Raw genomic sequence first — 54,526 nt, 5'->3', positions numbered from 1 at the left:
CAAGCATCAGGAAAGGAAGCGCAGCATGAAGCACTTTATCGGCCTCGATGTCTCGGTGAAAGAGACCGCCGTTTGCATTGTCGACGAAACGGGCAAAATCTGCCGGGAGGTGAAGGTTCACAGCCACCCCGACGATTTGCTCGCGGTCGTGAAGGATCCGAGCTGGAACATCGAACGGGTCGGGCTCGAGGCTGGGCCCTTGTCGCAGTGGCTTTTCGAGGGGCTTGCAAGCGCAGGATTGCCGGTCATCTGCATCGAGACGCGCCATGTGAAGGCGTTCCTGAAGGCCCAGCCGAACAAGACTGATCGTAACGACGCGCGTGGAATCGCGCAGATGATGCGGGTCAACCTGTATCGTCCGGTGCATGTGAAAACGCTGACGAGCCAGAAGCGGCGGGCGCTCTTGACGGCCCGCAAGCTCCTGCAAGGCAAGGCGATAGCCATCGAGAATGACATCCGCGGCCTTCTGCGCAACTTCGGCCTCAAGGTTGGTGTTGTGGGAACGGTGAAGTTCGACGAGCGCATTCGAGAGCTCGTCGAAGGCATGCCCGACCTGGAAGACCTCATCGGGCCACTGCTTTCTGCCCGGAACAAGCTGCGCGCCGAATTTGCTCGTCTGCACAAGAAGGTGCTGGCGTCCGCCGAGGAGGATGCGACCTGCAAGCGCTTGATGACGATCCCCGGTGTCGGTGCCGTCACGGCGCTGGCCTATACCGCAACCATCGACATTCCGCAGCGTTTCAGAAGCTCCAAGGCAGTGGGTCCCATCCTCGGGCTGACGCCGAAGCTCAACGAGTCCGGTGAAAGCAAGCGTGTGGGCCGCATCTCCCTGTGTGGGGACGGCATGATGAGAACGCTGCTCTATGAGGCCGCACAGACGCTGCTGACGCGCGTGACGAAATGGTCATGGTTGAGAGCCTGGGCAATGAACGTCGCGAAGCGGCGCGGGATGCGCAAAGCCATTGTCGCACTTGCGCGTCGCCTTGCAGTCATCATGCATCGCATGTGGCTGGATGGCGCTGGGTTCCGCTGGACGCGGGAAGCTACGGCCCCGACCATCTGATCCGGACGGCCAGGAAGGAGAGAGACAGAAAGTTCCGCCCCGGCGGACAAGCGTCCTTCGCAGGACGATGGATGAGGTAAGTTCGTACTCAACTCCGTGCCGACCGCACTCGATGACTCGATGTCGGTCAGGACGCTAAAAAAGATAGGACTGCCTCATTCTCCTGATCCTATGCTGGGAGGGCAAAGCGCCGATCCCGTAGAGAAGCAAGGACCTGCGAAAGACGTCGATGCCGGGCACATGGAAAGGCTCGAAGCGCTTGACCTGAACACGCCGAATAGAGAAGAGTTGAGTGAAATCAGCCAGTTGTGATTCCTTCGGATTTGCTTAGGATTCGATGGAGACCGCAATGGGCTGGACTGATTTCACCCGCCGCCAATATGGCCGACGGACGGTGCGTTATGCAAGTGATCTGACGGACAGGGAATGGCTGCTGATCGCTCCCTTTATGCCGACGCCACGCAGGCTCGGTCGACCGCGCAAGACGGAATTGCGTGAAGTTTTGAACGCACTGCTTTACATCGCATCGACCGGATGCCAATGGCGGATGCTGCCGAAGGATTTTCCACCCTATTCAACCGTGCAGGGTTACTTCTACGAGTGGCGGGCGACTGGCTTGTGGCTGCGGATCAACCATCATCTCGTTATGGAGACGCGCGAGCTGGAGGGAAAGGAAGCCTCGCCAACGGCGGGCGTGATCGACAGTCAGAGCGTCAAAACGACCGAAAGTGGCGGGATTGCGGGCTATGACGCGGGCAAGAAGACCAAAGGTCGCAAGCGTCATATTGTCGTCGACACGCTCGGCTTGATGGTGGGGCTCGTCGTTCACGGCGCAGACATTCAAGACCGCGACGGTGCGGCTGCAGTCCTTAAAACCATCCTCAGACGCTGGCCGTGGCTCAGGCACATCTTTGCTGACGGCGGTTATGCCGGTCCGAAACTGCGGGCAGCATTGCAGAAGGTCGCGAAGTTCACGCTCCAGATCGTCAAGCGAACAGACAAGGCAAAGGGCTTCGAAGTGCTGCCGCGTCGCTGGGTCGTGGAGCGCACATTCGCCTGGCTTGGTAGATGCAGGCGACTGACCAAAGACTGGGAGAAATCAATCGCCTCCGCTGAAACCTGGATGCTCATCGCCCACATCCGCATTCTCACCCGGAGGCTCGCAAGGTATTATGTCTATTGAGCTCTTTTCGAGTCAGGCTCTTAGGAAAATTATTACTAAACATGTCAAAGGATCGGTTATTATCTCAATACCGCTAGACAATTACCGGCGTATCTTTGCTGCCGAGGGGCCTTGGCGGAATCCTTATTTGTTTTTATTCTTTGTGCTGATCCGAAACTACAAGAACAACTGCAAGAAAGTGGGCCTCTCCCCCGAAACTGAGTTCATTTTCGACACCCAGACTGGTGCCATGTCCCGCATCAAGGAGGCTTGGGAATATTTCGCCAATCATGTTCCTCGAATGCTGGATTTCATAGGTAAACCTCCTTCATTCCAGGATGATGAGAAAGTCTTGCCCCTTCAGGCAGCAGATATGGTCGCTTGGTGGGTCAGGAGGCAGATTGCTGACGACATTGCCGGCTTCCCACGTCTCCCATTCCCGTGGGATGGCGAAGACCAAATTCCTTGTGTACGGGCACGGTATGATGCGGCCTCGTTACAAAATGCCTTTGACGAAATGCAGGGGCGTCAAGGTTTAAATACTAAGATGTTGTTTCACCTAGGGCTTTGGCCTTGAAATCAAACGCAACTGACGGCGTTCGTCGAACGCCTTCCCGCTCTCAGCAACGGCGGCAGTCTTTCGGCTATTTCCTATTTGATGACCTTATGGACAAGTCACTAGAAGAGCATCGAATTCGGATAGAATTTCGCCCCCGCAGGACGTGTCATTTCCACTTCCGGCGGCGGTAATATGTTCGGCATGTCTCGGTCATGAGATTGCGAATGTCCCCGCAGCCGCACAGAGACGCCGCTTGCCACAGGTGAGAACCTGCGGGACAATCGACGCGGGAGGAACCGACCATGGGTGTCTACAACGATGTCATCCTGCCAAAACTCTGCGATCTTGCGATGCGGAACGAGCGGCTGCGGCCGTATCGCGAGCGGGTGATCGGCGCCGCCGAGGGGCGGGTATTGGAGATCGGCAGCGGTTCCGGGCTCAACCTGCCCTTCTACGGCGCGAGGGTCCGCGAAATTCTGGCGCTTGAGCCTTCCCCAAATCTTCTGGCGCTCGCCCGCAGCGCCCCGCAGTCGGCAATGCCCGTCCGGTTCATCGAGGCCTCAGCGGAAGCAATCCCGCTGGATGACGGCAGCGTCGATACGGTCGTGACGACCTGGACGCTCTGCACGATCCCGGGGGCGGCCGCGGCACTTTCGGAAATGCGCCGCGTGCTGAAACCCGGCGGCAAACTGCTGTTCGTCGAACACGGGCGGTCGCCCGACCGCGGCGTGCGCTGGTTTCAGGATGGCCTCACCCCCGTCTGGCGGCGCATCAGCGGCGGCTGCCATCTCAATCGCCCGATCCGGTCGATGATCGAGGACGGCGGATTTCGGATCGACCGGGTCGAGACCGGCTACATGCCGGGGCCGAAACCGATGACGTTCATGTACGAAGGCAGCGCCCGCCCGAACTGACAGCCACTCACGTGCCGCAGAACGTCTGCGTCACCCGTTCCTCCGGCTTCGGCGGCGCCATCAGGTCGGCGAATTCCGGCCGCTCATCATAGGGATTTTCCAGCGCCTCCAGCAGCCGTTCGAAGAAGCTGAAATCGCCGTAATTGGCAGCGGCAATCGCCTCCTCCACCCGATGGTTGCGGGGAATCACCGCCGGATTGACGGCGCGCATCGCAGCCGCCCGTTCCCCGCCCGACCGGTCTTCACCCGCCAGCCGCTCCCGCCATGCCGTCAGCCAATCCTGCGCCTTGGCGGTGTCGGCAAATGAGGCGAGGAACGCCTCGTCGCGGCCCTCCGCCGCATCGGCCAGACGCCGGAACACAAGGGTAAAATCCGCCTTGCCTTCGTGCATGGCGGCAAACAGCGACTGGATCAGGTCGCCGTCGCCATCCGCCCCGGAAAACAGCCCGATCTTCCTTCGAAAGACAGTGAGCCATTCGCTCTGGAACCGTTCGCCGAATTCTGTCAGCACGGCATTCGCAGCATTCACCGCCTTTTCCTCGTCACCGTCCAGAAGCGGCAGCAGGCATTCGGCCAGCCGCGCGATGTTCCACTGGCCGATGCCCGGCTGGTTGCGATAGGCGTAGCGGCCCATCTGGTCGATCGAGGAGAACACTTTCATAGGATTATATTCATCGAGAAAAGCGCAGGGGCCGAAATCGATCGTCTCGCCGGAAATCGTCATGTTGTCGGTGTTCATCACGCCATGGATGAAGCCGACGCCCAGCCAGCGGGCGATCAGGTCGGCCTGTTTCAGAGCCACGGCCCTCAAGAGCGCAAGATACCGGTTTTCTTCGTCTTTCAGCTCCGGGTAATGCCGTTCGATCACGTAGTCGGCAAGCAGCTTCACGCCGTCATTGTCGCCGCGGGCGGCGAAAAACTGAAACGTGCCAACCCTCACATGGCTTGCCGCGACCCGCACGAAGACGGCGCCCTGCTCGACCGTCTCGCGATAGACCGGCTCGCCGGTCGCAACCGCCGCCAGCGCCCTTGTCGCGGGAAGCCCAAGTGCGGCAAAGGCTTCCGAAACGATGTATTCGCGCAGGACCGGTCCCAGCGCGGCGCGGCCGTCGCCGCGGCGGGAAAACGGCGTCGGTCCGGCACCCTTCAGTTGAATGTCGCGGCGCAGCCCGTTCCGGTCCACGACCTCGCCGAGCAGGATCGCGCGGCCGTCGCCGAGCTGCGGCACGAAATTGCCGAACTGGTGGCCGGCATAGGCCATGGCGATCGGCGAAGCGCCGGGCGGCACGACATTGCCGGCGAGGATCGCCGCCAGCCGCGCCGGATCGGAAAAATCCGCCTCGACGCCGAGTTCCTCGGCAAGTTCCTGGTTGAACTTGATCAGCTTCGGCCCCTCGACCGGCTCGGGATAGACGGAGGCGAAAAACCGGTCCGGCAAGCGGGCATAGGAATTATCGAACTGGAACACGGGAAACTCCTTCGGCGCGGCAGGCTTCTTCCGCCGCGCGGGCTCTTCCCCAATATGGGGAATCTCCCCTGTCGAACAAGCGAAATGCGCTTTTGTTGCGCGCTTCAGGCACGCTTCAGCCGTATGCCGAAACCGAACAGGAAGGTGAGCGCGGCACCCGCCGCCGCCGTGCCGTAGAGCCACAGCGAGGCGCTCGCATCGCCGCTTTCCAGGCCCGCGACGAGCCCGGTCGCGGTGGCGATCATGCCGGCGATCCCCGCGCCGATCGCGTAGCCGGTCGTCGAGATGGTCGGCAGAAGCGCGCTCGCCAGATCCCGCTCGGTACTCTCGGCCGCTTCCATCGCCGCCTGGTTGATGTTTGCCCAGGCAACCCCGAAGCCGGTGCCGATCGCCATCTGCCCGACAAGCAGCAACATCACGGAACCCATCGTGAAGGCGGTGCCGAGCGCCAGAAAACCGAGAAGCTGAAACAGCGCGCCGCTCAGCATCCATCTCTCCCGCGAACCGACGGCTGCCACCCGGCTCACCAGCACCGCGACCGCGCTCCAGGTGAGCGCCATGATCACGACGATGGAGCCCACCACCGACGGCCGGAAATCGAAGACGGCGCCGATCATCATCGCCAGGTAGACGCTGCCGACCGAATGGCTGGCGGACATGATGAGCAGCACCCAGAACCCGTGCCCCAGCACCGAGCCGAGCCGGAAAGCGCCCGCCGGAAACAGTTTCGGGCCGATCTTCCCGTCGAGCTTCAGCGCCGGCAGGAAAAGTGCAGCACCTGCGGCGATCGTCATGGCCTGCATGCCGCCCCCGCTCATCACCGACGACAGCGACAGGACGAAAGCGGCCGCCAGGCAAAGGGCAATCGTCGCGATGGAAAACGGGACGGGCGCCGCCTCCGTCATCCGCGGCTTTGCGGCAAGTGCGAGGAAAGGCAGAAGCAGGACGAAAGGCGCAACCGCCAGGAACGACGCACGCCAGGAATAGGCTTCCGTCAGCAGCCCGCCGGCCAGCGGTCCGGCGATCGCCGCAACGGCCCAGACGATCGCCTCGACGGCAAAAACCCTGGCGATCAGCGCGGAGGGGAAATTGGCCGGGATGAGGCTGTAGCAGATCGCCACGATCAGCCCGTCGGCAATGCCCTGGAACAGCCGCGCGGCCATGATCCAGGAAAAGCTCGGCGCCGACAGCGCCAGAAGGCCGCCGAATGCAAAGACCAGTGTCGAGACGACAAGGCTTGCGCGCGGGCCAAACCGGTCGCGCATGGCCGCCGCACCCGTGCCGCCTGCTATCGAGCCCAGGAAATAGAGCGTATAGGCCCAACTGAAATAGGCCGTGCCGCCGATCTCCGCGGCCGCCGGCGGCAGGGCCGCCACGATCGCGAACTGGTTGAAGGCGTGCAGGCCGACGCCCGCCGAAATCAGCCCGAGCATCGCCCCGTCGCGGCCCTTCAAAAGCCTCGACCAACCCACATTCACGTCCTGCAACACGCCCTTACCCTTCCCTTTGTCACGGTCGCCGGGACGCTACAACCTCAAGCGCAGTTGAGGTCAAGGGACAGGATGAAAATAAAACTCCTTCTGTTTCAGCCTCTTATGGGGGCTCTTCGGTTTTCGCATCCTGTTGTATTTTAGCTACAGCTTTTCAAGTTATCCGCCATACATCATAATCATCTTCAATCGGAGGGAATATCCATGAAGGCTCTTTTCATTTTCGCAGCATCGGCCGCCATGACCGCTTCTTCCGTTGTTTTCGCAGCAGATGCGGTCGAACAGATCCCCGCCGCGCCGGAAGTGGTGGAGACGCCATCCTTCACGTGGTCCGGCCCTTATCTTGGTCTCCATGGCGGCTATGCCTGGGGTGAAGGTGACGCGACGGCAGCCGGCGGCGGCAGTAACGACAATTTCGACGGCGGGCGCTTCGGCGGCTTCGTCGGTTACAACTGGCAGTTCTCCAACGGTTTCGTGGCCGGTGTCGAAGGCGACCTGAACTACGACTGGAACGAGAACAGCTATGCGGGCGATTTCGACATGGACACCGGCTTCTCCGGTGGATTGCGCGGCCGCGTCGGTTATGCTTTCGACCGCGCATTGCTTTATGCGGCCGGCGGCTGGACGATGACCAATATCAGCGTCGAAGGGCCGGGCGTGGATGACGACGACACCCTGCATGGCTGGACGGTCGGCGCCGGTCTGGACTATGCCTTCACGGACAATTTCTTCGGCCGGGTGGAATATCGCTACAACGACTATGGCGACGGGGATCTCGGTGGCTTCGACACCGATTTCAACCAGCACATCATCAATGTCGGCATCGGCGTGAAGTTCTGAGGCCCTGGAGAACCAGCCCTCTGTCTGATTGTCATCACGAGAAAGCCGCCTGAAGGAAACTTCCGGCGGTTTATCCGGTCGGCTGAGTTTGCCGAAGCGGAAAGGGGCGCGGGCATCGGGACCGCGAACGCAGATCGTCCCGGAAGCGAAGGTCCGCCTCATCATGCCGCAGCCCTTCGCATGAATTGACGTTTGTCAAAATTTTGAAAGGCGACTACTCTACAAGCTCAGGTAGTTCATATCTGCCGTGGCGGGGCGACATCGTGCAGGAATTCATCGCGAAGAAAAACATCGAACGCTTTCGCTCGATGTTGGAAGCGGAAGTGGATGAAGGCCGGAGGCGCATGCTCGAGAAGCTGATCGAGGAAGAAGAACGCGTGCTCGACGCCATCAAATCGGCGACGCAATCTGACGGCGACCAGGACTGAGGGATTGCCTTCCTCTGTCCCGCAGATGTGGACGTTTGGTTAGAATGGCGGCACCCTGCGGTCTCACCCCGGCAGATCACGAAACCGCCCCGGTTGCCGATCCAGCATCAAAGCATAAATCCCCGCTCCGACGGCCGAAGATGTGATCCCGAACTTCATTTGAAGCTCAGGATCACACGGGTGTTCTGCCGGGTTATGTTTCGGAGTTCTCTTCCAAGATGCCTAGACTCCAATACCACCGGCTATGTTCACGGTCTCGCCGGTAATGTAGCCCGCATGTGGTCCGGCGAGGAAGCAGACGGTTTCGGCCACCTCTTCGAGGGTTGCAATGCGACGGATCGGATGCATATCAAGGATGGCGTCACGGTTCGGAAGCTCACCGGCCACATCAGCGGCCATGTCCGTGGGCATGATGCCCGGCTGAACAACGTTGACGGTGATATTGCGGGGGCCAAGATCGCGCGCAATGCCCTTGGCGTAGCCAGCGAGCGCCCACTTTGTTCCGGCATAGTCGGCGACACCCGAGAAAGGCACGACTGAGCCAAGGCGAGAGCCGATGAAGATGATCCGGCCGCCATCGGTCAATTTCGACGCCGCCGCGCGCGTGTTGGCGATCGTACCCATAACATTGACCTGCCACTGGTGATTGTATTTCTCGCCGTCAAGTTCCGGATCGTCGACAGTCTGGCCCTGGATCGCAATGCCGGCATTGTTCACAAGGATATCCAGCCTGCCGAACTCGGCAAGCACCCTGTCGATCAAAGGCCTGGCGGAGGCAAGGTCAGCCTGGTCGCTCTTTACCGCAATCGCGCGAACACCCTTTCCTCTGAGCTTCTCCACGACAGCTTCCGCCTTGTCTGCCGAGGCCGCGTAGCTGATCGCAACGTCTGCTCCGTGGTCGGCCAGCGCTTCCGCGGTCGCAGCGCCAAGGCCGCGGGAGCCGCCGGTTACGAGAGCGACCTTTCCCTTCAGTATGTTCGACATGAATACCCTTTCTAGATTTGGTCAGGGCGCCGCCCGGTTGTGATGAGCGATGGCGTCACTTTTAGTAACGTACGTTACTATAATGATCGGTATGAAATTTGACGGTCGCGGTCAAGGGGTTTAATAATGATCATTATTAAACAGGCCGGTTTGAACTGATGGGACGCCATCGCGAATTTGACGTGGACAAAGCGCTCGACGCCGTTTTGTGCGTCTTCTGGCGCAAGGGCTATGAGGGGGCATCCTACGCCGACCTGACCGCAGCCGCCGGTGTCGAGAGACCTGCCCTCTATTCGGCATTCGGCAACAAGGAAGCCCTCTTCCGCAAAGCCCTGGTGCGCTATTACGAGCGATACCTGCACTACATCCCGGCGGCGCTGGCGCTTCCGACGGCGCGAGAGGTCGCAGCGCACATTCTCTACAATGCAATCGACCTCAACACCCGTTATCCCGACCATACGGGATGTCTGGTCATCAACGGTGTCCTGGCAGGATCGGATGACGCGGAGCCTGTCCGGCAGGTGTTGATAGAGGCTCGCGTGGTCGCCGAGGCGCAGCTTCGCGAACGCTTCGAACAGGCAAAGGCCGAAGGCGACCTGCCGGAGACGGCCAGACCCGATGCCCTTGCCGCATTTCTCATGGCCGTGCTTCACGGCATGGCGGTGCAGGCCAAAGCCGGTTTCAGTCGTGAAGCGCTTGAGGCTGTCGCCGAGCAAGCGCTGTCCACGTGGCCTGCGGGCCGTTCTGCGCTATCCGGAAAGTCATCCTGACTGCCAGGCGAGATGCGCCGGTCGCCGCTTGCAGAGATTTGTGCGCCTGACGATCCAGCAAAGCCGGAGTTGTTCATCCCGATACTGGAGCGATCGCCAGGATCTTCGTTGTGTTTGCTTTCCAGCAAAGACCCTATGGAAAAAGTCGATACCGTTTCTTCTTCCGAGTAAAAACGGGTAACAGACCATGAATGACCAAGGATCAAAGCAGGACAGCGGCGCGCTCGACGCCTCCTCCGCGGATGAGAACCTGATCGTATGTACCGACTTCGCCATCAGGAAGACGGATGACCGGGGCTTTGAAGTGAGCGTCATGACCCAACGCGGGTATTATTGGGTTTCAGCCAATCACGCGGATCGTTACGATGGCGAGACACAAACGTTCGTCCTCAGCCTGATCGAAACCAACAATTTCCTGCAGCAGGTGCGAAAGGTCGGCCTGCGAACCCGATATCACGGGCCGACCCATATCGATCTTCTTTGACGCTCGTCGTGATGCCGGATGTGTCAACGGACGGCTTTGATATCGGACAATGTGGTCCGTCCGTTTTCAAGCAAGATGAATACCGGTTCCAAAGAAACCGAGTTGAGGAGCTGGAGCATGAAGAGCATTATCGCATTGACCGCCATTTGCATCGCTCTTGCCGGATGTACCCAGACGAGCCGCTATACCAGCGTGCCCGGATACGCCCATAGAACCGATCCCACCTGCAAAAGAACCCAACCACCCTCGAAATACGACCCGAAATGCGATTGCCCGGATGTGGGTTACGAGGGCTTTTCGCCTCCTGTCGCATGCGGATCCAGATAGGTGCCGGCTCCAGACGGAACGGCTCCGTCTCCTCCAATTTCTGTCTGACCATCGGGTCCTGCGAAAACCGCTTCACACTTTCCAGCCGATGCTTCTGAAGCCGGCACAGCTCGCCGCTAGGTTGACCCGATTGCGGCAAGCCCGGCATAAGAGGATATGGCAGCAAGGATTACCAGATCGACTAAGCATAGCGGCATACGGTTCGAGTGGCGCGGAACATTCGCCAACACGGAACTCAATGAACTTCATTCCGAGTGTTTCCAGCACCCTTTGACCGACGACGATTGGTGGAGCCGGCTCAATACCTTCAGTCTTGGCTGGATTTGCATGCGCATGTCGAAGCGGCTTGTCGGCTTCGTCAACGTCGCATGGGACGGTGGCGTCCATGCATTTTTGCTCGACACGATGATCACAACGGATCTGAGGCGCCGCGGCTATGCCACTGCACTCGTCGAAGAGGCAGTGAAGCACGCAAGAGCTTTACGCTGCGAATGGCTCCACGTGGACTTCGAGTCGCATCTGCGCGACTTCTATTACGGCGCCTGCAAGTTCAAGGCGACCGATGCGGGCCTTATTCGTCTTCGGTGGTTCATCTCCGGCGATCGATGTCGCTGCTGCCATGGCAGATCACCGCCCTCGCACAAGGACGGTGAAGACCGGCCGGTCACGCCGCCACGGGTTGAGGCGTATAGCCCGCTTCGCGGATCGCTTCCTCGGCCCTTGCCGCATCGCCCTCGACTGTGACTCTATGGACCGAGAGATCGATCGTCACCGCAGCATCCGGCAGGGCTTCGCCCAGCGCGCCGCGCACGGTCTTTTCGCAATGGCCGCAGGTCATGTCCGGTACGATGAAAGTCGCAATCATTTTCAAGATTCTCCTTGTTGAGATAAACGCCTTCTGCACCTTCCCACAACGGGAAGGTCAAGCGGGCTGTTTCGTCTTTTTCGACCCCGAGGATGCAGGCACGTCGCCGGCAAGGTCGTCGAGGATCGGGCAGTTGGGACGGTGGTCGCCGCCGCAGCAATGGGCCAGGTGCTTCAGCGTTTTCACCATGCCCTGCATTTCGGCGATGCGTCGTTCGAGATCGGCGATATGAGCCGTGGCGACTTCCTTGACCGCCGCGCTTTCGCGGCTCTTGTCCTGCCAGAGTTTCAGGAGCGTCTCGGTCTCTTCCAGCGAAAAGCCGAGCGAGCGCGCCCGCTTGATGAAGCGCAGGATGTGCACCTCGTCCTCGCCATAGACCCGATAATTGTTGCCGGTGCGGCCCATGGGGCGGATCAGCCCGATCTCCTCGTAATAGCGGATCATCTTGGCCGTCACGCCGGAGGCGTCGGAAGCCTGTCCGATATTCATCTCGTCTCTCCTATCTTTACCGCTTTCAGTCTCAGCGCATTGCCGAGCACGAAGACGCTCGACAGCGCCATGGCGCCGGCCGCAATCATCGGCGACAGCGTGAGCCCGAAGGTGGGATAAAGCACGCCGGCCGCGACCGGGATCAGCGCCACATTGTAGCCGAACGCCCAGAACAGGTTCTGCTTGATGTTCACCATGGTCGCGCGGCTCATGGCGATCGCCGAGACGGCGCCGGAAAGCTCGCCGCCGACCAGCACGACGTCGGCGCTTTCGATCGCCACATCCGTGCCGGTGCCGATCGCGATGCCGATATCGGCTTCCGCCAATGCCGGCGCGTCGTTGATGCCGTCACCGACGAAGGCGATCTTCCGGCCGCTTTGGCTTCGCTGGGCGCGCATCTCGTGGACCGCAGCGACCTTGCCTTCCGGCAGGACCTCGGCCACGACCCTGGTGATCCCGACCTGGCGGGCGATGGCTTCCGCCGTCCGGCGGTTGTCGCCGGTCACCATGGCCACTTCGACACCCATTTCCCGCAGCGCCCTGATCGCAGCCCGGCTTGCGGGCTTCAGGGGATCGGCAACGCCGATCACCGCGGCAAGCTTGCCGTCCACCGCGGCATAGAGCGGCGTCTTGCCCTCGTCTGCAAGGCGGCTGGCCGCTTCGGCAAATTCTTCCACCGAAAGCCCGAGCTTCTCCATGAAGCGGTCGGCGCCCACGGCGACCTTCCGGCCGTCGACCACCGCCTGAATGCCGTAGCCGGTGACGGATTCGAATTTTTCGGCCTTCGGCACGGCAATGCCCTTTGCTTCCGCCGCCTTGACAATGGCTTCCGCGATCGGGTGTTCGGACTGCGCCTCGACACTTGCCACCAGTTTCAGAACCTCGTCCCCGGCAAGGCCTTCGGTCGTGACGAGATCGGTCAGTTCCGGCCGGCCCTTGGTCACCGTGCCGGTCTTGTCGAGCACGACGAGGCTTACGTTGCGCAGTTCCTGCAGTGCCTCACCCTTGCGGAAGAGCACGCCGAATTCAGCCGCCCGGCCGCCGCCGACGACGATCGAGGTCGGCACCGCAAGCCCCATGGCGCAGGGGCAGGCGATGATCAGCACGGCAACCGCATTGATGAGCGCGTGGGTCAGCGCCGGGCTCGGGCCGTAGAAGGCCCAGACGGCGAAGGTGAGGATCGCGAACGCGATCACCACGGGCACGAACCAGGCGGTGATCTTGTCGACCAGGGTCTGGATCGGCAGTTTCGCCCCTTGCGCCTGCTCCACCATGCGGATGATCTGGGCCAGCATCGTGTCGCGGCCGACCTTGTCGGCGCGGAAGCGGAAGGAACCCGTCTTGTTGATGGTACCGCCGACCACGGTCGCGCCGGCCGCCTTTTCCACCGGCAGCGGCTCGCCGGAAATCATCGATTCATCGACATTGGAAGTGCCGTCGATCACCGTGCCGTCGACCGGAATGCGCTCGCCGGGGCGGATGACGACGATATCGCCCGCCACCACCTCGCCGGCCGCGATATCGACCGTCTTTCCATCGCGCTCGACGCGGGCGGTCTTGGCCTGCAGACCGGCAAGCTTCTTGATCGCCTCGCCGGTGCGACCGGCGGCGCGAGCCTCCAAGAGCCGGCCAAACAGGATGAGCGTCACGATCGCCGTTGCCGCCTCGTAATAGACGAAGCGGGCGCTTTCGGGCAGCAGGTCCGGCGCAAAGGTCGTCACCAGCGAATAGCCATAGGCCGCGAGCACGCCGACGGCGACCAGCGAGTTCATCTCCGGCGCGCCGCGCAGGAGCGCCGGAAGCCCGAGCCTGAGGAAGCGGAAGCCCGGCCAGAAGATCACCGCCGTCGCGGCCAGGAAATAGAGGTAGTAGAGATTCTGGGTGTCGATGACGCCCATCAGCCAGTGATGGAACGGATCATAGAAATGGCTGCCCATCTCCAGCACGAAAAGCGGCAGCGTCAGTACGAAGGCGATCGCAAGGTCGCGTTTGAGCTTCCCCTCCTCACCCTGGTGCATGTGCGCATGGTCGTGTCCGCCGGCATGGGCGGCATGATCCGCCTGGTCCCGACCCGAAGGGTCAGGGCCCGCATGGTCATGATGATGACCATGCCCTGCATGCCCCGCGGGTATTGCAGCCGGCAGCATTCCGGCCTCGCGGAGCGCATGATCCATGGCGCCCGGCGGGATTTCGTACCCGACCTTTTTGATCGCTTTTTCAAGCTCTTCGGGCAAAAAGCCGTCCGCCGATTCCACCGTCAGCTTCTTCGTCGCGAAGTTGACCGCGCTCTTGTCGATACCCGGCACCTTGGCGGCCGCATTTTCCACCCGGCGCACGCATGACGCGCAGGTCATGCCCTCGACCGGGATGGTGAAGGGTTCGCGAAAACGGTTCGGGTTTACGGTCTGGTTCATCACTGGATCCCTGGGAGCGGTTTCTCTCATTCCCGCCCTATGTGGAGCTTCCCATCATGGGAAGGTCAAGGGGTGATGATGCGGATTTTTTGGCCTCGTCAGAGCAGGAATTCGTCACCGTTTCCGTGGCCGGCCGCCAGACGCGGACGGATGCCCTGGGGGACCGTTGCTAGAGAGAGAGAGACGTTATTCGTCCTGGTCGCCACGCTCTCCGATGCCGAAGACCGGCGCGCTCAATCCCGCGAGCAGGAGCACCAGTTCCGCCTGCCTCGTGGTGCCGGTCTTGCTCATGATCCGCTTCAGGTGCGAGCGGACGGTTTCGAGCGAAACGCCGAGCGACGCGGCCACCGTTTCGGGCGTCTGGGCCATCGCAATGCCGCGCGCCACGCGGGCTTCGGCCGGCGTCAGGTCGAAGAGACCGCAGAGAACCCGCATATCCGGTGAGCCGACCTTTCCCACCTCGGTCACCGCCAGAACCGCCATGGAACGGGAGAAGATGTCACGCGCCGCGCGGCGGATCGGCAGGAGATGCAGGATCAGCGCCGGCGCCCCGTCGCGCGCCATCATCGGCAGCGACTGCACCGTCGGCACGGCTTGAGCCCTGTAGCGCTTTATCGCATCGTCCAGCAGCGCATTGGCGCCGGCCCCCTCCAGGATCAGCCGGTCGGCGGCGCCGGTGCGGATGCGGGGAGCGAGCGCCTCCATCTCGGGATTCATGGCGATCGCCCGGCCTTCATCGCCAATCACCGTTGCCGGCAGGCCGAGCATGGAAAGCGTCTCGGTCATCGAACGTGCCGCGTTGAAGGAAAGGCGCGACGAAAGATAGGCGGCCCGGGCGATATCCGGCTTCAGAAGATTGAGCCGGGCAAGCTCCTCATCGGCAAAATGCTCGCGTCCATGGCCGCGCATGAGGATGATGGCGATCGTATGCCCGGTCGGCTCCTGGAATACGCAGCCGGCTTCCCATTTCACGCCGTGAGGTTCGAGAAAGGTGGGACGGATGAGATCTTGCGCGTATTCCTCCTTCGTCAGGATGTCGATATCACGGCCGAAGGAGAAGGGAGAGCGCTCCAGTGCCCTGGCCGCCCTGGTATTGTTCAACCGGTGTTCGCTCCTGGCGAACTCGGCATAGATTTCCGCGACATTGGGCGTCGTGACGAAGCGATGGCTGCCCTGGCTGTCCACGGTGAAAATGGAGGAACTGTCCGCCGCAACCACCGAGGCCAGATGTTCACAGGCCTCCGTCCAAAGCTCAGGGACGAGGGCTGCCTCATAGAGGCGATCTGCCAATGTACCTTCTGCCTTCATCAAACTGCCATCGAATGGTTGAACTGACGGGGATCAGGTTTAACCTCCGCGGGCGGGAAGGTACATTCGCAAAATTACGTAAGTAAGAACTCGCCTTTTGAATATATTTCGAATTTTACCTACCCGGCCGGCAGATAATTCTCGACGACGTGGTTCTCAGCCGTTTCCACCCACCGTCAGCGGCCAGTCGACCAGATAGTCCTCGAAGTCGTCGACATCGACATCGGCCTCGCTGACCGTTCGGCCGCGGGCGGATATGCCGGCGAGATGCACGGTCTCCGGATCGCCGGAGACGAGCGGGTGCCACCAGTAGAGGTCCTCGCCGTCACGCACCAGCCGGTAGCCGCAGGTGGGCGGCAGCCAGGCGATATCATCGACCGTCTCGGGCGTCAGCCGGATGCAATCCGGCACCGTCGCCTGCCGGTTGTCGTAGTCCTTGCAGCGACAGCTCGTCCCGTCGAGCAGCCGGCATGCCACCGAGGTGAAGACCACGTCCCCCGTGTCCCAGTCCTCGAGCTTGTTGAGACAACAGAGCCCGCAGCCGTCGCAGAGGCTTTCCCATTCCTCCCCGCTCAGCTCGTCGAGCCGCTTCGTCTTCCAGAAAGGTTCTTCCGTCATATCACTTTCGCGGCAGCATGGAACAAATCGCCCCTCCTGCCCTTTACTTGTTGCGATTTGGCTATCGCGCTTAAACCATTTGTCAGCTATTGCTGAATAACGGTGAGAGCTCATGCCTTTGATCCCTTCATGGGGCGGCGTCAAGCACATCTCATTGAAAACGGGCGGGGGAATCCACGGTGCAGGACGAACTGCAGGACGAGCCAAAGTCACCCGACGACAGGCCGCGCAGAAAGCGCCACTTCCTGCTGCGCATCGATTCCTGGATCGATTCCACCGTCTGGAATCTCGGTTTCACGCTCGGTGAAATCTGGGAAGAGATCACCATCTTCTCCCGCAAATTCCGCGTCCGCGGCTTCAAACGCATCGGCTTCGAGCTTGCCGGCGAGGCGATGACGCTCGGCACCGCCGGTTTTGTCGTTCTGCTGGCGCTGGCGCAACCCGCATTCGAGGAAACCAAGGAAGATTGGCGAAATCGCGGCGATTTCGCCGTCACCTTCCTCGACCGCTACGGCAATACCATCGGCCACCGCGGCATCATCCATGAGGATTCCGTCCCGATCGACGAGCTGCCCGACCATCTCATCAAGGCCGTGCTCGCAACCGAGGACCGCCGCTTCTTCGACCATTTCGGCATCGATTTCATCGGGCTCACCCGCGCGCTCAGCGAAAACGCCAAGGCCGGCGGCGTCGTGCAGGGCGGTTCGACCATCACCCAGCAGCTCGCAAAGAACCTCTTCCTCACCAACGAGCGCTCCATCGAGCGCAAGATCAAGGAAGCCTTCCTGGCGCTCTGGCTGGAGGCGAACCTGTCCAAGAAGGAAATCCTGTCGCTCTATCTCGACCGGGCCTATATGGGCGGCGGCACGTTCGGAGCGGCAGCGGCGGCGCAATTCTATTTCGGCAAGAACATCACGGAAGTGAACCTCGCCGAATCCGCCATGCTCGCCGGCCTCTTCAAGGCACCGGCGAAATATGCGCCGCATGTCAATCTGCCGGCCGCCCGCGGTCGCGCCAACGAGGTGCTCTCCAATCTCGTTCAGAGCGGGCTGATGAGCGAGGGCCAGGTAATCGCCGCGCGGCGCAACCCGGCCACTGTGGTCGACCGGGCGGACGTCAAGGCGCCCGATTATTTCCTCGACTGGGCCTTCGACGAGGTGCAGCGGCTCGCGAAGGATGGCAAGTTCCGCGAGCATTCCGTTATCGTGCGCACGACGATCGACACCGGCCTGCAGCAGGCGGCGGAATCCGCCATGGAAACCAGCCTGCGCGAATATGGCGAGAGCTATAAGGCGAAGCAGGGCGCTCTGGTGATGATCGAGAACGGCGGGGCCGTGCGCGCCATGGTCGGCGGACGCGACTATGGCGAGAGCCAGTTCAACCGCGCCACCCGGGCACTTCGCCAGCCGGGCTCCTCCTTCAAGCTCTATACCTATTCCACCGCCATGGAGAACGGCTTCACGCCGGAATCGGTCATCTCGGATGCGCCGATCACCTGGCGCGGCTGGTCGCCCCAGAACTACGGCCGGTCCTACAAGGGCAAGGTGACGCTGCTCACCGCCATGGCCCAGTCGTACAACACCGTGCCGGTCCGGCTCGCCAAGGATTATCTCGGCACGGAAGCGATCGTTGCGACCGCCAAGAAGATGGGCATCGAGACCCCGCTCAGAACCGACAAGACCATCCCGCTCGGCACGTCGGAAGTCACCGTGCTCGACCAGGCGACGGCCTATGCCGTGATGCCGGCAGGGGGCATGCAATCACGCCGCCACGGCATCGGGCAGGTGCTCGGCTATGACGGCGACGTGCTATACGATTTCAACCGCGACGAACCGCCGGCCAGCCGCGTGCTTTCGGAACAGGCGACCTCGTCCATGAACCGCATCCTGACGCAGATCCCGGTGATCGGCACGGCCCGCCGGGCGGCCCTTGACGGCGGCATCGTGACCGGCGGCAAGACCGGCACCTCGCAGAGCTACCGCGATGCCTGGTTCATCGGCTTCACCGGCAATTACACGACCGCCGTCTGGTACGGAAACGACGATTTCACGCCGATGCACAACATGACGGGCGGCTCGCTGCCGGCCATGACCTTCAAGACGCTGATGGACTATGCCCATCAGGGCATCGAGCTCAGGGCCATTCCCGGCATCGAAAACCCGCTGCCGACCGGCGGCCACAAGGGTACGGAAGTGGCAAAGAAAGATGGCGAGCCCGGCCTTGTGCTCGTGCGGCCACGCTCGCTCTCGGCCGAATCCACCCGCATCCTCAGGCAGATCGGCGAAAACCTGAAGAAGGCCGGCCCGCTCGCACCGGCGGGCACCAAGGTGGCCGATGCCGGGGGCGCGGTCGGTGAAACGGAACCGGCAAAGGGCGCGCCGGTCATAACGCCGGTCAGCGGAGACCTGCGGCGGTAGTTTCAGGCGGCGTTTCTGGAGAGGAATATCCCCTCACTTGCGATTTCTAACACTTAGCTTTCAGCTAAGATGTTGAAATCGCTTTCTCTCCCACCAAGGGAGAGATAGAGATGCCGCGCTGCCGCGGGCTTACCTCTCCCTTGGTGGGAGAGGTTACAAAATCAGCATCTTAGCGAAGCTAAGTGCTAGATTTTGTTGGTGAGGGGGTCCGCAAACAACTCGTATTCTCCAGTATTCAACTCCGCCAGAATCGTCAGAACTGTGCCATCGAGATTCTTCACTACGTCATCGCTCCAGAAGCGCAGGACACGAAAGCCCTGAGATTGGAAGAAGGCGTCACGGACTTCATCCGATTTGCTCTCGGCATGCTGGGCTCCATCGACTTCGATGATCAGCCGTGCTTCGAAGCAGACGAAATCGAGGATATAGCTTCGAAGCGGCACTTGCCGGCGAAATTTGAAGCCCTCCAGTTTCCGATCACGGATCGCCTGCCAGAGCATGTTCTCCGCTCTCGTCGAATCCATCCGCATATCGCGAGCGCGGCGTCGATTGATCGGCGGCGGTTCATGGCGCATATCCTCCCCCAGTTGTCGGAATGATAGCACCGATCCCCTCACTTGCAATTTCTGACACTTAGCCTTTGCTAAGATGTCAAAATTACTTTCTCTCCCACAAGGGAGAGATACCGATGCCGCGAGCACGACGTTCTACCTCTCCCCTTGTGGGAGAGGTTACAAAATCAGCATCTTGAGCCAAAGCCTAAGTGCTAGATTTTGTTGGTGAGGGAGTCTCAAGAGAGGCAATCATGGCAATTGCGCTCACTAAACTGCCTCCCCCGCCCATTCCTTCCCGCCAGAATCAATGCTAACCCTCTGATGCAGCTATTCCGAGGGCCAAAGCAAACCCGTGTTCCGTGTTCCCTTCCTCATCGCGATCGCACTTGCCATCGCCTTCGGCGGCGGGATCTGGTCCACTCTCATGGCGCTTGACGCGACCGTAGGCTTCGGCGCCATCAAGCTCGGGCCCTGGGAAGCCTTTCCGGAGGTGCAGACCGCCAAGGCGGACCCCTACGCGAAATCACACCGGGCGAATGCCGGCAAGCTCATCTATGCCAGCGCCGAAGGCCTCGTCTTCACCGCCGCCACAGACGAGACGGGCGCCCGGCTTTCCGGGAACTGCTCTTACCGTCTGACCGGCCATACGCCGCCGGCGCGTTTCTGGACACTGTTTGCCAGCGCTCCCGGCGCCGCCCCGCCGTCCGCCCGTTCCGACCTGCCGAGGGCGCTCAATTCCCGCATCGTGCTGCGCGACGAGGACGGCAGCTTCGATATCGCCATTTCCTCGACCGCCAGGCCCGGAAACTGGCTCGCCGTGCCGGCCGCCGGCTCGTTCCGGCTGACGCTGACGCTCTTCGATACGCCGACGGCCGGCAGTTCCGGCCTCATCGACCTGACCATGCCGCGGCTGGAAAAGATCGGGTGTGGCAATGCTTAGACCCCGGTCGCGATTTGCGCTGCAGATCCTTTTCGCCGTCGTGACCGGCCTCATCGGCGCAGCACTCCTGCATCTCGTCATCGTGCTACTGCTGCCGGAATTCAGCGAGCGGGACGCCTATACCCGCATTCTGGCGGAAGGCGATATCCACCGCTTTCACCGCCTCGGCGAACGACCGGACCGGGCGGGGCTTTCCAAGGACGATCCATTCGTGGAAGCTGCCGTGTGCGCTTTCGATGTCGGGAGCGGCCCCGTGCGGCTGACGGCTCAAAATGGCGGCGTGCCCTTCTGGTCGCTTGCCGTCTACGACCAGTCGTCCAACGAGGTCTTCAGCATCAACGACCGAACATCGGCCGGCGGCATGCTGGACGTGGTGATCGCCACGCCGGTGCAGATCACCACGCTGCGCAAATCGCTGCCGCAGGCGGTCTCGCAGTCGATCCTGGTGGAAACCCAGCAAGCGGAAGGTTATGTCATTCTCAGAAGCCTCGCGCCGCAGGCAAGCTTTGCGGATATCGCCTCGCAATTTCTGACCCAGGCAACCTGCGCGCCCTTCGAGTGGCGTTCCAGAAGCCGGTTCTGACGGTATTGAGTGAAAGGTAAGGACTTGAGCTGCTGGCAAAGAGCGGCAACATCCCCTTCGTCATGCTCGGGCCTGTCCCGAGCATCTAACCACGGCTACGATTTTAAATCTAATTAACAGATTGGTTAGGTGAGCAGATCCTCGGCACAAGGCCGAGGATGACGCCGCGTATGCCGGAAGGTTTGTCGTCAAATAAACCGGGAACTCGATCTATTCGGCATGAACGGCGTGGTTTTCGGCCTTGCGGTCTCCCCGGTCATCGAAGCGCTCATAACGCACCCCGGTGAACAGCAAGAGCCGGCCGGCATCATCTTCCTCGCCGATCCTGATCTGTGGTCGGCGGGTATTCTCGCTCCGCCATCTGTTCAGCACTACGATCTCTGCCATGCTCGTCTCCGTTTTCAGGAATTCGAGACGGATGAAGACGGACCGATCTCACCCTGCCCTCCTTGAGGGCTGGTGCTTCCCGAGGATTAACCCGCGGGCATACCGCACCTTTCTCCTTGCAGCACCTTTTCAAACAAGGCGCAACGATATTCCCGTACTGGCAGCCGGTTCCGCCTGAGCCGGTCGCCTGACGGATGGCCTCCAGGGTCGAGCCCTGCAACGCGAGGCCATCCGGAACCTGAAATCCCGGCAATACACGCCGGTTACTTCGCAAATTCAGCCAGAGCAGCGTTAATAGTGAGTTAATGCTAAAATAGCATTTGCTATCGGTGCATGTCTGGCGTCGGCAATGGAAACGCACGATCGGCCGATTGGTTCACACATCGATCTGACTCGCTGCGCATGGCGATGACGAACCAACAGGAACTCCAAAAAATCACAGACGTATCAAAACGATCCGTTTTCACTGACCGTTAACCCTCAGAGAGTTAGCATCTGGTTAAACCGGGGCGCTCCCTTTCCGATGGATGTTTTCACAGCTGCGTGAAAGCGGCTCGGCGCCACAGGGAGAGTTCCGATTTGAGGACTTAAGCAAGGTACGATGAAAGCGTCAGGAGGGCCGTGAGGCGTGGCCTGGATGCTTCGCGGCACCTCCGGATTTGTATTGCGTTGACGTGAGTTTGCCCGTGACGAACGAGTTTCGCGACCTTGAGAGGCCCCCGGCCATGCGTAAGAAGGATGTGGTGCTGATGGCCACCGTGACGAGCTTCGAAAGTCTGCCGCATCCGTCGCGGTCGGAACTTCGACAGTTCGCCGAACTCTTCGCCCCGCTCTTTACCGCTTCCTCCGAAGAGGCCCGTCGCGAGGCGGTCGCAGCGCTTTCACAATGCAGGACCGTGCCGCCGGCCGTCGCCTTTTTCATCGCCTGTCAGCCGATCACGATCGCGGCTCCCTTCCTCATCTCGTCCGCCTGCCTTACCGACGACGCGCTGATCACCATTGCCCGCACGCAAGGAGAAGCGCATGCCCGCGCGATCGTCAGCCGCGAAGCACTGTCGCCGACCGTCATCGATGCGCTCGTCGGTCTGCGCTACGATCACGCGAAGCGCCTGAGCGCCAATGGCGGAGGTACCGAGGAGGTGCGGGCCGTGCGACCGATGCCGGGCGCGACGGACGATGCCGAGCGGCTGGCGCGCGAGGAGCATTTGCGCCGGCACATCAAGGCGCTCGCCGGACATGTCAACCGGCCGGCCGCGGACCGGCTCGGGCTTCGCACCCTTTCGCCGATCCAGGAAGCGCTGCTCGTGCGCTTCGCCCGCAACCGTGAGGCCGGCCTGTTCGCCAGCGTGCTCGCCGACACGCTTTCCGCCAGCCGATGGCTCGCGGAGCGCATCATGCTCGATATCTCCGGCCAGCAGCTCGCCACCACACTAAAGGGCGTGGCCATGGAGACCGACGATGCAGTCTTCATCCTGGAGCGGCTCTACGACCATCTCTCGGCCCCGCAGAACGGCATGCCCCGGGCACAGGCGCTCTGGGACGCGCTCGACGAGGACGAATGCGGCAGGCGTGTCGAAGCCTGGCGCCGCGCCGACCGCTACACCTACGCCGAACCGCAGCGGCCGGTCGCTTCCGACGCGCGTGATGGCGAAGGACACGAGGCCCTGCCGCAGGTGATCCGCACCACGGCGAGCGCCCGCAGGCCGGTGCACGGCCTGCGCCGGGTTCGATAAAGCGCTGTCTTCAACCGGCGGGCTTGATGACCTCGAAAAGACCGGCAACATCGTCGGTCTCCAATTCCAGCAGCCAGAGATCCGGATCGAAGCGGAGTTCGCGCGACAGCATCTCGCGGACGGCATCGGGTTCTGCCCTTTCCGCCCTCGTCTCGAACTTGCGCCCCGCATCCTCCTCGCCGAAGAAGTTCTGCGGCGCCGGCGCGTAAAGCGTCTCCAGTCCGTCGCGGAACCGCTGGCGGATAAAGATCGCCCCCGCCTCCTCCGCCCCCTTCTTCTCGACGGCGGCGAAACCGCCGAGTGCGAAGACGCGGCGTATCAGGGCGGAAACAAAGATATCGGACTTCAGGCGCATGGCCCGTCTTACGGCGGTTCGCCGCGAAGGGCAAATGGCTGAACGAGCGGCCTTATGTCCAGATGGCCACCCCGAGGCATGTCGAGATCGCGAGGCGACCTGTCCCAAAGGCTTCCATTACGGTTGCTTCTTGTCGCCAATCGATTTCTGGATGGCTTTGACGGCCGCTTTAAGCGGCGAGATGTTTTCACTCACAACGACCCAGATCACGTCGTCTGCAATCTTGTGATACTCGTGGCGCAGGATATTGCCGATACCGCGAATCTTCTTCCAGGGAATATCGGGAGCAAGGTTTAACAGCTCATCAGGTATGTGACGGGAGGCTTCCGATATGATTTCCAGCGCTCGTTGCGTGCCGTGGCGCAGCAACCAATCGTGTTCAAACTCGGCCAGGGACTTTCCGGCGGTATGGGTTTCACTGCCTTCGATCGCTTCCAGAATTTCAGCTAGAACCGGCTCGACCTTGCGCTTGACCATCAGAAAATACGGACGGCGGATTGTTCTATATCGGTCCGCAGCATCGGATGCAGGCTGCTGCGGGTCGTAACGTCAACCTCAACGGAAAGCTCTTCCTCTAGAAACTGCTTGATCCCGACGAGGTCGAGGAGCGAGAACCGCTTGGCCGGGTCATAGTCGATGAACAGGTCGATGTCGCTCAATGCCCGTGCTTCATTGCGGGCCGTCGATCCGAAAAGGTAAAGAGCCGTGGCGCCCATGCCTTTCACGGTATCGGCGTGTTGCTGGAGTTTCTTGATGGCGTCGGCTCTGTTCATGACGATAGCCTATATCATTTCGCGCAAGGCATCCATCTTCATCGCCTGACGGGCCGGCAAAGCTCCATTCCCCGGGATTTGCCGATATCCGGCAATCATCGCCGCCACCTAAAGCGTCAAAGCGCGCCGATCGACTTGAGCTTCTTCAGCACCATCTCGTTGGGCTCGCCGGTTTCCGGCAGGCGGTAGTGCTTCTGGAAACGGCGGATGGCGGCCTTGGTCTGCTCGCCGGCAACGCCGTCCACCGCGACATCCGCATAGGCGATGTTCGACAGACCGCGCTGGATCTGCAGGACGAGATCCGCCGAGGATGAAGATGCCGCCGGCTTTTGGGCGACAGGTGTTGCCCGGGGCCTGGCATTCGTCCGGGGAGTCGATCCGGTGCTGGGAATCTCGGCAGGCGGCCTCATCACCGGGCGGCGCTCGGCCGAGCGGATCGCCGCCGCCACGGGGTCCTCGTTGCGCGCAGCAGCAACCTTTTCCGGCGGACGGCTTACGGGGATCGCCTTCGACGAGGAGGCCGGCTGGGCAGGCTTTGCCGGGGCTGCCTTCGCGGTTTCAACCGGAGCCGGCCTTTGCGGGACGGGTTGCGGCGCGGCCTCCCGGGCCTCTCTCTGGATTGTTTCCGGGCGCGGTGCGGGAACGGCGACCGGCAGCGGATCGGATACGGGAGCGGAGACCGGCCCGGCTACCGATTCGGTCGCAGGTGCCGTTGTGGCGAGCGACGATGGGGGCGCATCCGGATCGGCGCGCTCGATGCGGAAGGTCGTCACTTCCTCGGGCGCTGCGCGGCGCACGGGCCGATAGCCGGCGATGGCATTCGGGTCGCTGGCGTCGCGGGTGGCAAGGAATGGTGCGGGATGGCCCCCCGGCTGGTACCAGAGCGCATTGGCAGCGACGAACGAGAAGACGACGATGAAGGCCGCAGCGCCGATGACGGGCCTGGGATGGCGCGCAGCGGCGCGTCCCGCTGCCGAGAGGAGGCTCGACAGAAGGCCCGGCTGCCGGACAGGCTTTCTCCTGTCAGGCGATTTTCGCTTCCGCGCGGCCATCGATAAAATCCTGTTCGTCCATCATGAACGTTTTCTGCGGCGTTAGCCGGGCTTTGCTGAGCCGCGGCGGGAATTCGACTTTCTCCTCCCGGGTTTGGTCCCGTTTGCTTCCGATCCCCGACCCGTCGGCCGGCAGCGAGACCGTCACCACGGTCCCTTCGCCCGCACGGCTGGCGATCGAAAAACGGCCGCCATGCAGCGCCACCAGACCCTTGACCAGCGAAAGGCCGAGACCGGTTCCTTCGTAGCTTCGAGTATAGGCATTTTCAACCTGCATGAAAGGCTGGCCGATGAACTCCAGCTTCTCGGCCGCAATGCCGATGCCGGTGTCGCTCACGGAAATCACCACGTCGTCACCGGCGAGCACCGCGTCGATCGAAACGGCGCCGCCGGCCTCGGTGAACTTGATGGCATTGCTTGCGAGATTGATGAGGATCTGCTGCACCGCGCGGCGGTCGGCGATGACTTCGCCAAGGCCCCGGGAGGCGCGGCTTGCCAGCGTGACGCCCTTTTCACGCGCGGACAGGTCGAGCATGGCGCGGCAGGCCTCCATGGCCTCGGCGAGCGCGAAGGGTTCGGCGATCAGTTCGTAGCGGCCGGCCTCGATCTTCGACATGTCGAGCATGGTGTTGACGACAGAGAGCAGATGCGCGCCCGACTGGCGGATCAGCCCGACATATTCGCGCTGGCGGTCGTTCTCGAGCCTGCCGAAATATTCGCCGGCGAGCACGTCCGAAAAACCGAGGATCGCATTGAGCGGCGTGCGCAGTTCATGGCTGACGGCAGCGAGGAAGCGTGACTTCGCCTCATGGGCGGAGCGCGCCTCGGCGACACGGGCGACCGCCTCAGCGCGCAGGTCTTCCTCTTCCGACATGTCCCGCGCCTGCGCGAAGGCATGCACGAACTGCCCCTCGCCGTCGCGAATTGCGGTCATGTCGAGCCGGACGGGCAGGAACTGGCGGCCGGCGGCCGAGAGAGGCCGTTCGATCCGGATGTCGACAACCGCGCTTGCCGCCCCCTGGCGCAGCACATCGAGCGCCTGGACGAGGCCGATCCGGTCCGACACATGCACGCATTCGGCAAGCGGCAGGCCCGAAGCCTCGCTGAGGCCGACGGGAAAGGCGTCACGGTCGCGTCCACCCGTCTTCATGACCTGACCCTGCGGGTCGAGGATGAGCGACAGGCCCGGGCAGGCCTCGAAAGCAATCTCCTCCGGCTGCGGGACGACGGCGGAGACGACCGCATGGCGCGGCAGCGCAAAGAGGGCCGCGACGGCCAGCAGGAAGAAAGAGATGACCAGTGCGGCGCCGACCGGCAGCGCCAGCGCGGGGGTGAAGACGAGCGTGAGCGCGGACGGCACGACAACCAGCGTTGCGAGGCAGGCAAAGACCAGGCGGCGGAAGAGCGCAATCTCCTCAGCGCGAGCCACTTCGCCTTCGCTAAGGCGAGTGAGCCAGCGGTTCACGGTCTCATCGACCAGAAGAACCATCCTGTCGGCAATGTTACTCAATACGCGCACGCCATACCCTGAAGAGACTCGTTTTTTCACGGGGGACAATAGGCCCCCGCGGCTTAAGGAAAGGATAAAAGATAGGGTGCCGAACGCCCATCCGAAGCCCGAAATCCGACTTTGGCACATCTTCGCCAAGCCTTCTCCGCTTGTGGTTAACACGACGTAAGCGACGGATTTGGTTTGATTTTTCCTGCGACGTTAACTTTTGTGGCAATCGAGTGGGCGCAAAGCCCAGAGCTTTTCGGGCGTCTGCCGCAATTATGCTTAACATCATCCGCTAAAATTCGAGACAAGCTCGCCAGAAGTGTCATGCAGCGGAACCGATAGATCGAATTTTAGATAAATTTGCCGAAAAACCGAGCGGTTGCGTCAAAGCCATATTTGCTTCCGGGCGGTACAACCATGTTCAAGACCGGCACAGACCCGGCGGCCCTGCACCATCCAGGAATCACTCCGGAAGCCGGCAGGGAAAACAGGTGGACAGGACGATGTGGTTTCTCATCAAGGGAACATTCTGGTTCGCAGCCGTGCTGGTGGTGCTCTCCTACTTCAGCAGCCGGCCTGTGACCGTGACCGAGGGTGTCTCGGCGATTGAGGTCGGCGACGCTTTTCACGCCGCGACCGAAGCCTATCAGTATGTGAGCGCCATCTGCCTGGAAAAGCCGGATGTCTGCGAAAAGGGCGCCGAAACCTTCTCGGCACTCGGGGTCAGGGCCAAGGAAGGCGCCCGCGTCGCCTTCGAACTGCTCGACAAGCAATTTGGAAATGGGCAGTCCGGCGTGAAGGAACCGGAAACCGCCGTGCTCGCCGATCCGGACCCGACGCCCTTCCCGTCCGGGGCCACTGAGACCGCTGCCGCCCCTGCCGACACGATCTCCACCGGCACTATCGTGACCGGCTCGGTGCCGGTACCGCAGAAACGCCCGGTTCACTGAACGGGATCGTCCTTACGAATTTCAAAGCTTGCGCCGGGCCTGATTGCCTCGGTTCCCGGCGCCGGACCTGCCTGCCCTGCTATTCAGCATTTTGCTGACGCCGTGAGGAATGAACGCCTCACGGCGCATTTTTTTCTTTTATCCCGCATTGCAATGCCTATATGAAACGCAGATAAACCGGAGCGCTCATGGCCAGTATCGACCAGATCATCGACGATTTCGCCTTCCTCGACGAGTGGGAAGACCGCTATCGTTATGTGATCGAGCTCGGCAAGGAACTGCCTGATCTTCCCGACGACAAGAAGACGTCCGAGTACAAGGTGCAGGGCTGCGCGAGCCAGGTCTGGCTGGTCAGCCATATCGAAGACGACAGCTCCGATCCGGTGATGACATTCAAAGGCGATTCGGACGCCCATATCGTGCGTGGCCTCGTCGCCATCGTCCTCGCCGTCTACTCGGGAAAGCGAGCCTCCGAGATCGTCGCGACCGACGCGATCGAAATCTTCGACCGCATCGGGCTCGTCGAACACCTCTCCTCGCAGCGCGCCAACGGATTGCGCTCCATGGTCAAGCGGATCAGGGAAGAGGCAAGGATGAAGGCAGCGGCGTAAAAGTCCACGCTCCCGAAATGCCCCTCATCCGCCCTGCCGGGCACCCCCCGCAAGCGGGGCGAAGGAGACATGCCGTACCCTTTGTCCCCCTCTCCAACAGTGCTTGAGGCAAGTCCCCTCGCCCCGTTTACGGGGAGAGGGTCAGGGTGAGGGGCATTCAAACCATGAATCATAGAACGGGCCGGTAATCCTCCGTGCCCCAATGGTGGCTGCGGCGGCTTGCGGGCGGCGGCGCGTAATGACGGGCGAGCGCCAGAAGTGCGGCGCGCAGCATCAGCTTTGCCGAGCGCGCCGGCCACTGGCGTTCGCGCTCCACCGTCTCCAGCCCCTTGGAAAAGCAGCAGACGTCCACCGCGACGCCGGAAAGTTCCGGTCCCATGGCATCCATTGCCCTGGAGAATCTCAGCCTTGCGGCCATGGCGCTGTCGGCGATCTCCGCCTGACCGCCCGCATGCCCTTTCGCCCGGCTTGCAAGACGCGGCTCCCAGGAGGCGGTGACGCGCGGCTGCAACTGCCCGCGGGTGAAATCGGCAAGCAGCCGTTCGCCCGCCTCGATCGCGTCTGCCGGCAGGAAGGGCTTGCCCTCTCGATCCTTCATCCGCGCCACCGCGCCGAGCGGCGATTCCAGAAGATTGCGCCGGACCGGCTGGCGGGCACCTTCCACCTCGGTGGTGGCGGCAACCATCTCGCCATGCTGCTCGATGAACGCCTCTCCGCCCGTGACCAGGGCCCGGCGCAGGAAGGCCGATGCCTCGGCAGTTGCCGTAAGCCGGCCGCCTGAAAGCTGCGCCAGCCCGAGCGACCGGGCCTTGGCAATCACGGCTTGCGGATAAAGCCGTTCCCCGCCACCGGTTACCCGCATCTCGCCGCCTTCCGCCGTCTCGACCGCGCATTCACCGCGGGCGAGCTGGCGGATCAATCTGAGGAGCTGCTTTCCAAACGATGGATCGGGCTTCCTCTCATTCATGGGCCGGTACCTCCGACATGCCGAAGACGACCGTGACGATCCGCTCCACCGCCGAGACGAAATCGTCGAAGGCGGGATCGTCGCGGCGATCCTCGACCACATGGCAGGCATGGCCGACGGTCGTGCGATCGCGGCCGAAGGCCTCTCCGATATCGCTCATCGAGATCCGCAGCGCCACGTGGCAGACATACATGGCGATCTGCCGCACATGGCATGAAAGCCGCCGCCGGTCCCGGCGCAACATCACCCGGTCACCGAAAAGCGGCACAAGTTCGCCGACCATCTGCCGGACGATCCGGCACACATTCCTGAGCGGCAGGCTGGCGGGAAGCCCAGGCGGACGGCTAGCGGCACAGGCAGCGATCAAGCGGCCGGGCGGCGGGACGAAAAGCTCGAAATGTTTCTCCAAAGGCATGACAAATTCCCTCATGAATAGGAATTAATTCATACACCTTAGAGCAAAAGCGGGGATGCAAGAAACCGTCCGCCTACAACTTCTCGCTGAAATTATTGATATTTTTGACAAGAGCCAGAAAGAAAATGGGATTTTTTTCCTCTAACCATCCCCGTCCTGCCTCCCGCAAGGAAAAACCGGGCGTGGAAGCCCGGTCTTCATCGCATTCGCATTTTCGGGTACAAAATCCCATCCCCGGTCGCGTTACGATCGGTCTCCACCGGAGGGATTGGCTTTTTCCCAATTGGCCAGCCAGCGTATGTCCCGGCTCAGGCGGCCTTGCTGCGCTTGCGGCGCTGCCCAAGACCCATTTCCTTGGCGAGCCTGGAGCGCGCTTCCGCGTAAGCCGGGGCTACCATCGGATAATCGGCCGGCAGACCCCACTTCTCGCGGTATTCTTCCGGAGTCATGTTGTAATGGGTCATGAGGTGCCGCTTCAGCGACTTGAACTTCTGACCATCCTCGAGGCAGATCAGATAGTCGTCTTCGATGGACTTCTTGATCGGAACGGGCGGCTTCGGCTTTTCGACGGCTGTCGCAACCGGAGCCGGCGAGGAGGTGTTGCTCAGTGCCGAATGCACGTCGGCGATCAGGTTCGAAAGATCGCTGACGGGGACCACGTGGTTACTCACATAGGCAGCCACGATATCTGCTGTCAGTTCAACCAGCAGGTCCTGGCCTTTGCCCAATGCGATGTCTGTCATTTCCTGTCTCCTGTTGTAAGTGACCGGCAGGCCCGCGACCTCCGCGGCACCCGACCGTTCGCAGAGTCTCCCGAAGAAACCCCAAAACCCCCGCATCGTCCTTGGACCGAAGCCTACCCCTAAGCTTCATGCGGAAGAAAAGCGATTTTCGCCGGATATTGCTTTCGACTGAAATCAGCCTCGTCATCGACCTTCACCCGTTTTTCATTTTGAAAAACCTGTCGACTCAATCGAATTAACGAGGTGACGCCTAATCTAGAACAACATCTGCACTCTACTATTCATGAAGTAGCACTGCTTTGCCAAATGTCCAAGTGCGTTTTTACCAAAGATCAACCTTTGTGCCGGCTATAGAAGCCATAAATCAGTTCTACTGACGGATAAACGAGTTTTTCTCAATTATGACAGGCTTATAACTCGTTTCTGACAGACTATATTCATTCTCGATAATCATTCATTTCGTCTCGCACAGACAACTCGGAGAGCTTGTAGCCTACTTTGTGCGCTGCCATGGCGAGCAAATGCGCCGAAACCGGGGCCGTCAGGACGAAGAAGAAGAAGCCCGCGATCGCACGTGCAAATGTCGCAAGATCGCCGGCATGCAGACCGACCGCCAGAAGCATCAGACCGGAGCCGACCGTACCGGCCTTGGAGGCGGCATGCATGCGGGTATAGAGGTCCGGCAGGCGGTTGATGCCAATCGCCGCAACCAGGACGAAGCCGGCCCCGACGAGGACGATGAGAGCGGTGAGTATGGCAACGAGCGAACCGATCATTTTCCTGCCTTTCTCCGCACGGCCGGCCCGGCACCGTCCTTGCGCTTGCCCGCCGGCTTTCGCCTGCGCGCGGATGGAGCCGCGATCAGCCTCATATGCGGCCCTTCCGGTGTTTCCTCCCGCCGGACGCGCGACAGGATGAAGCGGGCAAATGCAACGGTCGCCAGGAACCCGACAAGGCCGAGCGAGATCGCGATATCGATATAGAGCGTGAAGCCGGTGCGGATGGCAATCAGCGCGATGAAGCCGATGACGATGCCGACCAGCATGTCGAGCGCCAGAACCCGGTCGGGAAGCGTCGGCCCCTTGATCACCCGCCAGACGGTCAGGAGGAAGGAGAGGCCGAGTATCAGGAGCGCCGCCCACAATACCCAGGAAAGGACCGCTTCTGCCGCCGTCACCGGAACGCCTCCATGATCTTCCTCTCGAAACCGCCGGCGATATCCCTCACCGTCGCATCGGTATCGGAACAGTCGATCGCATGCACGAAGAGCGTCTTGCGATCTTCGGAGACATCGACCGACAACGTGCCCGGGGTGAGCGTGATGAGATTGGCAAGCAGCGTGATCTCGAAATCCCGGTCGACCGTCAGCGGGAAGGCGAATATGCCGGGCTTCAGGTCCATGCGCGGACTGACGACCAGGACCGCCACCTTCCAGGCCGAAAGCGCCAGTTCCTTGAAGAACAGCAGAAGAAGCGACAGGATGCGCCCGAGCCGCCGCCAATAGCCGCGGGCACTCATCTGGTCACGCACGACCCAGAGCGACAGCGTCGAAAGCGCAAAACCGAAGATCAGGTTGTGCAGCGTCGCGCTGCCGGTAATGGCGGCCCAGATGATGGCGAGGACAAGCGACAGGATGAAGATGATCACGGCAGGGCACCCCGCTCTATCGCGGATTGGGGAAAGACGGACAATATATAGGCCGCCGGATCGGCGAGATTCGTCGCCGCCTTCTGGGTAAGATCCAGCAGCGGTTCCGGCAGCAGGCCGAACAGGACGACGAGGAAGGTCAGGGCGCCGAGCGGCAGGACAATGCGCCAGTCGCCGGGGGGCGCACCCTCGCCGGGCATTTCGGCCGCCGGTCCGGAAAGCGGCCGCCAATAGGCGAGCAGGAAGACGCGGCCGAGCGCCAGGGTGATGACAAAGGCGGAGACGAGGATCGACGCCGCCAGCCACCACGCGCCGATGTCGAGCGAGGCCTTGAGCAGCACCACCTTGGGCCACATGCCGGCAAGCGGCGGCAGGCCGGCGGCGGCCAGGAAGAAGGCAAACGAAGCGGCCGAAAACCATGGCGCCCGGCGATAAAGCCCGCCGAGCCCCGAAAGCGACCAGGCACCGGCAAGCCGGGCGGCTTCGCCCGCCACGAGATAAAGCGCGGTCATCGTCGCCACGGAATTCAGGGCATAGAGGATCGCGCCGCTGACAGCCGCCGGCGTGCCGATCGCGACACCTGCCATCATGTTGCCGATGCCCGCGATCACCAGATAACCGACAAGCTTGCGGATATCGTTCTGGGCAAGCGCGCCGAGCGCCCCGATCAGCATGGTCAGCGCTGCGGAAACCGCGATCATCAGGCTCAGTTCCTCCCGTTCGACGGGAAGCAGCATGACGGTGACGCGGATCAGCGCATAGATGCCGATCTTGGTGAGCAGGCCGCCGAACAGGGCCGACACGACGATGCGCGGCGTGTGATAGGAGGCCGGCAGCCAGAAATTCACCGGAAAGGCGGCCGCCTTCATCGCGAAGGCGAAGATGAACAGCGCCGTCAGCGTCGTCAGCGGCGCCGTCTCGCGCAAGGTCCCCGCCTTCCTGGCGATATCGGCCATGTTAAGCGTGCCGAAGATCGCATAGAGATATCCGACCGCGATCAGGAACAGCGTCGTGCCGATCAGGTTGAGGATGGCATATTTCAGCGCGCCGTCGATCTGCTCGGGTTCGGACCCCAGGATCAGCAGGCCGAAGGAGGCGATCAGCAGCACCTCGAACCAGACGTAGAGGTTGAAGATGTCGCCGGTCAGAAACGCGCCCGTCACGCCGGCCATCAGCAGCATCAGGAAGGGAAAGAAGCCGTAGCGGCGGCCGCTCGCATCGATGTCGGTGAGCGCGAAGATGCCGGCGGCGAGCGCCACGACGGCCGATACGAGCGCCATGACGGCACCGAAGAGATCAGCGGTGAAGGCAATGCCGAACGGCGGCAGCCAGCGGCCCATCACCATGGTGACGGGACCGTGAACCAGGACGCGCCAGAGCAGCCCCGCATCCAGAAGGACGAGCAGCGCGAGGCCGGCGATCGCGATCGTGCCCTGCAGGCGAACGGATTTGCGGACCATCATCAGGAGCGCGCCGAACGCGATCATCGATGCCACGGGCAGGACCACCAGCCAATCGGCAAGCGGCACGGGTGCAAGGACAAGTGCTGCGGAAAGGTCGACGGGAACGGTGGAGGGAGTTGCCATCAGATGCGCACCTCCGCCAGCGGCTGTTGCCCCGCATGCTTAACGATTCGGAGGGTCGAAATACCCCCCTCTGCCCTGCCGGGCATCTCCCCCTCAAGGGGGGAGATCGGCAAGACGCGCCAGCTTCCCGAACCATCAACCGTTTCGGATTTAGCCACGGCAGTCTCGAACCTGTGTTCAGCGCGGGAGTTCACCGCTATCCGATCTCCCCCCTTGAGGGGGAGATGGTCGGCAGGCCAGAGGGGGGTGGCCGGAGAGGCAGGCCAGAGGAGGGTATTTGTCGCAAACTGCATCACTCAATACCCCATCGGCGGGCGTTCTTCGTCCCGCGGTTCGGCGAGGCGCATCTCGTCCGTATTGTCGGTGCCGAGTTCCTGGTAGGCGCGATAAGTCAGCACCAGGAGGAAGGCGAAGAAGGAGAATGAGATCACGATCGCCGTCAGGATGAGCGCCTGCGGCAGCGGGTTTGCAGTGCCGGCCGGGAGTTGGTCCATGCCCGTCGGGATGATCGGCGGGACTTCGCGCGTCAGCCGGCCGGTGGTGAAAAGAAGCAGGTTCACCGCATTGCCGAGCAGGACGATACCGAGCAGCATGCGCACCGTATGCTTCGACAACAGAAGATAGACTGCGGCGGCGAAGAACAGCCCGATCAGGATGGCAAAAAGCGCTTCCATCAGCCTTCCTCCCCGCCTGTTTCCGGCCCCGGTTCCTGTTCGAGCGCAAGCGCGATCGAGGTGATGGCGCCCAGCACGACCAGATAGACGCCGAGATCGAAGGACATGACGGTCGCCAGCGGCACTTCGACGTCGAAGAACACCGGATAGATCCAGAGGCCCGTCATGAAGGGCACGCCGAAGAAAATCGAGATGAGGCCGGAGAGAGTGGAGAGGAAAAGCCCGGCGCCCGCAATCGCCATCGGATGGAAGCGGATGGCGCGGCGCACCGCGCCGACCCCGAAGGCGATGCCGTAGATCGCCAGCGCCGAGGCGGCGATCAGCCCGCCGATGAAGCCGCCGCCGGGCTCGTTATGGCCGCGCAACAGCACGAAGATCGAAAACAAAAGCATCAGGGCGGTGAGTACGGGGGCGACCGTGCGCAGGATGAGCGTGTTCATCGGCGCGCCCTCCCCAGCTCTTGCGGGATATACCCCCCTCTGTCCTGCCGGACATCTCCCCCACAAGGGGGGAGATCGACTCGCTGCGGCGTCTCGCCCCCAACGAACGTTGACGATGGAGGGAAGCCGGAGCGCCCAGCCAATCTCCCCCCTTGTGGGGGAGATGTCCGGCAGGACAGAGGGGGGTAATTGACGTATCTCATCGCCCTTCCTCCTCTTGCGAAACCGTGACCTTCGCCGCCCGCACCCGGATCAGCGCCAGGACCGCAAGGCCGGTCACCATCACCACGGCGATTTCACCCAGCGTATCCGTGCCGCGGAAATCGACGATGATGACGTTCACGACGTTGGCGCCATGGGCGATCACCTTGGAATAGGCATTGAAGAAATCGGTCAGCAGATTATCGAAGGGCGCCTCGACAGACTTCAAAAGCAGGAGCCCGAAGCCGAGCCCGCAGGCGACCGCGACGCATGCATCGAAGAGCAATTGCCTGCGCGGCCGATGATCGGCAGGCGAAAGCCGAAGCCGCGTCATGACCAGCGCCAGGATGACGACCGACAACGTCTCCACCATGAACTGCGTGAAGGAAAGGTCCGGCGCGCCGAACAGCAGGAAGATCACCGCGACGGCAAAGCCCTGGATGCCGAGCGAGACGATCGCCGTCAGCCGGTCCTTCGCCCTCAGCACCGCGACAATGCCGATCAGCGCGATCAGAAGGAAGGCCCCTTCCTGCACGAGGATGTTTTCCGGCCAGGCCGGCATGCCCGGCAATTCGTCGAAGACGACGAGGGGAACCAGCAGCGTCAGCGCCAGCAGGATGAAGGTGGCGGTGATATAGACCTCCAGCCTTCCGGGCTGCACGAAGCGGGTGATGGCGACCGAAAGCCGGACAAGCCCGGAGACGAAATGATCGAAACCGAGATCCGGTCCGGGGCCTAGATTTTCCAGCACACGGACCATCAGTGCGCGGGCATCGTCCAGCCGCCAGAAGACAAACGCACCGAGTCCTATGGTGATGACCGAGAGAACGAGCGGCATCCCGATATGCGGCACGGTGGTGATATCGATCATCACCTTCTCGCCGGAGACCGCGCTTGCCATGGGCGAGGAAACATAGCGATGCGCAAGACCGGAAAACAGCGCTCCGAACAGCCCCAGCACGGCCAGGACGGCCGGCCCCAGCCAGAGGGCGACAGGCCCCTCGTGAGCCGATTTCGGATTCGCGCTGGGCGGCCCGAAAAAGGGCCTGATGGCGATGGCGAAGGCCACCGCAAACATCAAGGCATTGCCGATCACCGCAAGACCGGTAAAGAAGACGGCACGCGGATTGCCGGCCGCAAGGGCGGCATAGATTTCCTCCTTGGCGAGAAAGCCGAAGAAGAGCGGCAGGCCGCCCATCGAAAGGGCACAGAGCATTGCCGCCGCGAAGGTGATCGGCATGGCGGATCTGAGCCCGCGAAGCTGAGTGACGTTGCGGTCTCCCGCTTCGTGGTCCACGGTCCCCACCACCATGAAGAAGCCGCCCTTGAACAACGAATGCGCGACGAGATAAAGCACCGCCGCCTCAACCGCATGCGGCGCCCCGAACCCCGTCAGCATGACGAGCAGGCCGAGCGAGGCCATGGTCGTATAGGCCAGCATCAATTTCATATCCACCTGACGGAGGGCGAGGAAGGTGCCGGCAATCAGCGTGATGCCGCCGAAGAAGGGCAGCAGGATTTCCCAGGCGGGCGTCGCGCCCATGACCGGATTGAGCCGCATCAGAAGATAGACGCCGGCCTTCACCATGGTGGCCGAATGAAGATAGGCCGAGACCGGCGTCGGCGCCTCCATGGCGTTCGGTAGCCAGAAATGAAAGGGAAACTGCGCGGATTTGGTGAAGGCGCCGCCGAGGACCAGAAGAAGCGTCGCGAGATAGAACGGGCTTTCGCGCAGGCCGTCTTCCGTGTGGACGAGCAGCGAAAGCTGGGTCACGCCGGTGATGTTCCAGAGGAAGACAAGGCCGGCGAGCAGGCAGAGCCCTCCCCCGCCGGTGACCACCAGTGCCTGCAGCGCGGCGCGGCGCGCCTTCTCCCGCCCGTGATCGAAGCCGATCAGCAGGAAGGAGGTGATGGAGGTCAGTTCCCAATAGACGAAGAGCATCAGGAAACTGTCGGACACGACGAGGCCGAGCATCGCCCCCATGAACAGGAGGATGAAGGACAGGAAACGGCCCTGATCCGGATGGCCCTTCATATAGCCGCCGGAATAGATCACGATCAGGGTTCCAATGCCGGTGATCAGCAGAGCAAAGGTGAGCGACAGGCCATCAAGGAACCAGGAAAAGGATAGGTTGAAGCTCGGCGCCCAGGCGTAACCGCCCGTCACGACTTCGCCTGCGGCGACTTCAGACAGGAAGCCGCAGAAGTGCAGAAAGGCGAGAAACGGCGCCAGAGCCAGCAGCCAGGCCGCCTTGTCACCGAACCGGCGGGTGAGAACAGGAGCGAAAACGGCGCCCATAAAGGGGAGGAACAGGACAACGAATGTCAATGCCGGCACATTGGCAGCCATGCCATCTCCTTTTGAAACCGCGAGAACCGACCAACCGCCGGGAGGAAATGGCTTTCTAGGGTAAAGAATCCCCCATCTCAAGCATAACCGGACGGAACACACAGAAACGCGACTTTCCGTCAACGCCTCGGATGCCTATCTAAAGGAAAAACGAAAGGAATCTTAAGCGATGTCCGATGTGACCACTCCGAAAATCCAAAAGAGCGATGTGGAATGGCGCGAACAGCTTTCGCCCGAACAGTACCGCATCCTGAGGCAGGCCGGCACCGAACGGGCCTTTACCGGTCCTTTCTGGAACGCGAAGGAAAAAGGCCTCTATCGCTGTGCCGGCTGTGGCGAGGAACTGTTCATCTCCGACACGAAATTCGATTCGGGTTGCGGCTGGCCGAGCTATTTCGAGCCGGTGAAGCCCGGGGCGGTGACCGAGCACCGCGACATATCGCACGGCATGGTCCGCACCGAAGTGCGCTGCGCCAATTGCGGCGGGCATCTCGGCCACGTCTTTCCGGACGGTCCGCCGCCGACGGGACTGCGCTACTGCATCAACGGCCACGCGATGACCTTCGAGCCGCTGAAGTAAACCGTAGAACTGCGGATGCTTCCCCGGCCAGCGGCCCGGGGAAGTCATGGCGAGCATGGCCTCTCCTCAAGGGTTATGATAGGTAATTCTGCACCGACCGCAGGAAGACGTCCGTCATGCCCAAGATCGATATCGCCACCGTTCCCAAATATAAAAGCTCGGGCTATCCGCCGCCATTCGATGCCCCCTGTGCCGGACGCGTGCGGCAGCGTCTCGGCGATGCCGGCGGGCTCACCGATTTCGGCATCAATCTCATGCGCCTGCCTCCCGGCAACTGGTCGAGCCAGCGCCACTGGCACTCGCACGAGGACGAATTCGTCTATGTGCTCGAAGGCGAACTGACGCTGATCGAGGACGATGGCGAGACGATATTGCGCGCCGGCGATTGCGCGGCCTTTCCGAAAGGCTCCGGCAACGGCCATCACATGATCAACAGATCAGGTGCGATGGCGGTCTATCTCGAAATCGGCTCGCGCCAGCCCGCCGACATCACCACCTGCTCCGACATAGACATGATGAGCGCCAATGCCGACGGCCGGTTCGTGCACAAGGACGGCACGCCCTATTCTGGGCCCGGCTGAACCGGCGCTGTCATTCCACCGCCCGGCCGCGCACGGCCCATGCCCTTGCCTTGAACGGAATGGAGCCGTCGTCGGCATAGGGCAGGTTTGCCTTCAGTTTTTCCCTGAGCTTCCGCCGTCTGTCGGCGGGAAGGTTGGCGCAATATGCGGGCGCAGGCCCCGTTCCCAATGTGAATGGTCGCCAGAAATCGTCGAAGTTCTCAAAGCGCGTCGCAATCTCGATCTCTTCGTCTTCCACCTCCGCCAGGCCCGATTGCCTTGCGAGATGGGCGAGATTGTCGCGCGTACAGAAGGGAAACCGGCGGTTCTCGGTCAGATCCTGCGCAGCGGGATCGAGGTCGACGGCAATCGTCCAGAAGGCACGCATGAACTCCACGCCGCCGCTCGGGTAATCCCAGACATAGAACGCGACCCTGCCGCCCGGGCGTGCCACGCGGGCCATTTCGCGCAGCGCCTCCTCCCTCCTCGGAACGAAGTTGAGCATCAGGCCGGACACGACAATGTCCGCGGCCTGCGACGGCATCGCGAGCATCTGCGCGTCGCCCACCCGGAATTCGACGCGGGGATCGGGAACGTTCAAGCGCGCCTTTTCCAGAAACCCTTCCGAAGGATCGAGGCCAATCAGGCTTTTCGGATCGTAGCCGGCGACAATTGCCGCGGAAAGCGCTCCGGTGCCGCAGCCGACATCCACCCAGTCCAACCCCCTGGCCGGATGCAGCCAGTCGAGGAAGCGGGGAGCGACCTGCCGGCTCCATCGACCCATATAACGGTCGTAGTTGTCGCCCGCCTGCCAGGCATCGTGCTGCGAAGCCCTGGCCATGATGTCCTCCGATAGACCAAGGCCGCATGATACGCCTCCCGTTCCTTGCGGCAAACAGCATCTTAAGGCTGCATTGCTACGCTCCTTCTCACCAATAAGGTGGAGCCGGCGTTCAGATGCTCGCCTGCACGCGGTGCAGGCCGGCGTAGACGCCGTTCCTCGCCATGAGGCGGTCATGGCTGCCCTCCTCGACGATGCCGTCGCCGGTCAGGACCAGGATGCGGTCGGCATGGCGCACGGTGGAGAGGCGATGGGCGATGACCAGCGTGGTGCGGCCTTCCGCGAGGGTCAGCAGCGCCTGCTGGACCGCCCGTTCACTCTCGTTGTCGAGCGCGCTGGTCGCCTCGTCGAAGATCAGGATCGCCGGGTTCTTGAGAAAGGCGCGGGCGATGGTGAGGCGCTGGCGCTGGCCGCCCGAGAGCTTGACGCCGCGCTGGCCGATATCGGTATCGTAACCGTCGGGCAGAGCCATGATGAAGTCGTGCGCGTTGGCGGCCCGCGCCGCGGCCTCGACTTCGGCATCGGTTGCGCCGGGCCGGCCATAGCGGAGATTTTCCGCCACGGTTCCCGCGAAGAGGTAGACCTCCTGCTGCACCACGCCGACATGGCGCCTGAGCGACGCCAGCGTCACGTCGCGGATATCGGTGCCGTCGATCAGGATCGCCCCGGCCTCCACATCATAGAAGCGCGGGATGAGCGCGCACAGCGTGCTCTTGCCCACTCCGGAAGGCCCGACAAGCGCCACGAACTCGCCCGGCGCAATCGTCAGCGAAAGCCGGTTCAGGACCCTGGGGCCATCGGCCTCATAACCGAACGTGACGTCCGAGAACCGGATCTCGCCCCTCGGTTCCGGCATGGGGCGGGCCTCCGGCCGCTCGGCGATGTCCGGGGCGATGTCGAGAATCTCCATGGAGCGGACGAAGCCCGTATAGCCCTCCTGCCAGAGGCGCACGAAATTGGCGAGCCGCTTGACCGGATCGACCAGCACGGCCACGCAGAGCAGAAAGGTAAGGAGGTCGGCGACGGTCAGTTCCGACATGAGGATGCGCAGGCCGCCCACCACGATCACCATTATGGTGACGAGTTGCGCGAAGGTTTCGGTGCCGGCCGAAAACCACGCCTCGCTGCGATAGCCATCGGCACGGCTTTGCAGGAACCGCCGGTTCTGCTCGGCGAAACGTTCCCGCTCCAGCGCCTCGTTGGCAAAGGACTGGACGACGCGAATGCCCGCCAGCGCATCCTCGACACGCTCGTTGACGGCGGCGATCTGACGCTTGCTGGCGTCGAGCGCGCGGTTCATGCGGCGGTTGAAATAGAGCGCGTAAACGACAGCCACCGGGGTGAGCAGCAGGATGAGGCCGGCGAGCGGCGGATCGATGAAGAACAGCACCAGCATCGCGCCGCCATATTTGAGCACGGCGATGAAGAGATCTTCGGGGCCGTGGTGGAAAAGCTCGCCAAGCCACAGGGAATCGCTGGTGATGCGGCTCATCAGTTGGCCGGTGCGCTGCCGGTCGTAGAAGCTGAACGAGAGCTTCTGGCAATGATCGAAAAGCTCCTGCCGGACATCCGCCTCGATGCGGGCGCCCATCATGTGCCCACGATAATCGACGAAGAAGATGGCGACGGTCTGGATCGCCAGGATGGCCAGCATGACGCCGCCGACGGCCAGCACCTCGCCGTAAGCGTCCGGCGCCTCGGACAGGGCGAGAAGGCGGCTGGTGACGAGATTGGCGCAGAGCGGCAGGGCTACTGCCGTGCCTGCTACGAGGATCGCGCAAAAGAGATCCGCCAGAAGCAGCGGCAGGTGCGGGCGGTAATAGGACAGGAACTTGCGCAGGCGCGAACGGCGGAGTTCGCGGTCAGCGGCGCCGGAAGGGTCGCGGAAATACTGGAGAAAGGGCTTATGGCGCGGCGAGCTTTTCCTCGCGCGCGGGAACAGCGTGTGCATGATGCGAAATGTCCTTGTGGGCGATGTTTCCTTTCTGGTTGGACAGGATCGCTTTCATGTCAGTCTCCCAAAGCTCGGAGGAAATGAGCGCCAATCATCGCAGACAACCGCGGCGATCTCAATGCAGCCCTGGAAAAACGAACGGGGTGTCATCCGCGAGCAACAGGCGGATGCCTGTCGCGGCAAGGATTTCATCAGGCCGGAAGTTCGACCGTAAAGGCAAAGCGCGCCTTGCCGCCGGGCAGCAAGATCACGCCGTAGGGACGTTTTGCCAGGTCGTCCGGGCCACCGAGTTCGGCGGCCGTGCCGTGCCAGGGCTCGACGCAGACATAGGGCGCGCCGGCCTTCTGCCAGAGCGCCAGGTTGGGCAGGTTCTCGAAGGCGAATTTCAGCGCCGGTCCGTCCTCAGCCGCATAGGTGAGGCCGTCGCCCGCCCCTTCCGGAAAGATCATCACGTCCTTCTCGAACATCGCATGGTCGAGGGTGAGCCTGCCCGCCCTGAAGGGCGACGGCAGCCTTTCTGGCTTCACCAGCCCGCCTTCCAGCCTGACGAGCGCGGGCTCGGCGCCGTTGTCGAGCGTGACGGCATGGGCGCAGCCCTCCCCGCCCGGCAGCGGCCAGAGGAAAGCCGGGTGGAAACCGAGGCCGAAAGGCATCGGCCGCGTATCGCGATTTTCGACTTCCGCCGAGACTGTCAGCTTCGGACCATCGACGGCATGGGTCACCGCCAGCAGGAATTCGAACGGGTAGACGGCCCGCGTCGCATCCGAGGCGACAAGCTCGTGGCGGCACCTGGTGCCGGTCGACGCGGCAAGTGAGAATTCGCTTCTGCGAGCAAAGCCGTGCTGCCCCATCTCGTAGGACTTGCCCTCGACACTGATCCGGTTTTCCGGCGCCTTGCCGACCATGGGAAAGAGGATCGGCGAGCGGCCGCTCCAGAAGGCGGCATCGCCGTTCCAGAGCCATGAGCGGCCATCCGCCGTGGTGAGCGACTGCATCTCCGCACCCAGCGAGGAGACCTCGACGGCGAGGGATCGATTTTCGATGCGGACGGTGTCGGACATGCTCTTTCCTCTCGGCGGCTGATTCACCTGACAGCCTGGCGGGGAAAAGTTGCCATTCGATGACCGCGCCCGCCGCCGGCGGCGGCCACCGTCATTTGCCGTCGACGATGTTCTTCAGGTAGCTTTCGGCAAAATCCGTCTGGATCTCGATCCACAGCGGCGAATGATCCGACATCTGCCAGGTGCGCCATTTCTCGTAGAGCTTCTGCGGCGTCGTGGCCCGGAACTTCTCGTTCTTCTCCGGATCCTTCTTCGGGACGAATTTCTCGTACAGTTCCATATCCTCCGGCATGGAGCGGAAGACATCGGCATACATATCGACAATGCCGCCGCCCAGGACCTTGAAATTCTCGTCCTTCACGCGCACCGCGATCTGGTCGTAGAAGTGCTCGCGGTTCGGCATGTGTGTGCCGTCGATCTCCTCCGGCACCTCGAACCCTTTGGCCGCCAGCGCCTGCATGGTCTCGTGCTCGGGGCTGACGACGTTGAAATCGCCGAGCAGGATATAGTTCTCCGCCTCGCGGCCGCGGTCGAGCGGTTTCATGCCCTTGCCGGTGAGCTTGCTCTCCTTGTCCTGCCGCTTGGCGAAGAAATCCACCAGCCGCTCGATCTCGGCGACGCGGCGCTTCAGTTTCTCGCCGGAATCGTCGCCGAAATAGATGTGCACCGTGCAGAGGCTGAAGCGGAACCAGCCGGACTGGAAGGCGACGAGGAAGGGCGTGCGGGCGAACTGCTGCTTCATCTCCTCGATCTTCGGCTCGATATCCGGCTGGTCCTTCGGCGCCTTCATCTTCTTGCGCGAGACGACGAGCTGGCCGTCCGGCAGGACGATCTCGCCGGCGATCTTGCGGAACCAGACCTTTTCGGTGTTGTAGACGAAAGCCATGCGCTCGCCGTTGCCGCTCGTGCCTTCCGTCACGTCGGTGGCGATATAGTCCCATTCGCGGCCGAGGATGCGCATCACCTTCTGCAGCGCGGAAAGATCGCGGTTGACCTCCTGAACCGCCACGAGATCGAAGCAGGAGATCATCTCGGCGATGTAGTAGAAGGTCTCCGGCAGGCGCGGGCCGAAACCGAAATCGTTGGAATCGAAATCGCGGATGTTCCAGGTCGCCAGAAGCAGCGAGCTGTCCTTCTTGCGCGCCCTGAACGGCGCGAGCGTCTTGCGCATCGCGACCAGTCGCTCGGCGCAGCGCTTGGCCGCTCCCGGCTCCTTGAAGTCGAAACGCAGCCCACCATAGTTCACCATCGTCCCCTCCCCGATCCGCCATGCGTGATCACGGCATGGCACCGACAGTTGCAGCCGGAGGACCATAAACCGGTTTCGCTACACTTTTAAGTCGCTCCTTTCATGATCTTACATCCCGCCCTCGGCCGCACTTCGAGGAAAAGTCCGCGCTTGCCCCCCGGCTTCGAAACGATATAGTGCGGCTTCAGCAGCGACTGATCGAAGTGCCTACACATCTTTTCCTCATCCGGGAGACAAGAGAATGCGGCGACAAGCGAGGGTCTTGCTCGTATATCCGAGGTTCACCGGCGCGTCCTTCTGGAATTTCCGGGAAGCCTGCACGCTTATCGGCGCGCGCTATCCGGCACCGCCGCTCGGCCTGATCACCATTGCGGCGATGCTGCCGCAGGATTGGGAACTGAGGCTCATCGACCGCAATGTGGAGGAACTCTCCGACGGCGACATCGACTGGGCCGACCTTGTGCTGACGGGCGGCATGCTGCCCCAGCAGGTCGACGTCCTCCACATCATCGAGCTGGCGCATGCGGCCGGCAAGCCGGTCGCGATCGGCGGCCCGGACGCAACCTCGAGCCCGGAGCTTTATGCGAGCGCCGATTTCCGTGTCCTCGGGGAGGCGGAAGACGTCATCGACGCCTTCGTGGCCGCCTGGAGCGGGGGGGAAAAGAAGGGCGACTTCCTGGCGCCGAAATTCAAGGCGGACGTCACGCGGACGCCGGTTCCGCGCTTCGATCTCCTCAAGTTTTCGAACTATACCTTCATCGGGGTCCAGTTTTCCCGCGGCTGTCCGTTCACCTGCGAATTCTGCGACATCATCGAACTCTACGGGCGCGTTCCCCGCACCAAGACGGCCACACAGATCCTCGCCGAGCTCGATGCGCTCTATACGCTCGGCTATCGCGGCCATGTCGACTTCGTGGACGACAACCTGATCGGCAACAAGAAGGCCGTGAAGGCATTCCTGCCCACGCTCATCGAATGGCAGAGAGCGCGGCACTATCCGTTCGAATTCTCGACCGAGGCCTCGCTCAACCTCGCCGACGACAAGGCACTGCTCGATCTCCTGGCGGAAGCGGGCTTCTTCACGGTGTTCGTCGGCATCGAAAGCCCCGACGAGGACGTCCTCAGGGCAACGCAGAAAAAGCAGAACACGCGGCGCGACATCGTCGCCAGCATCGACAAGATCTACGCCGCCGGCATTGTCGTGATCGCCGGTTTCATCCTCGGCTTCGACGACGAAACGCCGGGCTCCGGCGGAAGAATGACCGCGCTGATCGAGGACGCGTCGATCCCCGTGAGCATGGTCGGCCTGCTTTATGCCCTGCCCAACACGCAGCTGACCACCCGGCTCGAGAAGGAAGGCCGGCTCCATTCCGGGCATGCGGTCGACATGGACGACGGGAGCGCCGACCAATGCGTGTCCGGGCTCAATTTCGCAACGAAACGTCCGCGGATCGATATCCTGCGGGATTACCATCGGGTCGTTTCCGCCATCTATACGCCACAGGCATTTTTCGGCCGGGTTTCGCGCGTCGGCCGGAAGCTGCGCGTGAAACACATCAAGGGGGGCTTCAATTGGGGCCGCACCTGGGTGGACACCCGGCGGTTCCTGTATTTCACCGTGGCTGCCACGGTGAAGCGCCCGAAATTTGCCGGGCAGATGGCCCTGATGATCGCCAGGGGGCTGTTCTCCAATCCGGCAGCGCTTCCGCACATGTTCAAGATGGCGATACTCTACGCCCATCTCGGCCCCTTCAGCCAGTATATCGGCAGGGAGATCTCCTCGCAGATCGGTGCGATCGAGGAAGCCTCCCGGACGGTTCCCGACAATGCCTGGGAAGGCGAACTGCGACCGGCCTGAAACGCACGGCCCTTCAAAAGGGTCGGCAACGCACACCGGCTGCTCACCCCCTCCGTCCTCCTGAGCGTTTGCCGAAGGGCGAGCATCTTCCGTCAGAACGGCGGGGCAACCGCATATAGCCTTGCCCCTCATCCCCCTGCCGGGACCTTCTCCCCGTTATAACGGGGAGAAGGAGATATGCCGCGCCGTTGCCGTTCCCCCTCGCCCCGCTTGCGGGGAGAGGGTCGCCGAGCGAAGCGGAGGCGGGGTGAGGGGCAAAACCCACATACGCGCTTCCCCCGTCGCGGACGGCGAAGATGGCCGCGCTTCGGCAAACGCTCAGGAGACCAGAGGGGGGTAAAGGCACAGTGTCATCTACCGCGCGCGCTAATGGACGGCGTCCGTCAATCCGCGGCGATCGCGCCCGCATATTCCGCGTCGGCGACCGGCTCCAGCCAGTCGGCCGTCCTGCCGTCCAACGCCTCCTGGATGGCGATATGGGTCATGGCGGTCGTGGGCGCCGCACCATGCCAGTGCTTTTCTCCGGGCGGGAACCAGACGACGTCGCCGGAGCGGATCACCCGGATCGGCTCGCCCCAGACCTGCACCAGGCCGAAACCTGCCGTGACGATGAGCGTCTGGCCGAGCGGATGGGTATGCCAGTTGGTGCGGGCGCCGGGCTCGAAGGTGACCGAGGCGCAGACGGCCCGGGCCGGCGCCGCGGCCTCGTTCAGCGGATCGAGACGGACCGTACCGGTGAAATATTCCGCAGGCTGCCTTTTCGACGGCTGCGATCCGCCGCGCTTGATCTCCATGGTGCAAGTCCTCGCTGTTTCATTGCTTCCCGCCTCATATAGGGCGGATGGGCGCCTAACGGCAGACCTTGCCTTTCGCTGATATCCTGTTATCCATTGCGCCCTACAAGCGTCGGCTTTTGAGGTCCAGTTTGCCTAAGTAATCCCCGGTCTCGACAGTTTCACCCTTCCATGCGGGCAGGCCGGCAAGGCTGCCGCATGCGAAAAACTGTTCATCGGGGTGGCGGCTTGAGACCGGTTTGGCATTGATCTGCCAGTGCTGCTCTTGAAAAAGCCGCCCTGAACATCCGACGCTTCGCTTTTCCCTCAAGTCCGGACCTTCGCCACACCGCACCCGATCACGGGTCTCTCCAGTGCCGTTTCCCGCATGAACTTCCCGACCGGAAGATCAAGACGGCATGTCCACTATCCTTCATCTCGAATGGACCATAATCCCTAAACATCCGCCCCGACCAATTCTCGCCTGCAGCGGTTGCGGCGGCCCCAAACCCTTCCGCTCCAGCCGGCGCATCCGCCTCAACGCCAACGGCAAGCGGCTCGATGCCTGGCTCATCTACAAATGCACCACCTGCGACGCCACCTGGAACCGGCCGGTCTTCGAGCGGCAAAGCGTCCGCTCGCTCGACCCCACTCTCCTCGACGCCCTGCAGATGAGCGCGCCGGATTTCGTGGCGCGCCTCGAATTCGACGCCGACGCGCTGAGGACCAAAGCAATCCGCATCGAGGAAAGCGAGGAGTTCGAGGTGCGCAGGCAGGCGCTTTGCGACCGCGCAGACTGGCGGAGAATTCGCATCGCGCTTGCGCTGCCCTTCCCCGCCGGCGTCAGGCTCGATCGCCTGCTTGCGGCGGAACTCGGCCTTTCGCGCAGCCGGCTGCAAAAACTCTTCGAAGCGGGCGAGATCATGGTCGAGCCGGTGCGGAAGGATGCCCTGAAACGCGGCATCCGCGACGGCACGACCATCATGCTCAACCTGCGCGACGAGGCCGAAAGAATTTCGGTCGGCGGCAGGGCGATGGGTGGCTGATCCTCCTTCCCGACACACTGTTTCGCCCCCTCAGAGGGGGCGAAATATCGGGCCCTGCTCTCTCTCAGCAGTTCCGGAACCGGGACATCGGCGCAAGCCGGCCCCAGACCTCCCGCAGGGTTTCCGCCTTCAGGGAGACGATCGCAACGCCGGAAAGGACGATCAGGGTGGCGACCGCCTCGCGCAGGCTGACCGGCTCGCCGAGTATCACGAAGCCGAGCACGATCGTCCAGGGCGGCAGGAAATAGCCGTTCATGGAGCCGACGGTCGGCCCCGCCTTCTTCAGGATGTTCATGTAAAGCACGATCGGCAGCGCCGTTCCGAAGATGCCGAGCAGAAGCAGGACCGGCAGGGCGTCCAGCGCCCGAGCGAAGGCCGAAAAGCCGCCCAGCCAAGCCACCGCGGCGAAGGTCGGCAGGCCGGAAAAAGCCTGCTGGCCGAGCGCCAGCCGGATCGGCTGCACCTGCGGAATGCTGCGGACATAGAGATTGCCGAGCGCATAGCTCACCGCAACCGCCATCATGGCGCCGATACCGGAGAGATTGACCTCGGCAGAACCGAGAGCCGCCGGGCCGACCAGCAGCACCATGCCGCCAAAGCCGATCAGGAGACCAATCATTCGTCTCCGCGTCAGTTGCTCGCTGGCAAACAGCGCCTGTGCCAGGACGGCGACGACAAGCGGAGTCGAGGCCTGGATCATCGAGGTCAGGCCGGCGGAAATCTGAGTCAGCGCATAGGCCGTCAGCGTGTTCGGCACCACGCCCTGCAAGAAGCCGAGGACGATCCAGTCGCGGTACTCGCGGCCGCGGGGCAGTATCTCGTGACCGGTCGCCGCCATGAAAGCGGCAATCAGAAAGCCGCCCATCAGCCCCCGCACGGCCGTCAGGGCCAGCGGCGAAAGCGAGGTGCCGGCGACCTTCAGAAGAATGAAGGCGCCCGCCCAGAAGAAGGAACAGAGAAGCATTTGCCCGATCAGTGGGGCCGCAGCGGCCTTCCTTGCGACGAGCAATAACATGACAGCCTCCCTATTTATCTTCACGTGAAGATATTTGCTCTCGATTTATCTTCATGTCAAGATAGTTTCAGACGCAAACGAGGAATCGAGGCGATGGACAAGCCGGAACAGCAGGATCACGTCGACCGGTTGAAAGCCCAATGGGCCAGGGAACTGCCCGACCTCGACACGAGCCCGATGGAGATATTGGGGCGCATCTATCGCCTGTCGCGGCTGGTGACGCCCACGATCGAGGCGACCTTTGCCTCACATGGGCTCGACCGCGGCGAGTTCGACGTCGTCGGCACGCTGCGCCGGTCCGGCCCGCCCTACCGGCTGACGCCGACGGAACTCTACCGCTCGCTGATGATCGCCTCCGGCAGCCTGACCCACCGGCTCGGGCGGCTGGAAAAGGCGGGCCTCATCAGGCGCGTGCCGTCCGAAAACGACGGCCGAAGCCTCGCCGTGCAGCTTACGGAGGAAGGCATTTACCGCGCCGAAGCGGCGTTCCGGCGGGACATGGCGAACGAAGCGGATGCGATCGCGTCATTCGATCCGGAAAAGAAACGCCAGCTTGCGGCCCTGCTTCGCGAATTGAACCTCGCCGTCGAGGCGAGGCTTGCGATGCCGGCGGGTGAAGCGACGGAGACCTGAGCGATGGCAACGCTTCGCAAAAGAGGACAAGGCCTGGCGCTGCCTGTCAGCGGGCGCTCTTCGCAGCACCCATTTCCAGATCGACCTGATCCTCGAAGGCGCGCTTCCTGCCGGCGATGAAACGGCGATAGCCTTCCGGGTCTCTCCAGGCATTGACGCCTTCGGTCTGGGCCCGCTGCCGTTTGCCTTCGAGATCATAATATTCATTGTGCTGCGCCAGCCAGATGTCAGGCTTCAGCATTTCGAGCATATGGTGGGTGCGTCGGTAATCCTCGGCGATACCGGGATAGGACGGGTCCTTCGCCAGCCGATAGCCGGGGTTGAAGCCCGCCCCATCCGGGAACGCCACGACATAGGGCTTGCCGTCCAGGACGAGATTGGCGATCCAGGTCGTCGCCCCGCGGGTATGGCCGGGCGTCAGATAGGCCGTGAGCAGCACGTCGCCCATCCTGATCGTGTCGCCATCGCGCAGGATGCGGTCGACCTTGACCGGCGGATAGACAAAATCGTTCCCGTATTTGAAGTCCCCGGAATCGCCGCTCTCCATGGCCGGAACATCTTCCCGCATGACCGCAAGCTGCGCGCCGAACTGCTCCTTGAAAAAGGCAAGGGCGCCGGCGTGATCGATATGCGCGTGGCCGTTGATCATGATCCTGATGTCCTCGGGCCTGAAGCCGAGCTTGCGGATGGAATCGACGATCATCGGTCCCGACGACGGCATGCCGGTGTTCATCAGAATATGCCCTTCGGACGTGGTGAACAGGAAGACGCCAAGCCCCTTGGTGCCGACGAAATAGAGCGGGCCGATAATCTGGAGCGGTTCGTCCGGCTCCTCCCACTTGAGGGCCTTTCTGGCGATCGACATGAACAGGTTGTTGTCGTTCGCCAGTTGTTCCTGCGTCGGCATGTTTTCCGGCAGAGCCTGGGCGGCGGCCGGCAGCGCGGCGCCAAGAACAAGGGCCGACACGAGGACCGGACCCGCCACGTGTATCATTGCGTGCATGCCTGCCTCCTCCTCTTTCAAGGTCGAGGGCCAATGCTTGAGCGCGTGTCGCCTCCCCCGCGATCTGCCCTCAGGTCTCCTCCCGCAGGTGCGGCGATATTACTCCCGATTTCACCGGAGGGATATGGCAGGACGCAACAACCGTTAACGGCGGCTGACCGCAGCGCCAATCGGGAACACATTCAGCAACGGGAGAAAGGAATTCCGTTATCAACGTGCCCCGGGAACCTTGAGCTCCATGCAGGTGAGGTCCAGCCAGCGGCCGAACTTGGTGCCAACTTCGGAGAACTTGCCGGCGACGCGGAAGCCGAGTTTTTTATGCAGGCGGATGGAGGCGGCGTTTTCCGATTCGATCGCGGCGATCATCACATGCACGCCGTTCGAGGCTGCGCGTGCGATGAGTTCCAGCATCAGAAGTCGGCCGATGCCCAAGCCGCGAAAATCGCGGTGGACATAGACCGAATGCTCGACCGTATGGCGATAACCGTCGAAGGCGCGCCAGTCGCCATAGGAGGCATAACCGGCGACTTTCCCGCCGACCTCCGCGACAAGGACCGGGAAGCCCCGCGCCTTGCGGACCGCAAACCATTCCTTGCGGTTTTCGAGGTCCACCAGCACCTCGTTCCAGATCGCCGTGGTGTTGGCGACTGCGTCGTTATAGATCTCCATGATCGTCGGAAGATCGGCTTCGGTTGCGTCGCGTACAAGGGTGCTGGTCATGGCCATTTTCCATTATGATATAATTTTGTCCACTTTAGCAGACGATCGTCTGTTGTCCACAATTGTTAGCTTCTCGTTCTTCTGATAGCGTGAAGCCCTCGGGGATGGGAGGCGAAGATGCGGGTTCTGCTGACAGTTCTGGCCTGGCTGGCTGCCGTCCTCGTCGCGCATGCCGCCGAATGGCAGACCTATGCCAACGATCGCTACGGCTACACGATCGAACTGCCTCCGGGCTTTACCATGCAAAGAGCGCCCGGCAACGGCGACGGCGGCACGTTCCTGGCGAAGAACGGCGATCGCATCCTCGTCTTCGGTACCTTCCTCGTCGACGTTTTCTTCGATGAGGAAGCAGCCAACCGCATCACACAGGCAAAGAAAGACGGCTGGAAGATTTCCTATTCCCGGGTCAAGCCGGAATGGGCGAGCTATTCCGGCACCAGGGGAGATCGCATCCTCTATGTCCGCGGCATATGGCTATGCGAAGACGCGGCGACCTTCCTGCAACTCGAATACCGAAAGCAGGATCTTAAGACCTACGACATGATCATCAAGCGGATGGTCGCGAGTCTCAAGCCTGCCGGCTGCCCGCAGTAAGGGCGATGTAAGGGCGATCGTCAGAGACCGGACAGGCTGAAACAGGTCATCACCGCGCCGTAGTGCACGGCGGCGGCGGCCACCACGAAGCCGTGCCAGATGGCGTTCTGGAAGCGCAGCCTTTCCCATACGTGGAAGATGACGCCGAGCGAATAGATGAGCCCGCCGATGACGATCAGCCAGACCGTGACGGCCGGCAGGTATTCCGAAACCTGTCCCATGACCATCGCGCCGCTCCAGCCCATGCCGAGATAGAGCAGAATCGCCAGCTTGTCGTAACGGCCCGGAAACAGGCATTTCAGCGTGATGCCGACCACCGCCGTCGCCCAGATCGCCAGCAGCATGGCGAGGATCCACGGATCCTCAGCGCCGCGCTGCAAAAACGGCGTGTAGGTCGCCGCAATCAGGATGAAGATCGCCGAATGATCGAGCCTTCTCAGAAACCATTTCGTGCGGGAATGCGGCCAGATATTGTAGGTAAACGAGATCGACAGACAGAGCACCAGACCCAGCCCGTAAATCCATGCAGCGGCGATCGCGCCGTAGCTCGACCAGACGGTTGCGTAAAAGATCAGCGCCGTCGCGCCGATCAGCGCAAAGACGATGCCGATGCCGTTGATGATCCCATCCGCGACGATCTCGTGAAAATCGTAACGCCGCCCGAAATTAAAAAACTCGTTCATCCCTACCTTCCGTCTCCCCACAGAATGGACATGGCGGCGGCGGAAGGCAAGAGATGAGCGATTCACTTTAGGTTTTAGGCATTAACCCTTCCGGCTTAAGCTTCTCCGGCGCAGGTCTGGCAGAGCGGCGCATGCGGCACGGCATCGAGCCGCTTTTCCGAGATCGGCTGGCCGCATCTTACACAGGTGCCGAACGTGCCGCCCGCGATCCGCGCAAGAGCCGCCTCGATCGCGACGAGTTCCTTTTCGCCGACCTCGCCGAGCTCGTCGAGCACCTCATCGTTGTTGCGTTCGACGGCGCGATCGTCATCGTCGGGGTTGCGCGGCGAGGTGAAGTCCTGCTCGATGCGGCTCAGGCGGCTCTCCAGCTCGGCTTTCCTCGTCCGCAGGATGGTTTCGTATTTGGCGATATCCATGGCCTTGTTCCTCCTTACCGGTCGATCAGCACCGAGCATTTTGCGTGACGCACGACGCGATCCGCCGTGGCGCCGATGAAGTAGTTCGACAAATCCGGTATATGCGAGGCGACGATGATCAGGTCAGCGCCCCGCTCCTCCGAAGCCGCCAGAATCTCCCGCGCCGGCGAGCCTTCGCGGATCTCGATCTCGGCAGCAATTCCCATCCTCGCCCTCAGGTCGATCAGGGTCTCTTCCGACTCCTGCCGCGCCTTGACCATCATGTCGACGGTGAGATCCGAGACGAGATAGCCGGGGATATCCTCGACCACATTCAGGAGCAGAAGCGTACCGCCTTCATCGAGCAACGTCGATGCCTTGCGCAATATCCGCTCTCCCTTTTCCAGTTGCGCTATATCCACCGCAACGACAATCTTCCTGTACATCGTGGTATCTTATCCTTCCTGTCTTTTTTACCGCCATCATCTTTTCTTCCGGCTTCCCGCCGCATTGATCAGAATCAACGATGCCGGATTGCCGTTTCCATTTTGGAGACGATCAATCGCCATTTTGCATTCTTTCGTGAACGACAGGAATGGGCCATATGGCTTTGGAGAGGGAGCCAGTTGGCCCCATCAAACGAGGATTTTCAACGTGTCCGATGTCGTCCAACCCTTCGCACTGACGCGGCCCGCCCATGTCCGCGCCGCCCATCTCATCGTCAGCGACCTGGCCGCCGTCTCCGACTTCTACCGGAAGATCATCGGCCTCCAGGTCATCGAAAAGACCCCTAGCGGCGATGTACTCGGCGTCCGCGGCCAGCCGCTTCTGACGCTCACGACCGGCACCGGCGTTTCCCGCGCACCGCGCAATGCCGCCGGCCTGTTCCACACCGCCTTCCTGATGCCGGACCGGCAAGAGCTCGCCCACTGGCTTGCGCATGCGGCCCATAACAACGTGCAGCTCGACGGCGCCTCCGACCACCTCGTCAGCGAGGCGATCTACCTCTCCGATCCGGAGGGCAACGGCATCGAGGTCTATCGCGACCGTAAACCCGAAGAATGGACCTACCATCCGGACGGCACCGTCGCGATGGCGACCGAGAGGCTGAACCTCCAGGAACTTTACAACGGTGCGCCCAAGCAAAGCTGGGACGGCATGGCGGACGGAACGGCGATCGGCCATATCCACCTCCAGGTTGGCGACATCCCCGAGGCCGACGCCTTCTATCGCGACGTGCTGGGTCTGAAGATCATGGCGCGGTATCCGGGCGCGAGCTTCTTCGCCACCGGTGACTACCATCATCATATCGCCGCCAATATCTGGAACAGCCGCGGGGCCAAAGCGCGGGAAGGCAACATGACCGGCCTTTCGGACTATACCGTACGCTTCAATGACAAGGCCGCACTCGAGAGCGCGCTGGCTGCGCTTGACGCCCAGGAGATCGCCACGACGAAGACCGCTGAAGGCTTCTCGCTCAGGGACCCCTGGGGTATCGGCCTGACGCTTGCAGCCTGATCATCGCGGCCTATTCCCAGCCCTCCTCCCAGCGAAAGCGGCGTTCCGGAACCGGAGCGCCGCTTTCGCGTTGAAGGACATCACGGGGACCTATCGAGAAATGGCCATCACCAGCGCGCGCGGCGCAAGCAAGCCGAAAAGACATCCGGTCGACGTGAGAGGACTGGCGGGCGGGGACGCCGGCGGTGAGGATATCGACATCACCGAACATCACTACCCGCTCGGCCGCGAGGCGCTGGAAGTGGTGATGGCCTGGGCGGTGATCGGCATCTTCGCGATCGCCTTCTTCGCCATCCTTCATTATATGGCGCTGATCCTGATCCCGGTGACGCTCGCCATCGTCGTGGGGTTGATTCTCGGGCTTGCCGCCGACCGGCTCGGACAGGCGGGCGTGCCGCGCTTCGGCATCGCGCTCATTCTCTCCACGCTGGTCTTCGCGGTGCTTTTCCTGATCATCAACTTCCTGGCGGAGCCCGTTTCGACGCTGGTGCGCGAGGGGCCAAGCTTCATCGAGCGGACCGCCGACCGCATCATGCCCTTCCTGGAGAGACAACGCTGGCTGAACGTCTCGCCGGCGACCTTCGAGACGGGGCCGATGTCGATGCAGTCGCTGCTCGAGAATTCCAGCAATATTCTGGGCGTGGTGACCAGCAGCCTGACGCCCGCGATCATCCAGGGGCTGATCTTCTTCGCCGCGCTGCTGCTTTTCCTCTATGGCCGCGTCAGGCTCAGGCGTACCGTCATCCTCGCGTTCCCGACCAGACGGCAGCGGCTGATCGCGATCCGCGTGCTCAATGCGATCGATCAGGTGCTCGGATATTATTTCGCGACGGCGAGCATCCTCTATTTCGGGCTCGGGATCATCATGACGCTGATCGCCTATTTCAGCGGACTCGCCATGCCGGTGCTCTGGGGCCTGTTCGCCTTTCTCTCAAGCTTCGTCCCCTTTCTCGGCATCACGCTGATGACAATTTCGGTGGCGAT

The 54,526-nt window shown here is 62.1% G+C and carries 59 protein-coding genes and 1 pseudogene (1 of these 60 running past the window's edge); 24 read left to right on the top strand and 36 right to left on the bottom strand.

Translation table 11 applies throughout. From position 1 onward, the window contains the following. Positions 1 to 25 precede the first annotated feature (25 nt). From QEO92_RS04070 to QEO92_RS04050, 5 genes are all read left to right on the top strand, one after another. On the top strand, positions 26 to 1,063 hold the full coding sequence (locus QEO92_RS04070; protein ID WP_210058920.1) for an IS110 family RNA-guided transposase: 1,038 nt from the start codon (positions 26 to 28) through the stop codon (positions 1,061 to 1,063). Between the two features lie 120 nt (positions 1,064 to 1,183). Then, entirely contained in the window at positions 1,184 to 1,375 is a 192-nt protein-coding gene (locus QEO92_RS04065; protein ID WP_227701876.1) for a hypothetical protein, read from the top strand. 37 nt (positions 1,376 to 1,412) lie between these two features. Further along, positions 1,413 to 2,246 carry an IS5 family transposase gene (locus tag QEO92_RS04060; protein ID WP_210058921.1) on the top strand — a complete coding sequence of 278 codons (834 nt, stop codon included), beginning with the start codon at positions 1,413 to 1,415 and terminating at the stop codon, positions 2,244 to 2,246. Next, the gene (locus tag QEO92_RS04055; RefSeq protein ID WP_227702253.1) at positions 2,236 to 2,802 is read left to right on the top strand and encodes a DUF3800 domain-containing protein; all 567 of its coding nucleotides are present in this window, start codon (positions 2,236 to 2,238) and stop codon (positions 2,800 to 2,802) included. The genes QEO92_RS04060 and QEO92_RS04055 overlap by 11 nt, the downstream gene beginning before the upstream one ends. Before the next feature lie 284 nt (positions 2,803 to 3,086). Next, entirely contained in the window at positions 3,087 to 3,698 is a 612-nt protein-coding gene (locus QEO92_RS04050; protein WP_227702252.1) for a class I SAM-dependent methyltransferase, read from the top strand. Positions 3,699 to 3,705: 7 nt separating this feature from the next. On the opposite strand, the gene QEO92_RS04045 is transcribed toward QEO92_RS04050, so the two are convergent. Together QEO92_RS04045 and QEO92_RS04040 are read right to left on the bottom strand one after the other, a co-directional pair. Further along, on the bottom strand, positions 3,706 to 5,166 hold the full coding sequence (locus QEO92_RS04045; protein ID WP_227702251.1) for a protein adenylyltransferase SelO: 1,461 nt from the start codon (positions 5,164 to 5,166) through the stop codon (positions 3,706 to 3,708). A 104-nt stretch (positions 5,167 to 5,270) separates the two neighbouring features. After that, a complete protein-coding gene (locus QEO92_RS04040; RefSeq protein WP_227702250.1) occupies positions 5,271 to 6,656 on the bottom strand; it encodes an MFS transporter in 1,386 nt (461 codons plus the stop codon). A 204-nt stretch (positions 6,657 to 6,860) separates the two neighbouring features. Here QEO92_RS04040 and QEO92_RS04035 point away from each other — a divergent pair, with 204 nt between their 5' ends. Beyond that, positions 6,861 to 7,496, top strand: a complete 636-nt coding sequence (locus QEO92_RS04035) for an outer membrane protein (RefSeq protein ID WP_037157567.1) — start codon at positions 6,861 to 6,863, stop codon at positions 7,494 to 7,496. Positions 7,497 to 7,759: 263 nt separating this feature from the next. Then, positions 7,760 to 7,924, top strand: a complete 165-nt coding sequence (locus tag QEO92_RS04030) for a hypothetical protein (RefSeq protein ID WP_227702249.1) — start codon at positions 7,760 to 7,762, stop codon at positions 7,922 to 7,924. Between the two features lie 222 nt (positions 7,925 to 8,146). On the opposite strand, the gene QEO92_RS04025 is transcribed toward QEO92_RS04030, so the two are convergent. Beyond that, on the bottom strand, positions 8,147 to 8,908 hold the full coding sequence (locus QEO92_RS04025; RefSeq protein WP_227702248.1) for an SDR family NAD(P)-dependent oxidoreductase: 762 nt from the start codon (positions 8,906 to 8,908) through the stop codon (positions 8,147 to 8,149). A gap of 158 nt (positions 8,909 to 9,066) precedes the next feature. Between QEO92_RS04025 and QEO92_RS04020 the strand changes: the two genes are divergently transcribed. The 3 genes and pseudogenes from QEO92_RS04020 to QEO92_RS04010 form a co-directional block, all read left to right on the top strand. Further along, the gene (locus QEO92_RS04020; RefSeq protein ID WP_227702247.1) at positions 9,067 to 9,678 is read left to right on the top strand and encodes a TetR/AcrR family transcriptional regulator; all 612 of its coding nucleotides are present in this window, start codon (positions 9,067 to 9,069) and stop codon (positions 9,676 to 9,678) included. A 187-nt stretch (positions 9,679 to 9,865) separates the two neighbouring features. Continuing rightward, complete coding sequence (locus QEO92_RS04015) at positions 9,866 to 10,162, top strand: hypothetical protein (RefSeq protein WP_227702246.1); 297 nt, start codon at positions 9,866 to 9,868, stop codon at positions 10,160 to 10,162. Positions 10,163 to 10,684: 522 nt separating this feature from the next. Next, a pseudogene (locus QEO92_RS04010) lies at positions 10,685 to 11,071 on the top strand (GNAT family N-acetyltransferase); the annotation flags it as partial. A gap of 82 nt (positions 11,072 to 11,153) precedes the next feature. Here QEO92_RS04010 and QEO92_RS04005 read toward each other — a convergent pair. From QEO92_RS04005 to QEO92_RS03985, 5 genes are all read right to left on the bottom strand, one after another. Further along, complete coding sequence (locus QEO92_RS04005; RefSeq protein ID WP_037157581.1) at positions 11,154 to 11,354, bottom strand: heavy-metal-associated domain-containing protein; 201 nt, start codon at positions 11,352 to 11,354, stop codon at positions 11,154 to 11,156. A gap of 57 nt (positions 11,355 to 11,411) precedes the next feature. Continuing rightward, complete coding sequence (cueR, locus tag QEO92_RS04000; RefSeq protein ID WP_037157584.1) at positions 11,412 to 11,843, bottom strand: Cu(I)-responsive transcriptional regulator; 432 nt, start codon at positions 11,841 to 11,843, stop codon at positions 11,412 to 11,414. Beyond that, positions 11,840 to 14,257: a heavy metal translocating P-type ATPase gene (locus tag QEO92_RS03995; RefSeq protein WP_227702245.1), complete on the bottom strand. Its 2,418-nt coding sequence runs from the start codon at positions 14,255 to 14,257 to the stop codon at positions 11,840 to 11,842. The genes cueR and QEO92_RS03995 overlap by 4 nt, the downstream gene beginning before the upstream one ends. 186 nt (positions 14,258 to 14,443) lie before the next feature. Further along, positions 14,444 to 15,547, bottom strand: a complete 1,104-nt coding sequence (locus QEO92_RS03990; RefSeq protein WP_227702244.1) for a helix-turn-helix transcriptional regulator — start codon at positions 15,545 to 15,547, stop codon at positions 14,444 to 14,446. 174 nt (positions 15,548 to 15,721) lie between these two features. Then, complete coding sequence (locus tag QEO92_RS03985) at positions 15,722 to 16,183, bottom strand: YcgN family cysteine cluster protein (protein ID WP_227702243.1); 462 nt, start codon at positions 16,181 to 16,183, stop codon at positions 15,722 to 15,724. Positions 16,184 to 16,362: 179 nt separating this feature from the next. Between QEO92_RS03985 and QEO92_RS03980 the strand changes: the two genes are divergently transcribed. Continuing rightward, on the top strand, positions 16,363 to 18,600 hold the full coding sequence (locus QEO92_RS03980) for a transglycosylase domain-containing protein (protein WP_407720825.1): 2,238 nt from the start codon (positions 16,363 to 16,365) through the stop codon (positions 18,598 to 18,600). Between the two features lie 185 nt (positions 18,601 to 18,785). Here QEO92_RS03980 and QEO92_RS03975 read toward each other — a convergent pair whose 3' ends face one another. After that, positions 18,786 to 19,175, bottom strand: a complete 390-nt coding sequence (locus QEO92_RS03975) for an endonuclease domain-containing protein (RefSeq protein WP_227702242.1) — start codon at positions 19,173 to 19,175, stop codon at positions 18,786 to 18,788. 331 nt (positions 19,176 to 19,506) lie between these two features. On the opposite strand from QEO92_RS03975, the gene QEO92_RS03970 reads away from it, so the two are divergent. Next, positions 19,507 to 20,094 (top strand): DUF1214 domain-containing protein, encoded by a 588-nt coding sequence (locus QEO92_RS03970; protein ID WP_227702241.1) that lies wholly within the window; start codon positions 19,507 to 19,509, stop codon positions 20,092 to 20,094. After that, complete coding sequence (locus QEO92_RS03965; RefSeq protein ID WP_037157599.1) at positions 20,087 to 20,677, top strand: DUF1254 domain-containing protein; 591 nt, start codon at positions 20,087 to 20,089, stop codon at positions 20,675 to 20,677. Before QEO92_RS03970 ends, QEO92_RS03965 begins: the two co-directional genes overlap by 8 nt. 210 nt (positions 20,678 to 20,887) lie before the next feature. Here QEO92_RS03965 and QEO92_RS03960 read toward each other — a convergent pair whose 3' ends face one another. Next, the gene (locus tag QEO92_RS03960) at positions 20,888 to 21,064 is read right to left on the bottom strand and encodes a hypothetical protein (protein ID WP_227702240.1); all 177 of its coding nucleotides are present in this window, start codon (positions 21,062 to 21,064) and stop codon (positions 20,888 to 20,890) included. Positions 21,065 to 21,750: 686 nt separating this feature from the next. On the opposite strand from QEO92_RS03960, the gene QEO92_RS03955 reads away from it, so the two are divergent. After that, complete coding sequence (locus QEO92_RS03955; protein ID WP_227702239.1) at positions 21,751 to 22,797, top strand: DUF2336 domain-containing protein; 1,047 nt, start codon at positions 21,751 to 21,753, stop codon at positions 22,795 to 22,797. 10 nt (positions 22,798 to 22,807) lie between these two features. On the opposite strand, the gene QEO92_RS03950 is transcribed toward QEO92_RS03955, so the two are convergent. The 5 genes from QEO92_RS03950 to QEO92_RS03930 all read right to left on the bottom strand — a co-directional run bounded on the left by QEO92_RS03950 (position 22,808) and on the right by QEO92_RS03930 (position 26,466). Next, on the bottom strand, positions 22,808 to 23,152 hold the full coding sequence (locus QEO92_RS03950; RefSeq protein WP_227702238.1) for a DUF1491 family protein: 345 nt from the start codon (positions 23,150 to 23,152) through the stop codon (positions 22,808 to 22,810). Positions 23,153 to 23,269: 117 nt separating this feature from the next. After that, positions 23,270 to 23,629, bottom strand: a complete 360-nt coding sequence (locus tag QEO92_RS03945; protein WP_227702237.1) for a HepT-like ribonuclease domain-containing protein — start codon at positions 23,627 to 23,629, stop codon at positions 23,270 to 23,272. Further along, positions 23,629 to 23,925 carry a nucleotidyltransferase family protein gene (locus tag QEO92_RS03940; protein WP_037157607.1) on the bottom strand — a complete coding sequence of 99 codons (297 nt, stop codon included), beginning with the start codon at positions 23,923 to 23,925 and terminating at the stop codon, positions 23,629 to 23,631. Before QEO92_RS03940 ends, QEO92_RS03945 begins: the two co-directional genes overlap by 1 nt. A 116-nt stretch (positions 23,926 to 24,041) precedes the next feature. Further along, entirely contained in the window at positions 24,042 to 24,977 is a 936-nt protein-coding gene (locus QEO92_RS03935; RefSeq protein ID WP_227702236.1) for a peptidoglycan-binding domain-containing protein, read from the bottom strand. After that, positions 24,949 to 26,466 carry a sensor histidine kinase gene (locus QEO92_RS03930; protein WP_265105765.1) on the bottom strand — a complete coding sequence of 506 codons (1,518 nt, stop codon included), beginning with the start codon at positions 26,464 to 26,466 and terminating at the stop codon, positions 24,949 to 24,951. The genes QEO92_RS03935 and QEO92_RS03930 overlap by 29 nt, the downstream gene beginning before the upstream one ends. Positions 26,467 to 26,978: 512 nt before the next feature. Between QEO92_RS03930 and QEO92_RS03925 the strand changes: the two genes are divergently transcribed. Next, on the top strand, positions 26,979 to 27,425 hold the full coding sequence (locus tag QEO92_RS03925) for a DUF5330 domain-containing protein (protein WP_227705077.1): 447 nt from the start codon (positions 26,979 to 26,981) through the stop codon (positions 27,423 to 27,425). Between the two features lie 188 nt (positions 27,426 to 27,613). Next, positions 27,614 to 28,036, top strand: coding sequence for a SufE family protein (locus QEO92_RS03920; protein WP_227702234.1), 423 nt, complete (start codon positions 27,614 to 27,616; stop codon positions 28,034 to 28,036). A 169-nt stretch (positions 28,037 to 28,205) separates the two neighbouring features. Here QEO92_RS03920 and QEO92_RS03915 read toward each other — a convergent pair whose 3' ends face one another. From QEO92_RS03915 to QEO92_RS03870, 10 genes are all read right to left on the bottom strand, one after another. Beyond that, positions 28,206 to 29,003, bottom strand: a complete 798-nt coding sequence (locus QEO92_RS03915) for a DUF6456 domain-containing protein (RefSeq protein ID WP_227702233.1) — start codon at positions 29,001 to 29,003, stop codon at positions 28,206 to 28,208. Next, complete coding sequence (locus QEO92_RS03910; protein WP_227702232.1) at positions 28,996 to 29,418, bottom strand: helix-turn-helix domain-containing protein; 423 nt, start codon at positions 29,416 to 29,418, stop codon at positions 28,996 to 28,998. Before QEO92_RS03910 ends, QEO92_RS03915 begins: the two co-directional genes overlap by 8 nt. Positions 29,419 to 29,726: 308 nt before the next feature. Beyond that, a complete protein-coding gene (locus tag QEO92_RS03905) occupies positions 29,727 to 30,161 on the bottom strand; it encodes a Ros/MucR family transcriptional regulator (protein ID WP_037157632.1) in 435 nt (144 codons plus the stop codon). A 437-nt stretch (positions 30,162 to 30,598) separates the two neighbouring features. After that, positions 30,599 to 30,937, bottom strand: coding sequence for a monovalent cation/H(+) antiporter subunit G (mnhG, locus tag QEO92_RS03900; protein ID WP_037157634.1), 339 nt, complete (start codon positions 30,935 to 30,937; stop codon positions 30,599 to 30,601). Then, positions 30,934 to 31,338: a cation:proton antiporter gene (locus QEO92_RS03895; protein WP_227702231.1), complete on the bottom strand. Its 405-nt coding sequence runs from the start codon at positions 31,336 to 31,338 to the stop codon at positions 30,934 to 30,936. The genes mnhG and QEO92_RS03895 overlap by 4 nt, the downstream gene beginning before the upstream one ends. Next, entirely contained in the window at positions 31,335 to 31,808 is a 474-nt protein-coding gene (locus tag QEO92_RS03890; RefSeq protein ID WP_037157638.1) for a Na+/H+ antiporter subunit E, read from the bottom strand. The genes QEO92_RS03895 and QEO92_RS03890 overlap by 4 nt, the downstream gene beginning before the upstream one ends. Continuing rightward, complete coding sequence (locus tag QEO92_RS03885; RefSeq protein WP_227702230.1) at positions 31,805 to 33,394, bottom strand: Na+/H+ antiporter subunit D; 1,590 nt, start codon at positions 33,392 to 33,394, stop codon at positions 31,805 to 31,807. The genes QEO92_RS03890 and QEO92_RS03885 overlap by 4 nt, the downstream gene beginning before the upstream one ends. A 296-nt stretch (positions 33,395 to 33,690) precedes the next feature. Beyond that, positions 33,691 to 34,068, bottom strand: a complete 378-nt coding sequence (locus QEO92_RS03880) for a Na+/H+ antiporter subunit C (protein ID WP_037157644.1) — start codon at positions 34,066 to 34,068, stop codon at positions 33,691 to 33,693. Further along, the gene (locus QEO92_RS03875) at positions 34,068 to 34,508 is read right to left on the bottom strand and encodes a Na+/H+ antiporter subunit B (RefSeq protein ID WP_227702229.1); all 441 of its coding nucleotides are present in this window, start codon (positions 34,506 to 34,508) and stop codon (positions 34,068 to 34,070) included. Before QEO92_RS03875 ends, QEO92_RS03880 begins: the two co-directional genes overlap by 1 nt. Positions 34,509 to 34,707: 199 nt before the next feature. Then, complete coding sequence (locus QEO92_RS03870; RefSeq protein WP_227702228.1) at positions 34,708 to 37,059, bottom strand: putative monovalent cation/H+ antiporter subunit A; 2,352 nt, start codon at positions 37,057 to 37,059, stop codon at positions 34,708 to 34,710. A 169-nt stretch (positions 37,060 to 37,228) separates the two neighbouring features. Between QEO92_RS03870 and msrB the strand changes: the two genes are divergently transcribed. After that, positions 37,229 to 37,639, top strand: coding sequence for a peptide-methionine (R)-S-oxide reductase MsrB (gene msrB / locus QEO92_RS03865; protein ID WP_037157654.1), 411 nt, complete (start codon positions 37,229 to 37,231; stop codon positions 37,637 to 37,639). Between the two features lie 116 nt (positions 37,640 to 37,755). Continuing rightward, a complete protein-coding gene (locus QEO92_RS03860; protein ID WP_227702227.1) occupies positions 37,756 to 38,220 on the top strand; it encodes a cupin domain-containing protein in 465 nt (154 codons plus the stop codon). A 10-nt stretch (positions 38,221 to 38,230) separates the two neighbouring features. On the opposite strand, the gene QEO92_RS03855 is transcribed toward QEO92_RS03860, so the two are convergent. The 4 genes from QEO92_RS03855 to QEO92_RS03840 form a co-directional block, all read right to left on the bottom strand. Next, positions 38,231 to 39,040 (bottom strand): class I SAM-dependent methyltransferase, encoded by an 810-nt coding sequence (locus tag QEO92_RS03855; protein WP_227702226.1) that lies wholly within the window; start codon positions 39,038 to 39,040, stop codon positions 38,231 to 38,233. A gap of 112 nt (positions 39,041 to 39,152) precedes the next feature. Beyond that, positions 39,153 to 40,991: an ABC transporter ATP-binding protein gene (locus QEO92_RS03850; protein WP_227702225.1), complete on the bottom strand. Its 1,839-nt coding sequence runs from the start codon at positions 40,989 to 40,991 to the stop codon at positions 39,153 to 39,155. Positions 40,992 to 41,185: 194 nt separating this feature from the next. Then, positions 41,186 to 42,055 carry an aldose 1-epimerase family protein gene (locus QEO92_RS03845; RefSeq protein ID WP_227702224.1) on the bottom strand — a complete coding sequence of 290 codons (870 nt, stop codon included), beginning with the start codon at positions 42,053 to 42,055 and terminating at the stop codon, positions 41,186 to 41,188. A gap of 91 nt (positions 42,056 to 42,146) precedes the next feature. Further along, on the bottom strand, positions 42,147 to 43,304 hold the full coding sequence (locus QEO92_RS03840) for an endonuclease/exonuclease/phosphatase family protein (protein WP_037157672.1): 1,158 nt from the start codon (positions 43,302 to 43,304) through the stop codon (positions 42,147 to 42,149). Between the two features lie 241 nt (positions 43,305 to 43,545). Here QEO92_RS03840 and QEO92_RS03835 point away from each other — a divergent pair, with 241 nt between their 5' ends. Further along, positions 43,546 to 45,162 (top strand): B12-binding domain-containing radical SAM protein, encoded by a 1,617-nt coding sequence (locus QEO92_RS03835; protein ID WP_227702223.1) that lies wholly within the window; start codon positions 43,546 to 43,548, stop codon positions 45,160 to 45,162. A 383-nt stretch (positions 45,163 to 45,545) separates the two neighbouring features. Here QEO92_RS03835 and QEO92_RS03830 read toward each other — a convergent pair whose 3' ends face one another. Continuing rightward, positions 45,546 to 45,956: a (R)-mandelonitrile lyase gene (locus QEO92_RS03830; protein ID WP_037157675.1), complete on the bottom strand. Its 411-nt coding sequence runs from the start codon at positions 45,954 to 45,956 to the stop codon at positions 45,546 to 45,548. A gap of 398 nt (positions 45,957 to 46,354) precedes the next feature. On the opposite strand from QEO92_RS03830, the gene QEO92_RS03825 reads away from it, so the two are divergent. Continuing rightward, a complete protein-coding gene (locus tag QEO92_RS03825) occupies positions 46,355 to 46,981 on the top strand; it encodes a DUF1062 domain-containing protein (protein WP_227702222.1) in 627 nt (208 codons plus the stop codon). A gap of 64 nt (positions 46,982 to 47,045) precedes the next feature. On the opposite strand, the gene QEO92_RS03820 is transcribed toward QEO92_RS03825, so the two are convergent. Further along, positions 47,046 to 47,996, bottom strand: coding sequence for a DMT family transporter (locus tag QEO92_RS03820; RefSeq protein ID WP_227702221.1), 951 nt, complete (start codon positions 47,994 to 47,996; stop codon positions 47,046 to 47,048). Between the two features lie 93 nt (positions 47,997 to 48,089). On the opposite strand from QEO92_RS03820, the gene QEO92_RS03815 reads away from it, so the two are divergent. Further along, complete coding sequence (locus QEO92_RS03815; protein WP_227702220.1) at positions 48,090 to 48,629, top strand: MarR family winged helix-turn-helix transcriptional regulator; 540 nt, start codon at positions 48,090 to 48,092, stop codon at positions 48,627 to 48,629. Positions 48,630 to 48,675: 46 nt separating this feature from the next. Here QEO92_RS03815 and bla read toward each other — a convergent pair whose 3' ends face one another. Both bla and QEO92_RS03805 read right to left on the bottom strand, forming a co-directional pair. After that, positions 48,676 to 49,632, bottom strand: coding sequence for a subclass B3 metallo-beta-lactamase (gene bla / locus QEO92_RS03810; protein ID WP_037157686.1), 957 nt, complete (start codon positions 49,630 to 49,632; stop codon positions 48,676 to 48,678). Between the two features lie 210 nt (positions 49,633 to 49,842). Continuing rightward, positions 49,843 to 50,352: a GNAT family N-acetyltransferase gene (locus QEO92_RS03805; protein ID WP_227702219.1), complete on the bottom strand. Its 510-nt coding sequence runs from the start codon at positions 50,350 to 50,352 to the stop codon at positions 49,843 to 49,845. A gap of 117 nt (positions 50,353 to 50,469) precedes the next feature. On the opposite strand from QEO92_RS03805, the gene QEO92_RS03800 reads away from it, so the two are divergent. After that, the gene (locus tag QEO92_RS03800) at positions 50,470 to 50,946 is read left to right on the top strand and encodes a hypothetical protein (protein WP_227702218.1); all 477 of its coding nucleotides are present in this window, start codon (positions 50,470 to 50,472) and stop codon (positions 50,944 to 50,946) included. A gap of 20 nt (positions 50,947 to 50,966) precedes the next feature. On the opposite strand, the gene trhA is transcribed toward QEO92_RS03800, so the two are convergent. The 3 genes from trhA to QEO92_RS03785 form a co-directional block, all read right to left on the bottom strand. Beyond that, positions 50,967 to 51,629 carry a PAQR family membrane homeostasis protein TrhA gene (trhA, locus tag QEO92_RS03795; RefSeq protein WP_227702217.1) on the bottom strand — a complete coding sequence of 221 codons (663 nt, stop codon included), beginning with the start codon at positions 51,627 to 51,629 and terminating at the stop codon, positions 50,967 to 50,969. A gap of 95 nt (positions 51,630 to 51,724) precedes the next feature. Beyond that, positions 51,725 to 52,045, bottom strand: a complete 321-nt coding sequence (locus QEO92_RS03790; RefSeq protein WP_210051581.1) for a TraR/DksA family transcriptional regulator — start codon at positions 52,043 to 52,045, stop codon at positions 51,725 to 51,727. 14 nt (positions 52,046 to 52,059) lie between these two features. Continuing rightward, complete coding sequence (locus QEO92_RS03785) at positions 52,060 to 52,470, bottom strand: universal stress protein (protein WP_210051582.1); 411 nt, start codon at positions 52,468 to 52,470, stop codon at positions 52,060 to 52,062. 208 nt (positions 52,471 to 52,678) lie between these two features. Here QEO92_RS03785 and QEO92_RS03780 point away from each other — a divergent pair, with 208 nt between their 5' ends. Then, positions 52,679 to 53,542 (top strand): VOC family protein, encoded by an 864-nt coding sequence (locus tag QEO92_RS03780; RefSeq protein ID WP_227702216.1) that lies wholly within the window; start codon positions 52,679 to 52,681, stop codon positions 53,540 to 53,542. Between the two features lie 100 nt (positions 53,543 to 53,642). Beyond that, a protein-coding gene (locus QEO92_RS03775; protein WP_227702215.1) for an AI-2E family transporter crosses the window boundary here: on the top strand, positions 53,643 to 54,526 show its 5' portion. The gene runs 277 nt beyond the window's last position; the window shows 884 of its 1,161 coding nt (coding positions 1-884); the start codon lies at positions 53,643 to 53,645; its stop codon lies off the right edge, out of view.

Origin of the sequence: Neorhizobium petrolearium, from assembly GCF_029854435.1 — a bacterium.
GTDB lineage: Bacteria > Pseudomonadota > Alphaproteobacteria > Rhizobiales > Rhizobiaceae > Neorhizobium > Neorhizobium petrolearium.
The sequence above is the reverse complement of the archived record's forward strand: the minus strand, read 5'-3'. Positions and strand labels throughout refer to the sequence as shown.

Coding starts and splice junctions, on each gene's coding strand:
- QEO92_RS04070 (WP_210058920.1), top strand. CDS start 26: ATGAAGCACTTTATCGGCCTCGATGTCTCGGTGAAAGAGACCGCCGTT.
- QEO92_RS04065 (WP_227701876.1), top strand. CDS start 1,184: ATGTCGGTCAGGACGCTAAAAAAGATAGGACTGCCTCATTCTCCTGAT.
- QEO92_RS04060 (WP_210058921.1), top strand. CDS start 1,413: ATGGGCTGGACTGATTTCACCCGCCGCCAATATGGCCGACGGACGGTG.
- QEO92_RS04055 (WP_227702253.1), top strand. CDS start 2,236: ATGTCTATTGAGCTCTTTTCGAGTCAGGCTCTTAGGAAAATTATTACT.
- QEO92_RS04050 (WP_227702252.1), top strand. CDS start 3,087: ATGGGTGTCTACAACGATGTCATCCTGCCAAAACTCTGCGATCTTGCG.
- QEO92_RS04035 (WP_037157567.1), top strand. CDS start 6,861: ATGAAGGCTCTTTTCATTTTCGCAGCATCGGCCGCCATGACCGCTTCT.
- QEO92_RS04025 (WP_227702248.1), bottom strand. CDS start 8,908: ATGTCGAACATACTGAAGGGAAAGGTCGCTCTCGTAACCGGCGGCTCC.
- QEO92_RS04020 (WP_227702247.1), top strand. CDS start 9,067: ATGGGACGCCATCGCGAATTTGACGTGGACAAAGCGCTCGACGCCGTT.
- QEO92_RS04015 (WP_227702246.1), top strand. CDS start 9,866: ATGAATGACCAAGGATCAAAGCAGGACAGCGGCGCGCTCGACGCCTCC.
- QEO92_RS04005 (WP_037157581.1), bottom strand. CDS start 11,354: ATGATTGCGACTTTCATCGTACCGGACATGACCTGCGGCCATTGCGAA.
- cueR (WP_037157584.1), bottom strand. CDS start 11,843: ATGAATATCGGACAGGCTTCCGACGCCTCCGGCGTGACGGCCAAGATG.
- QEO92_RS03995 (WP_227702245.1), bottom strand. CDS start 14,257: ATGAACCAGACCGTAAACCCGAACCGTTTTCGCGAACCCTTCACCATC.
- QEO92_RS03985 (WP_227702243.1), bottom strand. CDS start 16,183: ATGACGGAAGAACCTTTCTGGAAGACGAAGCGGCTCGACGAGCTGAGC.
- QEO92_RS03975 (WP_227702242.1), bottom strand. CDS start 19,175: ATGCGCCATGAACCGCCGCCGATCAATCGACGCCGCGCTCGCGATATG.
- QEO92_RS03965 (WP_037157599.1), top strand. CDS start 20,087: ATGCTTAGACCCCGGTCGCGATTTGCGCTGCAGATCCTTTTCGCCGTC.
- QEO92_RS03960 (WP_227702240.1), bottom strand. CDS start 21,064: ATGGCAGAGATCGTAGTGCTGAACAGATGGCGGAGCGAGAATACCCGC.
- QEO92_RS03950 (WP_227702238.1), bottom strand. CDS start 23,152: ATGCGCCTGAAGTCCGATATCTTTGTTTCCGCCCTGATACGCCGCGTC.
- QEO92_RS03945 (WP_227702237.1), bottom strand. CDS start 23,629: ATGGTCAAGCGCAAGGTCGAGCCGGTTCTAGCTGAAATTCTGGAAGCG.
- QEO92_RS03940 (WP_037157607.1), bottom strand. CDS start 23,925: ATGAACAGAGCCGACGCCATCAAGAAACTCCAGCAACACGCCGATACC.
- QEO92_RS03935 (WP_227702236.1), bottom strand. CDS start 24,977: ATGGCCGCGCGGAAGCGAAAATCGCCTGACAGGAGAAAGCCTGTCCGG.
- QEO92_RS03930 (WP_265105765.1), bottom strand. CDS start 26,466: ATGGTTCTTCTGGTCGATGAGACCGTGAACCGCTGGCTCACTCGCCTT.
- QEO92_RS03925 (WP_227705077.1), top strand. CDS start 26,979: ATGTGGTTTCTCATCAAGGGAACATTCTGGTTCGCAGCCGTGCTGGTG.
- QEO92_RS03920 (WP_227702234.1), top strand. CDS start 27,614: ATGGCCAGTATCGACCAGATCATCGACGATTTCGCCTTCCTCGACGAG.
- QEO92_RS03915 (WP_227702233.1), bottom strand. CDS start 29,003: ATGAATGAGAGGAAGCCCGATCCATCGTTTGGAAAGCAGCTCCTCAGA.
- QEO92_RS03910 (WP_227702232.1), bottom strand. CDS start 29,418: ATGCCTTTGGAGAAACATTTCGAGCTTTTCGTCCCGCCGCCCGGCCGC.
- QEO92_RS03905 (WP_037157632.1), bottom strand. CDS start 30,161: ATGACAGACATCGCATTGGGCAAAGGCCAGGACCTGCTGGTTGAACTG.
- mnhG (WP_037157634.1), bottom strand. CDS start 30,937: ATGATCGGTTCGCTCGTTGCCATACTCACCGCTCTCATCGTCCTCGTC.
- QEO92_RS03885 (WP_227702230.1), bottom strand. CDS start 33,394: ATGGCAACTCCCTCCACCGTTCCCGTCGACCTTTCCGCAGCACTTGTC.
- QEO92_RS03880 (WP_037157644.1), bottom strand. CDS start 34,068: ATGGAAGCGCTTTTTGCCATCCTGATCGGGCTGTTCTTCGCCGCCGCA.
- QEO92_RS03875 (WP_227702229.1), bottom strand. CDS start 34,508: ATGAACACGCTCATCCTGCGCACGGTCGCCCCCGTACTCACCGCCCTG.
- QEO92_RS03870 (WP_227702228.1), bottom strand. CDS start 37,059: ATGGCTGCCAATGTGCCGGCATTGACATTCGTTGTCCTGTTCCTCCCC.
- msrB (WP_037157654.1), top strand. CDS start 37,229: ATGTCCGATGTGACCACTCCGAAAATCCAAAAGAGCGATGTGGAATGG.
- QEO92_RS03860 (WP_227702227.1), top strand. CDS start 37,756: ATGCCCAAGATCGATATCGCCACCGTTCCCAAATATAAAAGCTCGGGC.
- QEO92_RS03855 (WP_227702226.1), bottom strand. CDS start 39,040: ATGGCCAGGGCTTCGCAGCACGATGCCTGGCAGGCGGGCGACAACTAC.
- QEO92_RS03850 (WP_227702225.1), bottom strand. CDS start 40,991: ATGCACACGCTGTTCCCGCGCGCGAGGAAAAGCTCGCCGCGCCATAAG.
- QEO92_RS03845 (WP_227702224.1), bottom strand. CDS start 42,055: ATGTCCGACACCGTCCGCATCGAAAATCGATCCCTCGCCGTCGAGGTC.
- QEO92_RS03840 (WP_037157672.1), bottom strand. CDS start 43,304: ATGGTGAACTATGGTGGGCTGCGTTTCGACTTCAAGGAGCCGGGAGCG.
- QEO92_RS03835 (WP_227702223.1), top strand. CDS start 43,546: ATGCGGCGACAAGCGAGGGTCTTGCTCGTATATCCGAGGTTCACCGGC.
- QEO92_RS03830 (WP_037157675.1), bottom strand. CDS start 45,956: ATGGAGATCAAGCGCGGCGGATCGCAGCCGTCGAAAAGGCAGCCTGCG.
- QEO92_RS03825 (WP_227702222.1), top strand. CDS start 46,355: ATGTCCACTATCCTTCATCTCGAATGGACCATAATCCCTAAACATCCG.
- QEO92_RS03820 (WP_227702221.1), bottom strand. CDS start 47,996: ATGTTATTGCTCGTCGCAAGGAAGGCCGCTGCGGCCCCACTGATCGGG.
- QEO92_RS03815 (WP_227702220.1), top strand. CDS start 48,090: ATGGACAAGCCGGAACAGCAGGATCACGTCGACCGGTTGAAAGCCCAA.
- bla (WP_037157686.1), bottom strand. CDS start 49,632: ATGCACGCAATGATACACGTGGCGGGTCCGGTCCTCGTGTCGGCCCTT.
- QEO92_RS03805 (WP_227702219.1), bottom strand. CDS start 50,352: ATGACCAGCACCCTTGTACGCGACGCAACCGAAGCCGATCTTCCGACG.
- QEO92_RS03800 (WP_227702218.1), top strand. CDS start 50,470: ATGCGGGTTCTGCTGACAGTTCTGGCCTGGCTGGCTGCCGTCCTCGTC.
- trhA (WP_227702217.1), bottom strand. CDS start 51,629: ATGAACGAGTTTTTTAATTTCGGGCGGCGTTACGATTTTCACGAGATC.
- QEO92_RS03790 (WP_210051581.1), bottom strand. CDS start 52,045: ATGGATATCGCCAAATACGAAACCATCCTGCGGACGAGGAAAGCCGAG.
- QEO92_RS03785 (WP_210051582.1), bottom strand. CDS start 52,470: ATGTACAGGAAGATTGTCGTTGCGGTGGATATAGCGCAACTGGAAAAG.